The sequence below is a fragment of the Providencia sp. SP181 genome (assembly GCF_050446505.1).
Taxonomy (GTDB): domain Bacteria; phylum Pseudomonadota; class Gammaproteobacteria; order Enterobacterales; family Enterobacteriaceae; genus Providencia; species Providencia vermicola.
The window spans coordinates 57,672-107,329 of record NZ_JBBPXM010000012.1 but is presented as its reverse complement, the minus strand read 5'-3'; the positions used below and the strand labels follow the sequence as shown (position 1 = coordinate 107,329).

35 protein-coding genes and 1 riboswitch are annotated in these 49,658 nt (G+C 41.9%); of the genes, 21 read left to right on the top strand and 14 right to left on the bottom strand.

From position 1 onward, the window contains the following. Positions 1-215 precede the first annotated feature (215 nt). The 6 genes from cpdA (at position 216) to ftsP (ending at position 8,524) form a co-directional block, all read left to right on the top strand. Positions 216-1,055 (top strand): 3',5'-cyclic-AMP phosphodiesterase, encoded by an 840-nt coding sequence (cpdA, locus tag AABS66_RS17670; protein WP_272539982.1) that lies wholly within the window; start codon positions 216-218, stop codon positions 1,053-1,055. A gap of 6 nt (positions 1,056-1,061) precedes the next feature. Beyond that, positions 1,062-1,643 (top strand): esterase YqiA, encoded by a 582-nt coding sequence (gene yqiA, locus AABS66_RS17665; protein ID WP_206083699.1) that lies wholly within the window; start codon positions 1,062-1,064, stop codon positions 1,641-1,643. A gap of 87 nt (positions 1,644-1,730) precedes the next feature. After that, positions 1,731-3,626 carry a DNA topoisomerase IV subunit B gene (gene parE, locus AABS66_RS17660; RefSeq protein ID WP_206083700.1) on the top strand — a complete coding sequence of 632 codons (1,896 nt, stop codon included), beginning with the start codon at positions 1,731-1,733 and terminating at the stop codon, positions 3,624-3,626. A 34-nt stretch (positions 3,627-3,660) separates the two neighbouring features. Further along, positions 3,661-5,916: a DNA topoisomerase IV subunit A gene (gene parC, locus AABS66_RS17655; protein ID WP_430225229.1), complete on the top strand. Its 2,256-nt coding sequence runs from the start codon at positions 3,661-3,663 to the stop codon at positions 5,914-5,916. Positions 5,917-6,013: 97 nt separating this feature from the next. Beyond that, the gene (locus tag AABS66_RS17650) at positions 6,014-6,754 is read left to right on the top strand and encodes a 1-acylglycerol-3-phosphate O-acyltransferase (protein WP_272574436.1); all 741 of its coding nucleotides are present in this window, start codon (positions 6,014-6,016) and stop codon (positions 6,752-6,754) included. Positions 6,755-7,105: 351 nt separating this feature from the next. Further along, positions 7,106-8,524 carry a cell division protein FtsP gene (ftsP, locus tag AABS66_RS17645; protein WP_272539984.1) on the top strand — a complete coding sequence of 473 codons (1,419 nt, stop codon included), beginning with the start codon at positions 7,106-7,108 and terminating at the stop codon, positions 8,522-8,524. A gap of 66 nt (positions 8,525-8,590) precedes the next feature. On the opposite strand, the gene AABS66_RS17640 is transcribed toward ftsP, so the two are convergent. Further along, positions 8,591-9,205 (bottom strand): LysE family translocator, encoded by a 615-nt coding sequence (locus AABS66_RS17640; protein WP_206083704.1) that lies wholly within the window; start codon positions 9,203-9,205, stop codon positions 8,591-8,593. A 249-nt stretch (positions 9,206-9,454) separates the two neighbouring features. Here AABS66_RS17640 and folA point away from each other — a divergent pair, with 249 nt between their 5' ends. Further along, the gene (folA, locus tag AABS66_RS17635) at positions 9,455-9,952 is read left to right on the top strand and encodes a type 3 dihydrofolate reductase (protein WP_206083705.1); all 498 of its coding nucleotides are present in this window, start codon (positions 9,455-9,457) and stop codon (positions 9,950-9,952) included. A 61-nt stretch (positions 9,953-10,013) separates the two neighbouring features. Here folA and apaH read toward each other — a convergent pair whose 3' ends face one another. The 6 genes from apaH to lptD all read right to left on the bottom strand — a co-directional run bounded on the left by apaH (position 10,014) and on the right by lptD (position 17,101). Beyond that, positions 10,014-10,844: a bis(5'-nucleosyl)-tetraphosphatase (symmetrical) ApaH gene (apaH, locus tag AABS66_RS17630; protein WP_430225228.1), complete on the bottom strand. Its 831-nt coding sequence runs from the start codon at positions 10,842-10,844 to the stop codon at positions 10,014-10,016. A 2-nt stretch (positions 10,845-10,846) separates the two neighbouring features. After that, positions 10,847-11,224 (bottom strand): Co2+/Mg2+ efflux protein ApaG, encoded by a 378-nt coding sequence (gene apaG / locus AABS66_RS17625; protein WP_047755704.1) that lies wholly within the window; start codon positions 11,222-11,224, stop codon positions 10,847-10,849. A gap of 18 nt (positions 11,225-11,242) precedes the next feature. Then, positions 11,243-12,052, bottom strand: a complete 810-nt coding sequence (rsmA, locus tag AABS66_RS17620; RefSeq protein ID WP_206083707.1) for a 16S rRNA (adenine(1518)-N(6)/adenine(1519)-N(6))-dimethyltransferase RsmA — start codon at positions 12,050-12,052, stop codon at positions 11,243-11,245. Next, positions 12,049-13,041, bottom strand: a complete 993-nt coding sequence (pdxA, locus tag AABS66_RS17615; RefSeq protein ID WP_206083708.1) for a 4-hydroxythreonine-4-phosphate dehydrogenase PdxA — start codon at positions 13,039-13,041, stop codon at positions 12,049-12,051. Before pdxA ends, rsmA begins: the two co-directional genes overlap by 4 nt. Then, a complete protein-coding gene (gene surA, locus AABS66_RS17610; RefSeq protein WP_272516392.1) occupies positions 13,025-14,377 on the bottom strand; it encodes a peptidylprolyl isomerase SurA in 1,353 nt (450 codons plus the stop codon). The genes pdxA and surA overlap by 17 nt, the downstream gene beginning before the upstream one ends. Positions 14,378-14,734: 357 nt before the next feature. Then, positions 14,735-17,101 carry an LPS assembly protein LptD gene (gene lptD / locus AABS66_RS17605; protein ID WP_206083807.1) on the bottom strand — a complete coding sequence of 789 codons (2,367 nt, stop codon included), beginning with the start codon at positions 17,099-17,101 and terminating at the stop codon, positions 14,735-14,737. 181 nt (positions 17,102-17,282) lie between these two features. Here lptD and djlA point away from each other — a divergent pair, with 181 nt between their 5' ends. Continuing rightward, positions 17,283-18,098, top strand: a complete 816-nt coding sequence (gene djlA, locus AABS66_RS17600) for a co-chaperone DjlA (RefSeq protein WP_206083710.1) — start codon at positions 17,283-17,285, stop codon at positions 18,096-18,098. 544 nt (positions 18,099-18,642) lie between these two features. Here djlA and rluA read toward each other — a convergent pair. From rluA to thiB, 6 genes are all read right to left on the bottom strand, one after another. Beyond that, positions 18,643-19,293, bottom strand: coding sequence for a bifunctional tRNA pseudouridine(32) synthase/23S rRNA pseudouridine(746) synthase RluA (gene rluA / locus AABS66_RS17595; protein ID WP_206083711.1), 651 nt, complete (start codon positions 19,291-19,293; stop codon positions 18,643-18,645). A gap of 228 nt (positions 19,294-19,521) precedes the next feature. After that, positions 19,522-22,428, bottom strand: a complete 2,907-nt coding sequence (gene rapA, locus AABS66_RS17590; RefSeq protein ID WP_430225227.1) for an RNA polymerase-associated protein RapA — start codon at positions 22,426-22,428, stop codon at positions 19,522-19,524. A 382-nt stretch (positions 22,429-22,810) separates the two neighbouring features. Next, entirely contained in the window at positions 22,811-25,162 is a 2,352-nt protein-coding gene (locus tag AABS66_RS17585) for a DNA polymerase II (RefSeq protein WP_430225226.1), read from the bottom strand. A gap of 62 nt (positions 25,163-25,224) precedes the next feature. Continuing rightward, complete coding sequence (thiQ, locus tag AABS66_RS17580) at positions 25,225-25,929, bottom strand: thiamine ABC transporter ATP-binding protein ThiQ (protein ID WP_272539803.1); 705 nt, start codon at positions 25,927-25,929, stop codon at positions 25,225-25,227. Then, positions 25,922-27,526, bottom strand: a complete 1,605-nt coding sequence (thiP, locus tag AABS66_RS17575) for a thiamine/thiamine pyrophosphate ABC transporter permease ThiP (RefSeq protein WP_272539802.1) — start codon at positions 27,524-27,526, stop codon at positions 25,922-25,924. The genes thiQ and thiP overlap by 8 nt, the downstream gene beginning before the upstream one ends. Then, positions 27,502-28,506, bottom strand: a complete 1,005-nt coding sequence (gene thiB / locus AABS66_RS17570) for a thiamine ABC transporter substrate binding subunit (RefSeq protein ID WP_206083715.1) — start codon at positions 28,504-28,506, stop codon at positions 27,502-27,504. Before thiB ends, thiP begins: the two co-directional genes overlap by 25 nt. Before the next feature lie 59 nt (positions 28,507-28,565). Continuing rightward, positions 28,566-28,663: riboswitch (TPP riboswitch) on the bottom strand. Between the two features lie 113 nt (positions 28,664-28,776). Here thiB and rppH point away from each other — a divergent pair. From rppH to AABS66_RS17505, 13 genes are all read left to right on the top strand, one after another. Next, positions 28,777-29,310 (top strand): RNA pyrophosphohydrolase, encoded by a 534-nt coding sequence (rppH, locus tag AABS66_RS17565; RefSeq protein ID WP_206083716.1) that lies wholly within the window; start codon positions 28,777-28,779, stop codon positions 29,308-29,310. Positions 29,311-29,314: 4 nt separating this feature from the next. Beyond that, the gene (ptsP, locus tag AABS66_RS17560) at positions 29,315-31,561 is read left to right on the top strand and encodes a phosphoenolpyruvate--protein phosphotransferase (RefSeq protein WP_430225225.1); all 2,247 of its coding nucleotides are present in this window, start codon (positions 29,315-29,317) and stop codon (positions 31,559-31,561) included. Between the two features lie 158 nt (positions 31,562-31,719). Further along, positions 31,720-32,616, top strand: coding sequence for a prolipoprotein diacylglyceryl transferase (lgt, locus tag AABS66_RS17555; RefSeq protein ID WP_206083718.1), 897 nt, complete (start codon positions 31,720-31,722; stop codon positions 32,614-32,616). A 111-nt stretch (positions 32,617-32,727) separates the two neighbouring features. Then, on the top strand, positions 32,728-33,579 hold the full coding sequence (locus tag AABS66_RS17550) for a thymidylate synthase (protein WP_206083719.1): 852 nt from the start codon (positions 32,728-32,730) through the stop codon (positions 33,577-33,579). Between the two features lie 307 nt (positions 33,580-33,886). Beyond that, complete coding sequence (locus tag AABS66_RS17545; RefSeq protein ID WP_430225224.1) at positions 33,887-34,372, top strand: prepilin-type N-terminal cleavage/methylation domain-containing protein; 486 nt, start codon at positions 33,887-33,889, stop codon at positions 34,370-34,372. Beyond that, a complete protein-coding gene (locus tag AABS66_RS17540) occupies positions 34,366-34,971 on the top strand; it encodes a prepilin peptidase-dependent protein (protein WP_430225223.1) in 606 nt (201 codons plus the stop codon). Before AABS66_RS17545 ends, AABS66_RS17540 begins: the two co-directional genes overlap by 7 nt. Next, entirely contained in the window at positions 34,971-35,408 is a 438-nt protein-coding gene (locus AABS66_RS17535) for a YgdB family protein (RefSeq protein ID WP_430225222.1), read from the top strand. The genes AABS66_RS17540 and AABS66_RS17535 overlap by 1 nt, the downstream gene beginning before the upstream one ends. Beyond that, the gene (locus tag AABS66_RS17530) at positions 35,405-35,791 is read left to right on the top strand and encodes a type IV pilus modification PilV family protein (RefSeq protein WP_206083723.1); all 387 of its coding nucleotides are present in this window, start codon (positions 35,405-35,407) and stop codon (positions 35,789-35,791) included. The genes AABS66_RS17535 and AABS66_RS17530 overlap by 4 nt, the downstream gene beginning before the upstream one ends. Beyond that, on the top strand, positions 35,769-39,146 hold the full coding sequence (recC, locus tag AABS66_RS17525; RefSeq protein ID WP_430225221.1) for an exodeoxyribonuclease V subunit gamma: 3,378 nt from the start codon (positions 35,769-35,771) through the stop codon (positions 39,144-39,146). The genes AABS66_RS17530 and recC overlap by 23 nt, the downstream gene beginning before the upstream one ends. 17 nt (positions 39,147-39,163) lie before the next feature. Beyond that, on the top strand, positions 39,164-42,061 hold the full coding sequence (ptrA, locus tag AABS66_RS17520) for a pitrilysin (protein WP_272539795.1): 2,898 nt from the start codon (positions 39,164-39,166) through the stop codon (positions 42,059-42,061). Then, a complete protein-coding gene (gene recB, locus AABS66_RS17515) occupies positions 42,058-45,669 on the top strand; it encodes an exodeoxyribonuclease V subunit beta (protein ID WP_430225220.1) in 3,612 nt (1,203 codons plus the stop codon). The genes ptrA and recB overlap by 4 nt, the downstream gene beginning before the upstream one ends. Next, complete coding sequence (gene recD, locus AABS66_RS17510) at positions 45,669-47,516, top strand: exodeoxyribonuclease V subunit alpha (protein WP_430225219.1); 1,848 nt, start codon at positions 45,669-45,671, stop codon at positions 47,514-47,516. The genes recB and recD overlap by 1 nt, the downstream gene beginning before the upstream one ends. A 70-nt stretch (positions 47,517-47,586) precedes the next feature. Then, positions 47,587-48,156: a hypothetical protein gene (locus AABS66_RS17505; RefSeq protein ID WP_206083728.1), complete on the top strand. Its 570-nt coding sequence runs from the start codon at positions 47,587-47,589 to the stop codon at positions 48,154-48,156. 109 nt (positions 48,157-48,265) lie between these two features. On the opposite strand, the gene argA is transcribed toward AABS66_RS17505, so the two are convergent. Next, complete coding sequence (argA, locus tag AABS66_RS17500; protein ID WP_206083729.1) at positions 48,266-49,609, bottom strand: amino-acid N-acetyltransferase; 1,344 nt, start codon at positions 49,607-49,609, stop codon at positions 48,266-48,268. Positions 49,610-49,658: the final 49 nt, after the last annotated feature.

Sequence of the window (49,658 nt, the reverse complement as noted above, 5' to 3'; positions counted from 1 at the left end):
CCCAAGTCACATACTTATGTATGCTCCTTGGGATAGCTCCGATTGCCGCCTTCTTGTAATTTGAATTATTTAGCGTAATTCAGCGTGTTGTTTTAGGGTGTTATGAAAAGAATTCATAAGTTAGATAGGTGAACTGCAAGTGTGTTGAGTTTTTGTATAGTTGTAATGAATAGAATAGATTAGGCATAAACAATATTTATGGAAAAGGAAGACTTTTGGATAGCCAGCTTGAAGTGACTGCAAAGCACTCTAATGTAGTGAGAATTTTACAGGTTACTGATACGCATCTGTTTGCTGATACAGAAAACACCCTTTTAGGTGTAAATACGTATCGAAGCTATCAGGCGGTACTTGATGCTATCGCAGCACAAAATCTCCCAATTGACTTGATCGTTGCGACAGGGGATTTGGTTCAAGACCAATCACCAAAAGCTTATCAACACTTTGCAAAAGGCATCGAACGTATTCCTGCACCTTGTGTTTGGCTCCCTGGAAATCACGATTATCCTCCTGCAATGGTCGAAAGCCTGCGAGTGGCTGGGATTTCGAGTGCGAAGCAAATCTTGATTGGTGACGAGTGGCAAATTCTTATGCTGGACAGCCAATTGCAAGACGTCCCTCACGGAGAGCTTTCTGAGCAGCAGTTGGAATGGATGAAAGTGAGTTTAGATGCGGAACCACAACGCACTACATTAGTGATGCTGCATCATCACCCTCTGCCATCGGGCTGTACATGGCTTGATCAGCACAGTTTAAGAAACTCACATATCTTAGCGGATTATTTAAAAAATTATCCGAACGTGAAAGCGATGCTTTGCGGGCACATTCATCAGGAAATGGATGAAAATTGGCATGGAATTCGTTTATTAGCGACCCCATCGACTTGCGTGCAATTTAAGCCGCACTGTACGAATTTTGCATTAGATACTGTTGCGCCTGGTTGGCGATACCTTGAATTAAGCGTGAACGAAAAAGGGCAAAGGCATATTACGACAACGGTGCATCGCTTAGAGACACGTGAGTTTAGCCCTGATCTAGACTCAGACGGTTATTAATTCACTATGGCCACGTTACTTTACATTCATGGCTTTAATAGCTCGCCTTTATCGGCAAAAGCGACTCACTTAAAACAATGGATTGAGGTCAATTATCCACACATTGATATGATTGTTCCTCAATTACCCAATTTCCCTGCGCAAGCCGAAGCGATGTTGGATGAGATTATTCAACAGCATCGTCATGAGCGCATTGGTTTAGTTGGCTCATCGCTTGGCGGTTATTTTTCGATTTGGTTTTCAGAGCGTTATCACCTTCCCGCAGTGGTAGTCAACCCTGCTGTACGCCCGTTTGACTTGCTGAAAGACTATTTGGGTGTCAATATTAATCCCTATACTCATGAACAATATGTTCTGGAACCAAAACATATTGGCGAGCTAAAATCACTGCATATTGAACAGCTTTCTGCATCTCATCGAATTTGGCTGTTACAACAAATGGGTGACGAAGTACTTGATTATCACGAAGCTGTTACCTATCTTTCAAAGTGTAAACAGACTGTGGAACCTGACGGTAATCATGCCTTTACTGGTTTTGACGCTTACTTTTCTCAAATTGTCCATTTTCTTCAATTAGTAGAGAAATAGTGCTAAAACGCATGAACACTGTTATTATCACCAGTAACTCACTGATTGAATAGTTCAATTAACCACCAATTACCGCAGAATGACAACATGACTCAATCTAGTTATAACGCAGAGGCTATTGAAGTCCTCAGTGGTTTGGAGCCTGTTCGCCGTCGTCCGGGGATGTATACCGATACCTCGCGGCCGAACCATTTGGCTCAAGAAGTAATTGATAATAGTGTCGACGAAGCGCTTGCTGGGCACGCGGGGCACATTGAAGTTATTTTATACGCAGATCAATCCCTTGAAGTGATTGATGACGGGCGCGGAATGCCAGTCGACATTCACCCAGAAATGAAAGTCTCCGCAGTTGAATTGATTTTAGGTCAGTTGCACGCAGGAGGAAAATTCTCTAATAAAAACTACCAATTTTCAGGTGGTTTGCATGGTGTGGGTATTTCCGTCGTCAATGCGTTATCAAAACGTATTGAAGTGACTGTGCGCCGTGATAGCCAAGTTTACCAAATCGCCTTTGAAAATGGTGATAAAGTCGAAGATTTGCATGTAATTGGTACTTGTGGGAAGCGTAATACAGGTACCAGCGTGCATTTTTGGCCTGATGGAAGCTATTTTGATAGCCCGAAATTTTCAGTTTCTCGTCTAACTCATAACTTAAAAGCCAAAGCGGTTTTATGCCCTGGCGTGAAAATCACGTTTAAGGATCAGCTCAATAATACAGAGCAAAGCTGGTGCTACAGTGATGGGTTAACGGATTATTTGATGGAATCCGTTGATGGCTTAGAAACCTTGCCAGAAAAACCCTTTACTGGCGAGTTTTCCAGTGAAACGGAAGCGGCGCAATGGGCACTATTATGGCTACCAGAAGGTGGTGAGCTACTCACTGAAAGCTACGTGAACTTGATTCCAACAGCACAAGGCGGTACTCACGTAAATGGGTTGCGCCAAGGCTTGCTTGATGCGATGCGTGAATTCTGTGAATTCCGTAATATCCTGCCTCGTGGTATAAAATTATCTGCGGATGATATCTGGGAGCGCTGTACTTATGTGCTTTCAGTTAAGATGCAAGACCCTCAATTTGCGGGGCAAACCAAAGAGCGTTTGTCTTCACGCCAATGTGCTGCTTTTGTTTCTGGGGTGGTCAAAGACGCCTTTAGTCTGTGGTTAAACCAAAATGTGCAAATTGCCGAGCAACTTGCAGAAATGGCGATTTCAAGCGCTCAACGTCGGATGCGTGCTGCGAAAAAAGTGGTGCGTAAAAAGCTGACAAGCGGCCCTGCATTACCAGGTAAGCTGGCGGATTGTAGCTCGCAAGATTTAAGTATGACAGAGTTGTTCCTTGTTGAGGGGGATTCGGCAGGGGGCTCAGCGAAGCAAGCCCGTGATCGTGAATATCAAGCGATTATGCCACTTCGCGGTAAGATACTGAATACATGGGAAGTCTCTTCTGATGAAGTACTAGCTTCACAGGAAGTTCATGATATTTCGGTGGCGATTGGTATCGACCCTGACAGTGAAGATTTAAGCCAGCTACGCTATGGCAAAGTGTGTATCCTTGCGGATGCGGACTCGGATGGTTTGCATATCGCCACATTATTGTGTGCGTTATTTGTACGCCATTTCCCAACGTTAGTGAAAGCGGGGCATGTGTATATGGCAATGCCGCCGTTGTATCGTATCGATTTAGGCAAAGAAACCTTTTACGCATTAGACGAAAGCGAAAAAAATGCGGTTCTCGACAGGTTAAGCCGTAAACGTGGGAAACCAAACGTTCAGCGCTTTAAAGGGCTGGGGGAAATGAACCCACTGCAATTGCGTGAAACCACGTTGGATCCCAATACTCGTCGCCTTGTTCAGTTGATCATCGATGATGAAAACTACCAAGAAACCCTTGCAGTGATGGACATGCTTTTGGCGAAAAAACGTTCAGAAGATCGCCGTAATTGGCTGCAAGAAAAAGGCGATATGGCTGAAATTGATGTCTAACATCCTGCGATAAAAAGAGTAAGGAACGAATTGAATGAGTGAAATTACTCATGATGGTGTGGAGCGTTTACCGCTTCATGCTTTTACTGAAAGTGCCTACCTAAACTATTCGATGTACGTCATTATGGATAGGGCGTTGCCATTTATTGGTGATGGGTTAAAACCTGTTCAGCGTCGTATTGTGTATGCGATGTCGGAACTTGGCCTCAGTAATAGTGCAAAATACAAAAAATCGGCGAGAACCGTCGGTGATGTGTTAGGTAAATATCACCCACATGGTGATAGTGCGTGTTATGAAGCAATGGTGTTGATGGCGCAGCCGTTTTCTTATCGCTATCCATTAGTGGATGGGCAAGGAAACTGGGGGGCTCCAGATGATCCAAAATCATTCGCCGCGATGCGTTATACGGAATCACGTTTATCTAAATACGCAGAAGTATTACTTAGCGAGTTAGGTCACGGTACTGTTGACTGGGTACCCAACTTTGACGGCACGATGAACGAGCCGAAAATGTTGCCTGCACGTTTACCCAATATTTTGTTAAATGGGACAACGGGTATTGCGGTCGGGATGGCAACGGATATTCCACCACACAATGCCCGTGAAGTGGCGGAAGCTTTGGTCGCCTTACTGGAAAAACCGACCCTGAATCTTGATGAGATCATGGGGTATATACCAGGCCCAGATTTCCCAACAGAAGCCGAAATTATCTCTTCCCGTGAAGATATTCGTAAAATCTATCAAAACGGCCGTGGCTCAGTACGCATGCGTGCAGTGTGGGAAAAAGAAGATGGCAATGCGGTCATTACAGCATTACCTCATCAGGTTTCGGGAGCCAAAGTTCTTGAGCAAATCGCTAGCCAAATGCGTGCGAAGAAATTGCCGATGGTGGAAGATTTACGTGATGAATCTGATCATGAAAATCCAACTCGTTTAGTGATTGTTCCACGCAGTAATCGGGTTGACCTTGAACAAGTGATGACCCACTTATTTGCGACAACGGATTTAGAAAGAAGCTACCGCGTTAACCTCAACATGATTGGTTTAGATAACCGCCCTGCGGTGAAAGGCTTGGTTGAGATACTAACGGAGTGGATTACTTATCGTCGTCAAACTGTACGTAACCGCTTGAACCATCGTTTAGACAAAGTCTTAAGACGCCTACATATTTTAGACGGTTTATTAATTGCTTATCTAAACATTGATGAAGTTATTGAAATCATTCGTACTGAAGATGAGCCCAAACCTGTGTTGATGTCTCGCTTTAATATTTCGGACACACAAGCAGAGGCTATCTTAGAGCTAAAATTACGTCATTTAGCCAAACTGGAAGAGATGAAAATCCGTGGTGAACAAGACGAATTAGCGAAAGAGCGTGATGAGTTACAAGCGATTTTAGGTTCAGAGCGTCGTTTGAATACGTTAATTAGAAAAGAAATTCAGGCTGATGCGAAAGCTTATGGTGATGACCGTCGCTCTCCACTCCAAGAGCGTGAAGAAGCGAAAGCGATGAGCGAACATGAAATCCTGCCATCAGAGCCGATTACAGTTGTGCTGTCTGATATGGGTTGGGTGCGCAGTGCGAAAGGCCATGATATTGAGCCAACCAACCTGAACTATAAAGCGGGTGATGGTTTTAAAGGTGCTGCCCGCGGTAAATCAAACCAAGCTGCAGTATTCCTTGATACCACTGGGCGTAGCTATTCGGTTGATCCTCTGGAATTGCCATCTGCGCGTAGCCAAGGTGAGCCTCTTACGGGTAAATTAACGTTGCCACCAGGCGCAACGATTGAGCACGTCTTAATGGCGCCAGAAGAGCAAAAATACTTGATGGCATCAGATGCGGGTTATGGATTTATTTGCACATTTAATGATTTAGTGACAAAAAACAAATCCGGTAAGGCACTGATTTCATTACCTGAAAATGCCAAAGTATTGGCACCGATTGAGCTAAATAACGAGCAAGAAGACTTGTTATTGGCAATCACGAAAGCAGGGCGTATGTTAATATTCCCTGTGGCAGATTTGCCTCAGCTTTCAAAAGGTAAAGGGAATAAAATTATCAATATTGCAGGTGCTCAAGCGGCATCTGGGGATGATTTATTGACTTGGTTGATGATTTTACCTGTTGGTGCTTCAATGACGCTGCATTTTGGTAAACGAAAACTGAAATTTAAAGCCGAAGATCTACAGAAATACCGTTCGGAGCGTGGCCGTAAAGGGACATCCTTGCCTCGTGGAATGCACAATATCGAGCGTATCGATATCGAACCTGTAGATAAGGTATAACAATAAGTTTGATGGGTGCCCTATCAAGGCATTGTATTTGGCACCGAAGGTTAAAATTCATCGCGGGGCGCTGAGGCTCCGCTAATTTGGGGTTAGTATGTTAGCGCTTATTAGAGCGATTATTGTTATTATCTACACCATCCTCGTTTGTGTGGGCGGTGGCATTTATTGCTTATTCAGCCCACGTAACCCAAAACACGTGATGACATTCGGTCATATGTTTGGGCGCTTATCCGTTGTTTTTGGTATAAAAGTTATCAACCGCGTGCCTAAAAAGGCGAAAGACTATGGTCCAAGTATTTATATTGGTAACCACCAAAACAACTACGATATGGTCACGATGTCGAATGGTGTGTTGCCTAGAACAGTCACAGTTGGTAAAAAGAGCTTGGTGTTCATCCCTTTCTTTGGTTTTTTATATTGGATCACGGGGAATATTTTGATTGATCGTGCGAATCGTTCGAAAGCGCATAACACAATCTCTCAAGTGGCAAACCAAATCAAAAAACGTAAGATTTCAGTGTGGATGTTCCCCGAAGGAACACGCAGCCGTGGCCGCGGTTTACTCCCATTCAAAACGGGGGCTTTCCATGCCGCTATAGCAGCGGGAGTGCCGATTGTTCCCGTGTGTGTATCTAGTACACAGGGCAAAATTAAGCTAAATCGCTGGAACAATGGCAATGTTATTATTGAGATGCTAGAGCCTATCGATACCTCAGCCTATAGCCGTGATCAAGTTAGGGAGTTATCGGAGTATTGTCATTCATTGATGGAAGCTAAAATCAAAGAGCTTGATTTAGAAGTGGAAGAAATGAATAAGCAAGCTAAAAAACCGTAATAAATTAATTGGATGATATAAAAAGGGCGATGGAAATCATTGCCCTTAGTTTTATCTGTGTATGCCAACTAACATCAAGTCAATAACCATTTCTTTGCCATATATTCATCCCTAATTAATAAACCACACAATTTATAATTCTATTAATTAAATTTTTATATATTAGAAAGATATTTTTAGAATTTAATCTTTTTTCGCGATATCATGGCTCACAAAATTAGCGAAGTAACAAATTGTTGTCTCTAAGTCGTATTATTACTAGCGCCAATCTAAAATTAGCCAATTCATAGGCTGAAAATCTCGAATATTAAAAAATAAAATGCGCTGGAATGTTTGTTTAGCGGAGAATTTATGTCATTCAATCGATGCCAAACCCTAGTAGCGGTAGGGGTGGCTCTGTGTGTGTTTTATGCGCCAATTAATGCGAGTGCCGAAGGTGAAACGGCATTGCCTGTTCCTCCACTGTTAGAATCTCGGTCTGGACAGCCGCTTTTTTTAACACTACAAAAAGTCCATTGGTCTTTTGATGGAAAATATTCTGCGGATGTATGGGGGATAAATGGTTCTTCCCCAGGCCCGACGGTGAAAGTCAAAAATGGCGATGATATCAAGTTAATATACAGCAATCGTTTACCCGAAGCGGTTTCAATGACCGTCAGTGGGCTGCAGATACCTGGCACACAAATTGGTGGTGCAGCAAGGTTAATCTCCCCTAATGCGGATTGGTCTCCAGTGATCCCAATTCGCCAAAATGCGGCGACGCTTTGGTACCATGCAAATACGCAAGGAAAAATGGGGCAGCAAATCCATAATGGGTTGTTGGGTATGTGGATTATCGAAGATGATGTTACAAAAAACCTTCGTTTACCTAACCATTATGGCGTAGATGATTTTCCAGTGATCATTCAAGACAAACGATTGGATAACTTTGGTGTTCCTGAATATAAAGCCAATGAAAATGGTTTCCTCGGGGATACATTATTAGTCAATGGTGTACAAAACCCCTATATTGAAGTATCTCGCGGCTGGGTACGCTTAAGGTTATTAAATGCATCAAATTCACGTAATTATGTAATGAAAATCAGTGATGGTCGCCCATTTGCGATGATTGCCTCGGATCAAGGGTTATTAACGGTTCCAGTGAATGTTCAAGAGTTACCTCTTGCACCAGGTGAAAGGCGTGAAGTATTAATTGATATGGCTAAAACGCAGGAACTGAGTATTACTGCTGGCGAATCTGCTACGTTTATGGATAGATTAAAAGGATTGTTTGAGCCTTCGAATAGCTTAATTTCGACGAATGTGTTGACCATTAAAGCGACAGGTTTGATGTCATTGGTAACCGATGGTTTGCCAACGCAATTGACGGAAGATAAGACGCAAGTTACCTCCAGTATTACACAAAGAGACATTCACCTTAATGATGGTTTTGGTATTAATAATGCAGCCATTGATACCCGTCGTGTGGATATTACCAGCCGCCAAGGAAATTGGGAGCGTTGGATTGTCACCACAAATGAACCTCAAGCATTTCATATTGAGGGGGTACGCTTTAAAATTATTAATCGGAATGGGCAACCTACGCCACCTGAAGATTACGGTTGGAAAGATACCGTTTGGGTGAATGGCCGTACTGAATTATTAGTACAAATGATGCAACCATCCTACAACCATTTTCCATTTTTATTTTATAGCCAAAACTTGGAAAAAGCGGATCTAGGCTCAGTTGGTCAGATGGTAGTTGCACCACAAGAAGCGATGCAATACTAATTATTAATAGGCAAAACAAAAAGCAGGTACTGTATTCAGAACCTGCTTTTTTATGTATTAAGCTAACTAGCTCAGTGCAACACGAATTCCGAAGGCAATTAAAATCACGCCAAGTACTCTATCGACATATTTTTGCACTTTCGCCAACCCTTTTCTGACGGGAGCACTTTGGATAAGAAATACCAGAATGGGCCAGTAAATAACGGCTAATCCCCAGATAATAAAAGCAAACCACAGTTTTTCACCAAACGTTGAATTGATATCCAACACTTGGGTAAATACGGCAAGAAAGAATAGCGTCGCTTTTGGGTTCAATACATTACACAGAAACCCCTGCATAAATGCTTTTTTAAATGAAACAATTTCGTGTTTAGTGGTACTCAAATCGGCCAAATTGCTAGACTGAGGCAATAAGCTTTTAACGCCTATCCATACCAAATAAGCAGCACCTGCATATTTTAAAATATTAAATAGCCATGGTGTGGTGGTAATTAATACCGCAAGTCCAGCAACGCAATAAGACATATGTAAAGCAATGGCTGCAATCACACCAAAGGCGGTCATGAGTGCTGCAGAGCGTTGGTAACGGGCGGCATTTTTGACAATAAGAAAGAAGTCGGGCCCTGGTGAGAGCATCCCTAATGCGGCGATTGTCGCCACCATAATGCTGGTTTCGTACATGATACATATCTCTTTGTTTAGCCCTGTTTTGGTCTTTTTTGGCGCTTAACAATTATCTACTGAATGTCTGGCTCTTCAGAGAGGAAAACAGGCTCTTTTTTGATTTTTAATGTTATTTTTAGTCTTAATTTTAGCAATTCGAGTATAAGTGATTCAAAGCTGTTTAAGGAAGTTTAAATTTAGTCGACGAAGCAAATCTCTTTACGTATAGTGTGCTCAATTTTTATATTTTGCTTCTAAGGTGAGTAAATGAATATTAGCTTAATCGCAGCAATGGCGATCGATCAGGTTATCGGCATGGAAAAAGCGATGCCTTGGAATTTGCCTGGGGATCTCGCGTGGTTCAAACGAAATACGTTAAATAAACCTGTGATTATGGGGCGTGTGACCTATGAATCTATTGGGCGTCCTTTACCGCAGCGAGTCAACATCGTACTGAGCAGCCATCCAGCAGGTGCGGACAATACGGTTATTTGGGTTACTTCTATTGAAGAGGCACTTGCCGCCGCGCAAGCGATAGAGGGTGTTGAAGAAGTAATGGTGATTGGTGGTGGTAAGGTTTACCAACAATTTCTACCATTAGCCAATAAACTTTATTTGACGCATGTTGATGCTGAAGTGATTGGCGATACACATTTCCCTGCATATGAACCCGATGGGTGGGATTCTATCTTTACGGAATATCACGAAGCGGATGAAAATAATACTCACGGGTATTGCTTCGAAATTCTGACGAAAAGAGATTGATTTTTAATCGATTACAAATACAAAAATGGCGCTTAATGGCGCCATTTTGCATTTTATTCAATTAAGATTCTTTGCGACTCTTTTGGTAAGACTTTTGGTGATGGTATTGCTTAGTTTCCCAGTGGAGCAGCGTTAAATCCCCCCCCCAGCAACAACCTGTATCCATTGCATATACGTTATCTGGTGTGCATTTCCCTTCCAATGACGCCCAATGACCAAAAAATACCGAAAAGTCTTCAGGAAGTTGGCTAGGCAAATCGAACCAAGGTTTTAAAGGCGCAGGGGCTTTTTTCGGATTTTCTTTGCAGATCATATCTAACTGGCCGTTAGGGAAACAGTAGCGTAAGCGCGTCAGTGCATTAGTGCTAAAGCGTAATCGCGCGAGCCCCATCAAGCTATCAGACCAATTATTTGGCATGTCACCATACATTGAGTCAATGAATAAAGGGTAAGCATCACTAGAGAGAACAGCTTCCACTTCCCTTGCACACATTTTGGCTGTTTCAATGTCCCATTGTGGTGTTATCCCTGCATGGGTCATCACCATTTTCCGCTCTTCATCGATTTGCAGCAATGGTTGGCGGCGTAACCAGTTGATTAGTTCATCCAAATCAGGTGCATGCAATAATTCATCAAGATGATCTTTAGGCTTATTGCGGCTAATTTTGCAATAGATCCCAAGTAAATGGAGATCGTGATTGCCTAAGACTAAACGAGCAGAATCACCTAGACTTTTGACATAACGTAAAACTTGCAGCGACTCTGCACCTCGAGCGACTAAGTCACCTGTTAACCATAGTGTGTCTCGTTGCGGGTCAAAATTGACACTGTCCATCAATTCACGTAATTCACGATAGCAGCCGTGAATATCACCTACTATATATGTCGACATAATTAATTAATCAGTGTTGGAATTGCCAGACGAAAAGCAGGGATATCCACATGAAAATTATCCCCTTGCGTGCTAATCATCACGTAATAGCCCTCCATCGTACCCATTGGCGTTTCAAGAACCGCACCACTGGTATAACGATACTCAGTTCCAGGCTGAATAATTGGCTGTTCACCAACAACCCCTTCACCTTGAACTTCTGTTTTATGGCCATCGCTGTTAGTAATGAGCCAATAGCGGCTCATTAATTGGATAGGATCACGCCCTAAATTGCGAATGCAAATCGTATAAGCAAACACATATCTGGCAATATCGGGCTGAGATTGGCTCTCTATATAGACACTCTGAACTTGGATGCTTACATTCGGTTCATTAAGCATAGTGCCTCCTTCAACATTCTATTCTGATCGGTTAGAAAGATAGTTTGCCATTTTGCAGTACTGTTCAACAGAAATATTTTCGGCACGGGTGCTTAAGTCGATGCCTAATTCAGTTAATTCTTCAGCGCTAAATAAATCACCAAGGCTGTTACGGATGGTTTTTCGGCGTTGATTAAAGGCCTGCGTGGTGATCCGGCTTAAGAACTTAATATCTTTAACAGGATATGGATTCTCACGGTGTGGGATCAAGCGGACAATGGCTGAATCTACTTTTGGAGCGGGAGTAAACGCTGTTGGTGGCACTTCAAGTACAGGTACGACGTGACAATAATATTGAGCCATTACACTCAAGCGACCAAAGGCTTTACTGCCAGGGCCTGCCACCAGACGGTTTACCACTTCTTTTTGCAGCATGAAATTCATGTCAGCTATGGAGTTGGTGAATGTGAATAGGTGAAACATTAATGGTGTTGAAATATTGTAAGGTAGGTTACCAAACACACGCAGTGGCTGACCTGCTTGTTTCGCCAATTCACCAAAATCAACGGTCATGGCATCTTGCTGAATGATCGTTAATTTATCTTTGAGTTGCGGATGGACGTGTAAACGCGCCGCGAGGTCACGGTCAAGTTCGACTACCGTCATTTTTTCAATGCGGCTACCGACTGGCTCAGTGAGTGCGCCTAAACCGGGGCCGATTTCAACGATGGATTGACCTGGCAGAGGGTTCATCGCATCAACGATGCTGTCGATAATAAACTGGTCAGTTAAAAAGTTCTGCCCGAAACGTTTGCGGGCAAAGTGCCCCTGATGGACTCGATTATTCATGTATTCTTAGATGTCATTTGGATAGCTAATGTCAATGCGGTGATAAAACTTCCCGCATCTGCATGACCCGTACCTGCGAGCTCAAGGGCTGTGCCATGGTCGACGGAGGTGCGGATAAATGGTAGGCCGAGGGTAATATTTACCGCTCTACCAAAACCTTGGTATTTTAGCACAGGAAGACCTTGATCGTGATACATTGCTAAAACTGCATCAGCGTGGTCTAAATATTTGGCTTGGAAAAGTGTATCCGCTGGCAGTGGCCCAACTAAATGGATGCCTTGTGCTCGTAAACTTTCCAATGCAGGTTCAATGGTATCAATCTCTTCTGTACCCATGTGACCGCCTTCTCCTGCATGAGGATTCAGCCCACAGACATAGATAACCGGTTTTTCAATGCCAAACTTAGTTTGCAAGTCATGATGTAAAATGGTGATGACTTCATGGAGGCTTTGTTGTGTAATCGCGGCTGAAACGTCTTTTAGCGGGAGATGTGTGGTTGCAAGGGCAACGCGTAATTCTTCTGTTGCCAGCATCATAACTACACGATCACAGCCACTACGATCGGCAAAAAACTCGGTGTGCCCACTAAAAGAAACACCAGCATCGTTAATAATGCCTTTATGCACAGGCCCCGTCACAATGGCGGAAAATTCACCTGTTAAGCAACCATCACAGGCTCTAGCAAGTGTTTCAACCACATAGTTGCCATTGTTGACATTAAGCTCTCCTGCTTTCACCGAGGCATTTAATGGCACAGAAACGATAGATAGATGGCCTGCAGTGTGTGCTTTAGGTACGTCATTTGGCTCGTATTTACCCAACGTGAGCGGCAAACTTAATGTTTTAGCGCGCTCAAGTAATAAGTTGGGATCTGCGCAAGCAACAAGCTCAACAGGCCATGCCTGTTGAGCGAGCTGGATAAGCAAGTCAGGGCCAATCCCTGCAGGTTCACCAGGGGTAATCACAATCGGCTTAGTTAGATTTTTCATCTTGAGCTTGGTTATCGCGACCATCAACAATTTTCACATAAGCGGAAGCACGTTGTTCTTGCATCCAGCTTTGCGCTTCTTCGTTAAATTTACGGTTGAACAGTAAACGGTAAGCTTGGTCTTTTTGCGCAGCGTCTGTTTTATCTACACTGCGTGTGTCTTCTAACTGAATTAAGTGCCAGCCAAAACTTGACGGAACAGGTTGGCTTAATTCGCCTTTATTCAGTTTCATCAATGCATCGCGGAATGCTGGGTCGTAAATATCAGGCATATTCCAGCCAAGTTCACCCCCTTTTAATGCACTGCCTGGGTCTTCTGAGTTTTCTTTCGCTGCATCTTCAAATGACACGGCACCAGAACGGATGTCTTGGGCAATTTTATTCAGTTTTTGTCTTGCTTGTGCATCATCCATAATTGGAGATGATTTAATCAAGATATGGCGTGCTTTTACCTCAGTGACAGAGATAGGTTGGCTACCACCACTGACATCATTCACGCGTAAAATGTGGTAACCGACACCTGAACGGATTGGTCCTGCGATATCCCCTTTTTTCGCATTCTTTAGCTGTTCAGCAAATACGACAGGAAGCTCTTGCAGACGCGACCAACCCATATTTCCGCCTTTGAGTGCTTGAGGGTCGGCAGAGTAAGCAATGGCTAATTTACCGAAGTCACCGCCTTTTTTCAGGTCAGCTAAAATTTTGTCCACTAACGCTTCCGCGGTTTTTAACTGTTCTGGTGTTGGATTCTCTGGTAGTGGAATTAAAATGTGGCTCAGATTTACGCCCATTTCATAGTTAGCTTGTGAACTCATCTGCTCAGCAAGGGAGTCAACTTCTTGTGGCAAAATGGTTACGCGACGGCGAACTTCGTTATTACGAACTTCTGCAATCAGCATTTCTTTGCGAATTTCACTGCGGTACTGGTTCATGTTGATGCCATCAGCGGTTAAACGCTGTTGCATTTGTTCCAGTGTTAATCCATTTTGACGGGCAATATCGGCGATGGTTGCGGTAACTGCTTCATCAGGGATATTGATCTGCATTTGGCTCGCCATTTGCAGCATGATGTTATCCATCACCAAACGATCAAGGATTTGATGGCGCAGAGTTTGATCATCAGGGATCTGCTGACGTGCGTTTTGTGCATTCAGCTTAACGGTGTTGATCATATTCTGGATGTCACTTTCTAGCACAACTCCGTTATTGACAACCGCAGCCACTTTATCCATTTGCTGTGGCGCAGCCAACGTAGCAGAGCTTGCGAACATCAGTCCCAGAATAAGCGTTCTCCAATTCTTCATAATGGTCCTATAATATTGACTTTGATTCCGCAAAATGCGGGCTAATACGTTGTTTTACTCGTCATACTTCGAGTTGCAGTGTTGTTGACTGCACTCACTCGCGCAAGTCACATACTAATGTATGCTCCTAGCGACTCATTCACTTGTCGCCTAACTGCACCTCGAATTATTTAGAGTAAATACATCTCAAATTATTTAGAGTAAATACATCTCAAATTATTCAGAGTAAATACAGTCATACTTCGAGTTGCAGTGTTGTTGACTGCACTCACTCGCGCAAGTCACATACTAATGTATGCTCCTAGCGACTCATTCACTTGCCACCTAACTGCGACTCGAATTATTCAGAGTAAGTCACATGTTATTCAGAATAAACGATGTTATTTGTCATCAGAAAGCACGTTGGTAAGGCATGATGCCCGCCTCTAACATTTTCTGACTACCTAAACTATGATTGTTATTTAGGCCTCTAAGTTCCACATTGACTGACCATTTATTGTCATATTCGCTGCTGAACTTCTCTTTTTGCCAACCGACAATCTTGCGTTCATAACCAAGGTTGACTGCCCAACAGCAAGTATTGTATTGCAATCCAACCAATTGGCTTGCAGATTGCTGTTGTTTTGTATCGTAATAATAGGAACCGACAAAGCCCCATTGTTCACTTAACGGCCAACTTACAACTGTACCGACTTGAGAGATACCGCGTTGATATTCTGGTAATTCCTGATTTTTACCGATTTTATCTAAATCACGGAAAGTGGCTTGAATATAATCACGGTCAACAAAACGGTAGTTCAATTGAACTAAACGGTCGGCATCTAAACGGTATTCTGCAACGGCATTACCCATTGTGACGTTACCAAGGCGGCGGTCGTATTGTAACCCACCACGAATGCCCCAGTTTTCATCAATGCGCCACATAGAATCTGTCGCCCACAGTAAAGAACCCGTGTTGCTCTTATCATCAATAGGGCGGTTTGAGTTCCCTGCACGTGGGCGTTCAAAGTAATAGATTTGCCCAACAGAGAAATTAAAACGTTCTGCGAGTGCATCATCATAGACACGCGTGGTTAAACCCGTAGTAAATTGATTTGCAGAAGCGATACGGTCAAGGCCACTGTAAATACGTTCACGGAATAAACCACTGTAATCCGATTGCAATAAAGATGAGTCAAAGTTATTGATATTGTCCTGATCTTTATACGGAATATACAGATATTGAACACGAGGCTCTAATGTTTGTACATAATCGCTGCCTTGGAAAAGGTCGCGCTCGAAAACGACTTTCGCATCACTCTTAAACATTGGGAGCACGCGGCTAACGTTTTTCTCTAAGCTAGTATCCGTATTTGATGTTGGAATATCTTGGTCATAATGGGTGGCATACAGTTTGATGCTGTTATTCATGTTTGCCCAGCCATTAGATAATGGCAGGTTCACTTCTGGCTCAATGTGTAAACGCGTTGCATCAGGGTTATTTTTGCCCACGCTGGTAAAGCGAGCGGCTTGTGCATAGGTGTGCACATCAAAAGCACCTAAATTATTTTTATAATAATTGAAGTCAACTTGAGGCTCTGCTTTATAAGCGCGTTTGTTCGGGTTATCTGCAAAGATTTGGAATTGTTTGTGAGTTACCTTTGCATTCCAGTTGGTATCTGAATAGCCTGCGCTGAATTTTTGCGTAGCGTAACCATCAGTTGTACTACCATATTGAGAGCTGAAATCGGTAAAGTATTGTGGATCGCTGACTTTGGTGTAATCAGATGCAAAATTCCAGTGCCCCGCGTAGGTGCCTGAATGACGCCAATAGAATAACCAGCGGTCATCGCTATCACGAGCAGCACGCTTTTCACGGTCTTTATCTTTGATATAAGCACGGTCACGATTGATATAATCAAAGGCAACAGTCCCTGTACCTGGTGTAATGAGATAACGGAATTCGTTGTTTAACTTCACACCTCTATGAGTCATAAACTGAGGCGTGATGGTCGCATCATAGTTAGGGGCAATATTCCAATAATACGGTAAAGAAAATTCTAAGCCATCATTATTCGAGTAGCTGCCTGTTGGGATCAAGAAACCAGAGCGGCGTTTATTACCAATCGGTAATTGCATGTATGGGCTGTAGAAAATCGGTACATCCCCGACTTTAAAGCGCGCATGCCAAATCTCAGCCACTTCCTCTTCGCGGTCGATAATGACTTCAGAGCCCGCAACGCTCCAGCTATTATTGCCAGGTAAACACGTGGTGAATGTCCCGTTTTCCATGATGGAATAACGGTTTTCGCCACGCATTTTCATTTTCGTCGCATCACCACGGCCTTGGCGACCGACCATCATGTAGTTACCGTCGTTTACGTCGGTATTTTTATTATCTAAATTTGACCAAGCAGAAGGGCCTTTTAAGATAATTTGAGGGTCATCATAGTGAACGTTGCCCGTGGCAGTAACTTCACGAACGGGTGGTTGCCCCGCAGTTTCAGTCTGCGTTAATTTAACTTTATCAGCCGTCAGTGTTTGGTTCCCTTGTTGGATATCGACATTGCCGTCATATTCAACAAAATTAGGGTATTCACCACGAACATCTTCAGCCGTAATATTAATAGGCAGGTTGTTAGGGTCGCCTTTTACAATCGGTTTTGTATAAACAGGGACACCCAGCATACACTGCTGCGCAAGGTCAGCATGCGCTTGCTGACTGTAAATAGCCGCCCATACAAGGGTGGCAACTAGTGTTGGATAGCTTTTTTTCATCATTAAATATGCGGTTCCGTCATCATTGGCACAGCCAGCAAACGCTCAAAGACTAACTTAGCCAACCACTTTGCGCCAGTATAATGTAAGAAACTTTACGCGCGGGTAGTTATGCATAGAGCAGAATGAATAGTATGATAATGCAAAATTGCATTTTGAGCATTGAAGAATTGAGGGATATATGCACTATTGGGGTAAAATTATTGGCGTAATACTCGCAATCGTCTCTGGATTAGGCTTTTGGGGGGCGTTAGCGGGGTTAATTATTGGCCACGGCTTTGATAAAGCATCAATACAACGTAAATTTGCCGGGTCGATGAATAAACGTGATCGCCAAATTATTTTCTTTGCGAGCACCTTCCAGATTTTAGGGCATTTAACCAAGTCCAAAGGCCGTGTAACCGAGACGGACATTCAGCTCGCATCAAATTTGATGGATAGAATGCAGCTGCACGGAGAAACTAGAAAAGCCGCTCAACAAGCCTTTCGTGAAGGGAAGTCGCCTAACTTTCCATTACGTGATGTTTTAAAACAATTACGCATGGCGTGCTATGGTCGTTTCGACCTCATTCAGATGTTTCTGGAAATTCAATTACAGGCTGCTTTTGCCGATGGTTCCCTCCATCCAAACGAAAGGAAAGTGCTGTTTATCATCGCAGAAGAGCTGGGTATATCAAAAGTTCAGTTCGAGCAATTCTTAGATATGATTCAAAGTGGTCGTCAATTTGGCCAAGGATACTCCCAGCAGCAATCAGGGGGGTATTATCAGCAATCTAATGGCCCAACCTTAGAAGATGCTTGTAAAGTCCTTGGTGTGTCTCCTAACGACGAACCGACAAAAATTAAACGTGCTTACCGTAAGTTAATGAGTGAACACCATCCAGATAAACTGGTGGCGAAAGGTTTACCACCAGAAATGATGGAGATTGCGAAGCAGAAAGCGCAATCAATCCAAGCGGCTTATGACTTAGTCAAGAAAGAGCTCGGCTTCAAATAAATTTCCCCGTCATATTTCGCACTACCACTTTGTTGTCTTCATTCACGAACCCTAGTCACGTAGTTATCTACGCTCCTAGGGATTCGCTCAATCGACGCCGTGTGGTAGCACGAACTATTTAGGGGAAATCAGGGGAATAATTGAAAACAAAAAATTCACTCATCCAAATAAAATGAGAACTTGCTCTAGCAGGCAATGTACATTTTTCTGCATGTAGCGCTCGTTGTATCACGAACCCTAGTCACATACTTTTGTATGCTCCTAGGAATTTGCTCTCTTGCCATCTAGCTGCAACACGAACTATTTAGGGGAAATCAGGGGAATAATTGAAAACAAAAAATTCACTCATCCAAATAAAATGAGAATTTGCTCTAGCAGGCAATGTGCATTTTTCTGCATGTAGCGCTCGTTGTATCACGAACCCTAGTCACATACTTTTGTATGCTCCTAGGGATTTGCTCTCTTGCCATCTAGCTGCAACACGAACTATTTAGGGGATGGTAGGGGGAGGGAAAATTAATCAAACGATCAAATAAATCTAGCGTTAAAAATCCGGTGGGCAGGTAAAATGCATTGGCGTGCCATATTCAGGATGGGTGATATATAACTCCTGAGCATGTAACTGTAAGCGTGGAGCTAAGGCTTTTGCTTCATCGTGAGCATAGAAACGGTCGCCTAATATTGGGTGGCCTAAAGCTAACATATGGACTCTCAGTTGGTGAGAACGTCCCGTAATGGGTGAAAGCTTCACGCGAGTAGCTTGTTCTTCGCGCGCCAATACTTGGTACTCCGTTTGTGCCGACTTACCTGTTTCAAAGCACACCTTTTGCTTAGGGCGGTTTGGCCAATCACAAATTAGCGGTAAATCAATCAAGCCTTCTTCTTTTTCTAAATGTCCCCAGACACGAGCAATATAGAATTTCTTGGGCTCACGTTCCCTAAATTGGCGCTTTAGCTCACGCTCAGCCTTTTTGTGTAATGCCACAACCATGACGCCACTGGTCGCCATATCTAAGCGATGTACGGATTCAGCGGCAGGAAAATCACGTTGAATACGGCTCATAATGCTATCGTGGTGCTCAGGTGCTTTTCCAGGTACAGAAAGTAGTTCGCTTGGCTTATTCACCGCAATAATATGGTCATCTTGGTATAGGACATGCAGCCAAGGTTCAAGTGGTGGATTGTAAGGTATCATTCAATTACCCGTTATACTTCAAGTTGTAGGGGTGTTGGTGTCGCTCAGCTACTCGGGGCATATGCTCCCCGAGATATCTTTGCTTGCCGCCTACCTACAACTCGAATTATTTAGGGTAATCCTATTGTTATTACGTAAAAACACGACGTAATGATTTAGCTCACTCGAGTTGTAGATTTTAAATTCACAATCGAACCATAACGTGTTCTATGGTTCGATTGTTATAGCTTACTGATGCGTCACGACAACTAAGCGGATGGCATCGAGGCGCCATGTGGCTTGGTCGATATTGGTGATCAGTTGCTGGCGTTCTTCTTCAATAATATCCAGCTCTTCATCACGGATATTTGGGTTGACCGCTTTTAGCGCTTCTAAACGAGAAAGTTCTAAGGTTAACGCTTTATCAGCGGCATCTTTTGCGCTCTCAATCAGTAATTTCGCTTCTTTTTCCACCATCGGTTCAGACAAACGCAGGACTGAGTGCACTTCGTTTTGCACTGCATTCACCAGTTTGCTCGCCATATGACGGTTAATGGCATTTAATTGGCGGTTAAAACTTTCAAATTCCACTTGAGAAGATAAGTTATTGCCTTTTAAATCAATTAACAAACGTACTGGTGTGGCGGGTAAGAAACGACTGATTTGTAGGTTTTTTGGCGCTTGTGCTTCGACCACGTAAATTAATTCAGTCAATAACGTACCGACAGGTAATGCTTTATTTTTCAGTAAAGAAACTGCGCAGCTGCCAGTATCACTCGATAACACTAAATCTAATCCATTACGGATGATTGGGTGTTCCCAGCTGATAAATTGTGTATCTTCACGGGAAAGGGCTTGTTCCCTATCAAATGTGATGGTGCAACCATCTTGTGGAAGACCTGGGAAATCAGGGACTAGCATATGGTCGGATGGTGTTAAGATGATTAAGTTATCGCTCTTATCTTCCTGATTAATACCAACAATATCAAACAAGTTTAGTGCGAAGTTAACCAGCTCAGTGTCGTTATCGCCTTCACCAATCTCTTCTGCTAGCTGGTTGCCTGCGTCTCCGCCGTTTGAATGCATCTCCAGCAAACGGTCACGGCCTTGTTCTAATTGCAGTTTTAAGCTGTCGTGTTCATCGCGGCATGTTTTGATGAACTCATCAAACCCTTCGGTGACAGTTGGTTCAGCCATAAATTGCAGCAGTGGTTGGTAGTATTTATCGTAAATGGCGCGACCTGTCGGGCAGGTGTGCTCAAAAGCATCTAAGCCTTCGTGGTACCAGCGGATTAGCACTGCTTGTGCGGTATTTTCTAAGAAAGGCACATGAATGCTGATGTCTCGACTTTGACCAATACGGTCTAAACGACCAATACGCTGCTCTAGCAAATCAGGGTTAAATGGTAGATCGAACATCACTAATTGGTTAGCAAACTGGAAGTTACGGCCTTCTGAACCAATTTCAGAGCACAGTAATACCTGAGCCCCTTCTTCTTGGGAAGCAAAGTAGGCTGCAGCGCGGTCGCGCTCCAACAGTGATAGCCCTTCATGGAAGACGGCGGCACGAATTGCTTCACGTTCACGTAATACTTGTTCTAATTGCAGTGCAGTTGCCGCTTTTGCGCAGATAACCAGGACTTTCTCATTGCGATTCGCGGTTAAAAAGCCCATCAACCATTCAACGCGTGGATCGAAGTTCCACCATGTCGCATTTTCCCCTTCAAACTCTTGGTAAATTTGCTCAGGGTATAGCATCTCTTTCGCGCGGGTTTCCGTGTCTTTTTTGGTGCCCATAATACCTGCGACTTTAATTGCAGTCTGGTATTGGGTCGGTAATGGCATTTTTAACGAATGTAGCTCACGACGAGGGAAGCCTTTAACACCATTACGGGTATTTCTGAATAACAGACGGCTCGTGCCATGCCTGTCCATTAACATGTTAATCAGTTCTTGGCGTGCTGCAGTGGCATCTTCCGTTTCAAGATTAGCGGCTTTCAGTAATGGCTCAATATCTTGCTCTTTGATCAAATCATTGAGTAAGTTTTGTTGATCATTAGTCAGTTTATCGCCAGATAACAATAATGAAACGGCATCAGCAACAGGGCGGTAGTTCTCCTGCTCTGCAACAAATTCCGCATATTCATGGAAACGACTTGGGTCGAGAAGGCGCAAACGAGCAAAGTGACTTTCTTGGCCAAGTTGTTCAGGTGTTGCGGTTAACAGAAGGACTGATGAAATATTTTCTGCTAATGTTTCAATGACTTGGTATTCACGACTTGGCGCTGCTTCACTCCATTGTAAATGGTGGGCTTCATCGACAACCATCATGTCCCAGCCCGCTTCAACTAGTTGGTCGAAACGCTGCTTATTGCGACGGACAAAATCCAGTGAACACAGGACTAATTGCTCGGTTTCAAATGGGTTATCGCTATCGTGTTGTGCTTCGCTATAACGGCTATCATCAAACAGCGAGAAACGCAGGTTAAAACGGCGGAGCATTTCCACTAGCCATTGGTGCTGTAAGCTATCTGGAACAATGATAAGGACGCGCTCAGCACGGCCTGCAATGAGTTGCTGGTGGATGATCATCCCAGCTTCAATAGTTTTTCCTAAACCGACTTCATCTGCGAGTAAAACACGTGGGTGATGGCGTTTGCCAACTTCGTTGGCAATGTGTAATTGGTGTGGAATTAAACTGGCGCGTATGCCACGTAGGCCTGTGGCTTGATGTTTAACCTGTTCGCTTTGAAATTTACGCGCGCGAAAGCGCAGTGCAAAGCGATCCATTCGGTCAATCTGTCCTGCAAATAAACGGTCTTGTGGTTTATTAAAGGTCAATTTACTATCGAGAAACACTTCTCTGAGGCTTACATCAGTTTCTTGCGTGTCTAAACGCGTACCAATGTAAGTTAATAATCCTTTATCTTCTTCAATGCTTTCAACTTGAAGTTGCCAGCCATCGTGGCTGGTGATGGTATCACCTTCATTAAACATCACCCGGGTAATGGGCGCATCACTGCGTGAGTATAGGCGGTTTTCACCACTTGCAGGGAAAAGTAACGTTACCATGCGGGTATCAATAGCCACAACGGCGCCTAATCCAAGTTCGCTTTCTGTATCGCTGATCCAGCGTTGACCAAGAGTAAATGGCATAGATTTAACTTAATTCCATAAATTTGTGAGTTATTCTTAGATTTTTTAAGACAATTTTTATCAGAGTCTTCGCCCAGTGTTGGTGCAACTCATTATCTGTTGCACAAGGAAGAATTCGATTTTTGTAAAAACAGTCATTACCTGATGATTAATTATACACATTAATAAATTCAAATTGCAGTGGCTCCCATCATTGCTTGTTCTTCTTAGCGAAAATCGCGTTAAAGATAAGGTAAGAAATGCTGATTGAATTATAACGAGTATTGCTGATTATCGCGCATTATTTGTGCAGTCTAGCTGTGCGGATATCAAAGGGGCGTTATATTAATTCAACCGAGGCTTATCGTCACCTGTTAAAAAAGCATCAGTGGAATAATAAATTTTAAAACAACAGGGTGATTTGGCCTGTTAATAGGGTATCAAAGTCATCCTGTAGAAAAGGTAAAATTGCATCGGCTATTGGCTTGATTTGCTTGGAAATATAGTGTTCATAATCTGGCCTTGCTGTCACGATTTCGAGGGGTTCAGGCCCAGCCTGTGTGATGATATAGCTTATCCAGCCCCCATTTTGGTACTGTAATGGGCGTTGCAATTTTACATTATAGTCATCTGCGGCACGTGCAGCGCGGACATGAGGTGGAACATTACGTTGATAATCAGTGAGTTTTCGACGCAAGCGCTTACGATAGATTAAGCGGTCGTCAAATTTACCCTCACGAATATTTTGGATATATTCACGAATATATTCACGATACGCTTGCCGATGAAAAATTCGGGTGTAGAGCTCTTTTTGAAAAATTTGTGCTAGCGGAGTCCAATCTGAACGGATCGTTTCTAGCCCTTTGAATATCATTTTATCTTGGCTTAAACCCGCATAACGTTTTTTACTGCCCATTTCCGCACCACGCACGGTTGGCATGAGAAAACGGCGGTAATGCGTTTCGTACTCAAGTTCAAGAACGCCTTCGAGCTGCCATTCATCTTTTAAGTGCTGTTTCCACCAAGTATTAACGTAATCACGCAGTGCATAGCCAATTTTTTGCGCTTGTTCCTCGCTGTGTTGATCGCGTAGCCAGACGAATGTGGAGTCCGTGTCCCCATAAATGACTTGGTAACCTTGGGATTCAATCAATCGCTTAGTTGTACGCATGATTTCATGGCCGCGCATCGTAATCGAAGCGGTTAATCGCGGGTCAAAAAAACGGCAACCTTCTGCGCCAAGCACTCCTGCAAAGGCATTCATAATGATTTTTAAGGCTTGAGAAAGTGGTGCGTTATGTTCTTTCTTGGCTTTATCGCGCTCTTGCCAAATATGGCTAACAATATCAGGTAAACAATGGGTTGTACGCGAAAACCATGCTTGGCGAAAACCTTGAACAGAATGTTGTGGGTCAGGGTGAGCAAGCCCTTCAATCATGCCCGCAGGGTCAATTAAAAAGGTGCGAATAATTGAGGGGTATAGGCTTTTGTAGTCTAGCACTAACACGGAGTCATACAACCCTGGTTGTGAGTCCATTACAAATCCCCCTGGATTTAACTGCATTTTGTGCTCAGTCAAATTTGGCGCAACGAAGCCAAGGCGATGTAAGCGTGGAATATAAAGATGGGAGAATGCAGCAACAGAACCCCCCATTTTATCTGGCACTAAACCTGTAACGGATGAACGCTCTTGCAAGAAAGCCATTAGGTCGGTTTTTTCGAAAATGCGGTGGACTAGAATACAGTCTTGAATGTTGTAGTGCGCTAAAGAGGGTTTATCGTGAGCAAAGCGACGGTTGATTTCGTCCATCCGATCGTAGGGGGTATCAATCGCTTTACCTTCCCCTAAAAGTTCTTGTGCGACGAATTCCAAACTAAATGAAGCAAAATGCCATGTCGCATTTTTAAGTGCATCGATGCCGTCGATAATTAGCCGCCCTTGAGCTGAGGCGAAGAAAACACCTTGTTTGAAGCCATGTTCCCGCCACTCAAGTTTTGTTCCTTGCCGGCCAAATAACAACGGAATGCCGTAGCGTTCTGCGTGTTTTTGCAAAACCTGTAAGTCGAACTGGATTAAATTCCAACCGATTATGGCATCAGGGTCATATTGTTGTAGCCACTCATTGAGTTTATCAAGCAATTGAGGTCGGCTATTTACATACACAAGGCGGTGATCTGAATTTAATGCAGGGCCTTGCTCAGGGCCTAGCATAAACACCACATTATCATCACAGCCAGATAGCCCGATGGAATACAGCTCGCCATGTTGACTGGTTTCGATATCAAGAGAAACGGCTTTAATGTTCGGGCGATAACCTTCACAAGGTTTGAGCTGGTATTCACCACGGGAATTACGGGAAAACCACACAGGCGCTGTAATGAAACGCTCCATTAAATAGCGTTCACAAGGGCGAATATCCGTTTCAAATAGCTCAACACCTAATTCTTTACAGCTTTTTTCGATATTTTGTAATTGGCGATATTGCTGACAATAGATGGCGTAGACTTTTTCCCTTTTAAAGTCAGAGAGTTCGAGTAATCGGTAGCTGACATTTAGTTGCTCATCTAAAAGATGCTGAACAATCGGCAGTTTTGAGGCGGATAAAAAGCCAATTGCTTTTTGATTAGGAATGGTCACTTTTTGTGGGTGTGTGTCTGTAAGAAGCCAATACGTGACCTCGACGCCGTGGCGGGTGTCTTTCCAGTGCCGGCTCAAGATAAAGCCTTGTTGTGCAGGGGTCATTGGTTGGAGCATTGGGCAACTCGGTTTGCTAGTATCCCCAATAATATACGACAATAGTGTGAATTTATACAGTATTAATTGGTATTGGTGACACGAAGAAGCGCAGAGGCTGCGCTTTGCCCTTGCAATAAAACCTGTGTATCGCCGTCATAGGCAATTTCACCCGCAGCTACCACTAAGGTTCTTGGTGCGATTTGCAGGGCATCGTCCACATTATGAGATACCATTAATAGTGTGATGGATTTTTCCATACAGACTGTTTTTAACAACGTAAGCATTTCATGGCGAAGCGCAGGGTCGAGGGCTGAAAAAGGTTCATCAAGTAATAAGATCGGTTGATTGCGAACCAAGCAGCGAGCCAGTGCAGCACGTTGGCGCTGTCCTCCTGAAAGCTGTGCGGGCAAGCGGTCTAAGTACTCAGTTAGGCTGACATGGGCTGCAATTTGTTCGACGACCTGCATTTGCTTTGTGCTTAAACACAGGCTTGGCTGCAAACCGAGGCCGATATTTTGCCGTATCGTTAAGTGTGCGAATAAATTGTTTTCTTGAAATAGCATGGAAACAGGGCGTTGTGCTGGCGGGGTAAAGGTATGATCTTGCCCATTAAGTTCTATCGTGCCTGTTTTGGGAAACTGAAAACCGCTGATTAAGCTTAGTAACGTACTTTTTCCCGCCCCACTTGGCCCCATAATCGCGACACATTCCCCTGATGTTACTGAAAAATCAAATGACATCGTTAAGTTATCATATTGGTAGTCTAAATTTGTCAGTTTAATCATGGTGTTTTCCTGAAATACGTTCGAGCAGGCTAAATAAACAAAAACACAGTAATAACAGTAGCATCGCTGTTACTGCACCATCGTTGGTGCGATACGCCCCAATTTGTTGGTACAAATAATAGGGAAGTGTGCGGAAATTTTCATTGCCAAACAGGGCGACGATGCCAAAATCCCCCACCGAAATCACACAGGCGAATGCGAGTGCTTGGGCAATAGGTTTGCGTAACGCTTTGAGTTCGATAATTTTAAAACGGTTAAACCCTGTTATTGCCAAGGATTGGCATAAAGGATTATATCGCTCCGCGGTGTCTCTCATTGGGTTTTCTAGGACTTTTAAGGCATACGGGATAGCCAACAAGGCATTGGTCATGATCACTAAGGGATAGGGTGACTCGGGTAGTCCAATGGTTTCATTGAAAAAGATAAAAAATCCCGTTGCAAGTACAATCCCAGGCATGGCTAAAATAATTAAACCACTTAATTCAATCGCTTGTCCAAGTCGCATTGCGTGGCGTAAACGCAGCTCACGGCTACTCCAAAGCAACATCAAAGTGAGAATCACACAGACTACACCTGCGCATAGTGCAATAAAAAGGGATGTTCCTGTGGCTTGCCATAATGCAGGTTGCTGTAAAACAGAGAATAACTGCCCGTTTAAACCATCAAAAAACACTGCAAGCAGCGGGGGAAGTAGCAATAGCATCGCCGTCACAATTAATAAACAGTCACGAATACGGCGAAAAAGGGTATCTGCGGGGTCTACCCACCGCGTTTGTTGGCTAAAACCAACAGAAAATAAGTTATTGATTTTTTGGCAGATAAACATCAATCCAATACAGAAAAACAATTGGATGAGCGCCAAAATTGTGGCTCTACCAAGGTCAAAATCATAATTAAGCGCTTGATAGATTGCGAGCTCAATCGTTGTTGCCGCAGGGCCACCACCTAAAGCGAGTACGGTGGCAAAACTGGCAAAGCACAACATAAAGATCAGTGCGGCAGTTGGTAGAATTTGCCTACGTAAATAAGGCCATTCTAAGATCTTAAACTGCTGCCACTCATTAAAACCTAATTGTGCGGTCAATTGCCGTTGTTCAATGGCGATGTTTTCTAAAGATTGCAGCAACATCCTTGTGGCGAGCGGCATATTAAAGAAAATATGCGCAAGTAAAATCCCCTTTAAGCCGTACGGGGAAAAGTGATATTCCACGCCTAGCCAGTGGCAAACTTTTGCCAGCCAACCTGTTTGTCCATATACCGATAAAATACCAAAAACAGCGACTAAAACGGGGAGGACAAGTGTCATCGCACAGAGGCGTATAAATAATGACCGCCCCCAAAAACGGCGGCGGTAAAGCGCTCTCGCAAGGAAAATGGCGGGAAGCACAGAAAAAACAGCCGATAAAAATGCCTGCCAAAAGGTAAAGCCAATGACATGCCATAGATAACTATCGCTGATGATGTCATCAATGGCTATTTCAGGCGCAAAAAACCAGAGCGCCCCAAAGCTGAGGAGCGCTATCGCAATTAATAAACCAGAAGCGAGAACTCCTGGCAATAAAGACAGATTAATTAACGACTGACGGCGGTTTGCCATAAACGTGTCCAATTTTGACGTTCTTTAGCCACTTCTTGTGAACTAAATTGTAAGGCTTTTTCTGGTAGAGGGAGTTGGTTGTAAACGTCTGGGAGAGGGATATCAATGACAGGGTACATCCAGTTAGTGGTCGGTAAGGTATTTTGGAAATCAGGTGTTAAAACAAATTGCAAGAATTGCTTAGCAAGTTCAGGCTGTGGGCTGTTTTTTAACCTTGCAGCAACTTCCACTTGCATGTAATGGCCTTCATTAAATAATGCCGCGGCATAATTATCTTTTTTATCATTTAGCATCTGGTAGCCTGGCGATGAGGTATAACTCAGAACAAAATCCCCTTCACCTTTTAAGAATAAACCGTATGCTTCGCTCCAACCTTTGGTGACCGTTAGGGTTTTTCCTGCCATTTTTTTCCATGCATCAGCGGATTTATCACCATATAGTTTTTCAATCCATAACATCAGCCCAAGTCCTGGTGTACTGGTGCGTGGGTCTTGGTAGATGATTTTCCAGTTATTTTTGCTGTTTAATAGCGCATCCATGCTTGCGGGAGGTTGCTGGATTTTATTCTTGTCATAAATGAATGCAAAATATCCATAGTCATAAGGAATGAAAACAGAGCTATCCCATGCAATGGGTAATTTTAGTGCGGTTGTGTCAATTTCAGCAGGGGCAAAAAGGCCTGTTTTCTCAGCTGAATCTAATAGGTTGTTATCTAGGCCTAAAATAACATCAGCTTTACTTTTCTTGCCTTCCATTCTCAAACGGTTTAACAGGGCAACACCATCACCTAACGCAACAACTTTTAATTCACAGCCACACTGAGCTTCAAAATTCTTTTTAATTTGCGGGCCTGGTCCCCACTCTGCAGCAAAGGAGTCATAGGTATAGACAGTTAGGGTTGGTTTCTCTGCCCATGCGAATTGACTCAAACTGAGTGCACTGAGGGTAAAAATCGATGCTATAATTTTGTTTTTAAACATGCTTTTTCCTGCGCTAAAAAGAGAGTGACACAGGATTTGAGAGTGAACCGATGCAGGTTTGCAGGCGGTGGCTCAAATCCCTACGCCGGTATTAACCGGATCAGGTTCTACGGGTTATTTCTCAGCCAAAATAATTTTGGCACCCCGTTGAGGCACTCACTATTGTAGAGACTTCGGACATATCTGCAAACTGTATTGATATAGGTTTACCAGTTAGGGTATGTGTGAAACAATTAGGTATCTTTCAAATTTGGTTATTGGGGTAGTCGAGTGATTGATGATGATGGCTACCGCCCGAATGTAGGAATTGTAATTTGTAATCGGCAAGGGCAGGTTCTATGGGCTCGCCGCTATGGTCAGCACTCATGGCAGTTTCCTCAAGGGGGCATCAACCCAGGGGAATCACCTGAGCAAGCGATGTATCGTGAGTTATACGAAGAAGTTGGGCTACAGCGTAAGGATGTCAGGTTACTGGCATCTACCCGTAATTGGTTACGTTACAAATTACCCAAGCGTTTGGTGCGTTGGGATACAAAACCAGTTTGTATTGGGCAGAAACAGCGTTGGTTTTTACTCCAACTGCAATGTAATGATGCCGATATAAACGTGCAGCGCAGTAAATCGCCAGAATTTGATGGCTGGCGATGGGTCAGTTATTGGTATCCTGTCAGGCAGGTGGTTTCTTTTAAACGGGAAGTTTATCGCCGTGTAATGAAAGAATTCGCTCCAGTTGTTATGCCTTTACAGGAACAAAAATTACCACAACGACCCGCATTTAATAACCGTAGGCGCGGAGCAAAGTAAGCCTATGTTGATGCGTTTACGTGAAATTGTCGAAAAAGTTGCGATGGCGACAAGTTTGACTGATGCGCTAGAAGTGTTGGTGGATGAAACCTGCAAAGCAATGCGAACCGATGTGTGTTCGATTTACTTGGCTGATCACCCCCGCCAATGCTATTACTTAATGGCAACCCGCGGGTTAAAAAAACCTAGCGGGATTGCTATTCGCCTTGGCTTTGATGAAGGTGTTGTTGGCGCTGTTGGGCGTCAATCTGAAATGCTAAACCTCGCTAATGCTCGTGAACACCCTCAATATAAATACCTTCCTCAATTAAAAGAAGAGCAGCTTAAAGCCTTTCTGGGTGTCCCTATTGTTTATCGACGTCAATTATTAGGCGTGCTTGTCGTTCAGCAAAGAGAAAAACGACTGTTTAATGAGACAGAAGAGTCTTTCATGGTGACGTTGTCGATGCAGCTTGCCGTGATTTTATCACAAGCACAAGCCAAAGGGATTTTTGGGCAGTATCGACAAAATAGAATTAAAGCTATTCCTGTTTCTCAGGGAATATCAATGGCCTATGGTTGGCAAGACAATTCACAGCCCTCTTTTGATAGCATCAGCCAAACCAGCGCCATTGATATCGATAGTGAAAAGCAACGTTTAATTGCCGCCTTAGAAAGTGCAACGGCAGAATGCCGGAGGATCAGCAAACGCTTTATGGCGAGTTCTGCAAAAGAAAGCGCAGCAATTTTTGACCTTTATAATCATTTGCTTAGTGATCCTCAGCTTAAAAAACATCTATTTACAGCCATTGATGGCGGAGCCGCTGCTGAATGGGCGGTGAAAACGGTTATTGAAAACTATGTTGAGCAATTCTCTCGTTTACGTGATCTCTATTTAAGAGAAAGGGGCGCAGATCTCAAGGCGTTAGGTCAGCGTTTATTATTTCATCTTGATGATTCGTTAACGGCGAATGAACAGTGGCCCGATCGCTTTATTTTAGTGGCTGATGAACTCAGTGCCAGTGTGCTTGCTGAGTTGCCGATGGAGCAGCTCGCGGGTGTTATTGTCCGTGATGGCGCAACGCACTCGCATTCAGCAATTTTAATCCGAGCAATGGGTATTCCCGCCATAATGGGAGCGGATATTGAACCGTCTCTACTACATAATCGCCATTTGATTTTAGATGGTTACCGTGGTGAGGTTTTCATTGAGCCCGAAAACCTAATTATTCAGGAATATCAGCAGATTATTGAAGAAGAGAATGTGATTAGTCGTTTGGCTGAGGGAACTTTAGAGCAAGATGCAACCTTAATAGGTGGTGAACAAATACAGATCCACCTAAACGCAGGGTTAAGTCCGCGCTATGAGCAGCAAATTAATACAGGGGTTGATGGTGTTGGGCTATACCGTACAGAATTACCGTTTATGCTGCACAATGGTTTTCCTTCAGAAGATGAACAAAAACAGCTATATAAAGAAGTTTTACAGTTATTTCCAACAAAGCCTGTCGTGCTACGTACCCTTGATATTGGGGCAGATAAGCAGCTTCCTTATATGCCTATTAGTGAAGAAAATCCAAGTCTAGGTTGGCGAGGGATACGCATAATGCTTGATCAGCCTGAGATTTTTTTAATTCAATTAAGGGCGATGCTACGGGCTAATGCATTATCTGGAAATTTACGCATTCTGCTGCCTATGGTGACCAGTATTAATGAAATAGATGAAGCTATTTCATTAATAAAAAGAGCGAAAGGAGAGGTCAGCCAATTGCTTGGACAGCCAGTAAAAATGCCACAAATTGGTGTAATGCTTGAAGTACCTTCGTTGTTATTTTTGTTGCCAGAGATAAAAAAACGCGTAGATTTTATTTCTATTGGTACCAATGACTTTACACAATATTTACTTGCTGTTGACCGCAATAATACACATGTTGCTGCGCTATATGATAATCTTCATCCTGCTGTTATTCGCTTTCTGGCGAAGGTCAGTGAAGAGTGTCAGCGTTTGGCGCTTCCTGTCAGTGTGTGTGGTGAGATGGCAGGCCAGCCACTCAGTGCTATGATATTAATTGCCCTTGGTTACCGCTCTTTAAGTATGAGTGGGCGAAGTGTTCCGAGGATGAAGTACCTTATTCGTCAACTTGATCCTGAGCTAATGACTGATTTGGTAGATAAATTATTAATGGCAGAAACATGTGAAAATGTTCGAAAAGAAGCGAGCTACTTTATGGAAATTCATCGCTTAGGTGGGTTTGTTCGTGGTGGAATTTAGCTTCCTTATTTTTGCGTGTTTGCGGTTAAATTATTATATTCGAGTATAAGTTACCATACCTTTTGTTGTATGCTTTTGCGCGCATTCAAATGCGTTGACGTGTATTGGATATTTTATAGCCAGCCAACTATTGGCTTAATCATTAAAAGTGGGGAACGATGAGTAACAGCTACTTAGCATTTCCGGAAATTGATCCTGTTATGTTCTCAATTGGGCCAGTATCGTTGCACTGGTATGGTTTTATGTACCTTGTTGGTTTTGTTTTCGCATTATGGTTAGCAGGGCGCCGTGCTGCAAAACCAAATAGCGGCTGGACTAAAAACGAAGTTGAAAACCTACTATATATTGGTTTTGTGGGCGTATTTGTTGGTGGTCGTCTTGGCTACGTATTTTTCTATAACCTCCCTGTTTTCCTTGATGATCCGCTTTATCTCTTTAAGGTTTGGGATGGCGGGATGTCCTTTCATGGCGGCTTAATTGGGGTGATTTGTGCCATGATGTGGTTTGCACATCGTACTCGTCGCCGTTTTCTTCAAGTTTCTGACTTTGTTGCTCCGTTAATCCCGTTTGGTTTAGGAATGGGGCGTATCGGTAACTTTATTAATGGTGAATTATGGGGACGTGTAACCCTTGATACGCCTTGGGCTTTCCTATTCCCGCATTCACGCAGCGAAGATATTCAATTGGCTGCGCAGGACCCTTCTTTATTACCGATTTTAGAGCAATATGGTGTATTACCAAGGCACCCTTCACAGCTGTATGAAATGTTCTTAGAGGGTATTGTCTTATTCCTTATCCTGAATTTATTTGTTCGTAAACCAAGGCCAATGGGGAGCGTTTCAGGGTTATTTTTAATTGGTTATGGTGCGTTTAGGATTATTGTTGAATTCTTCAGGCAACCAGATGCCCAGCTTGGGTTATTTGGCGGTATTAGTATGGGGCAAATTTTATCTATCCCAATGATAATTATTGGAATTTTAATGATTGTATGGGCATATAAATATGGTCAAAATGTCCCTGCGCATAAACCAGAAAAAGAGCCTAAAGGTAGTTAAATCACCTTGTTGTTGAGGCTAGCTTAGTATTTTAAATACAATAATTTAATTGAAAATAAGGTATTTAGTTCTAAGCTTGCCAGTTAAGTTATTTCGAATAAGAGAGCCACTATGAAGCCGTATTTAGAGTTATGCCAACGTATTATTGATGAAGGGCAATGGGTTGAAAACAAACGCACGGGCGTTCGTTGTTTAACTGTAATTAATGCCGATCTTGAATATGATGTTGGTAATAATCAGTTCCCTTTGATTACGACTCGTAAAAGCTTTTATAAAGCGGCGATTGCTGAGCTACTGGGTTATTTGCGTGGTTATGATAACGCAGCACAATTTCGTGAAATTGGTTGCAACACATGGAATGCAAATGCGAATGAAAACCAAGCTTGGCTGAATAATCCTCATCGAAAGGGGGAGGATGATATGGGCCGTGTTTATGGTGTTCAAGGTCGCTCATGGCAACGCCCAGATGGCACCCATCTTGATCAACTTCAAAAAGTGGTTAATAACTTAAAAAATGGTATTGATGACCGTGCGGAAATTATCACTTTCTATAACCCAGGTGAATTTGAAATGGGGTGCCTACGTCCTTGTATGCACACTCATACATTTTCGCTGTTAGGCGATACGCTGCATCTAACATCATATCAGCGTAGCTGTGATGTCCCGCTCGGCTTGAATTTCAATCAAGTACAATGCTTTGTTTTACTTGCATTAATGGCACGGATTACGGGTCATAAAGCAGGTAAGGCCTATCATAAAATTGTAAATGCACATATTTATGAAAATCAGTTACCGTTGATGAGAGATGTGCAATTAAAGCGTGAACCATTTCCTTCTCCTTCATTAACAATTAACCCAAAAATTAAAACGTTAGAAGATATTGAAACATGGGTAACAACAGATGACTTCACACTTGATGGGTATCAGTGTCATGAAGCTATCAAGTATCCATTTACTGTTTAATTATTCTCTTTCATAACTATGGTGGCTTGAGATGATGAGCCACCACCTACCCTATTCTTGAATACATATTTCTCCTCCTTGAGTTGCTTACACTTTACTGGTGTGTTTTATTTTGTTTTTCCTTGAGTAAAAAAACTCCACTTTTTTGGATGCTATCTATGATTTTGCGAAGCGTTTCGCAAATTGATTTAAACTCAAGTCAAAAGCTTTCATTTTTTTGGGAAGAACTATGTAAACAGAAAAACATTTACTCGTTATGTCCGCTTTTTTTAGCGAGATTCCTTCTCTATATGCATGGAGGGGGGTTATGAAAATCAAACTGGATCAAACTCAGCTAGGTTTTACATTAATAGAGATATTAGTTGTGCTATTTATTTGTTCTTTGACTGCTTTTTCGGGGCTGCATTCTTGGCAACAACACATTGAGCAACAACGGCTCATTGATACAGCGAGGCAACTGACTGAGTTTATTTATCAGCATGTAAAAGAAGGAATTTACATGAATCGAAAGCAAACTCTTTTTGTAAGATCAGGAAAAGCTGACTGGTGTATGTCCATCAAAGATTCAAACACACACCAAGAGGTAGGGAATATTACATCTGATAAATTTCAGGGAATTGAACTGGCTAGCTCAACTCGTACTTCAGTTGAGTTATATGGGAAGCAAGGCACCAGCCGCGCATTTAGTTTTCAGTTAAAGAATAAAGATAAGGTTATTTCTATTTATATGTCTGCTTTAGGGAGAGTTAGAGCCTGTTCACACTTTGGTATGGCAGGGATACCTAAATGTTGATGCTGGTAAATTGCTTAAATAAGACAAGGCAAAAAGGATTCACATTAATTGAAATGTTGGTTGCAATGGTAATAAGTAGCCTTATTTGTCTCGCTGTTATGAATAGTATCCCTTCAATCTTTAAGCAAACTTACCGCGCTTATTTTCAATATCAAATAAATAGGGACGTCAGGCAGGTTTTACTGAATATGGAAAAGGACTTTAGGCGCATTGGTTATTGCCGCAATTCTAGTTGTCTGGGAGAACCAATAATGATTAGCGCTAAATCGTTAAGTGAGGGAAAAAATACGTGTATCATTTTTGCCTATGACCAAGACTTATCAGGTGAATGGGCGGCTGTTAAGTCAAAAAAAAGAGAGACAGACTATTTTGGCTATCGGCTAAATAATGGAAAGTTAGAGTCAAACCGAAATGTTAGGGATTGTAGCGGAACAAGTTGGCAGTCATTATTAGATGCAAAATTGGTTACAGTAAAAAAATTAGCTTTTAATTGGATTGAAGGTACTCAACTACTTGAAGTTATTATGAGTGTTGAAACAAGGTTATTAGCTGGACAGCTTTTTGATTACAGAATCTCAGTAAAGCTTAGGAATTTATAATGGCAAAAATGGACAGCCAAAGAGGTAATATTGCTTTAGTGATGACAGTTATTTTAATGACTATGAGTTTGTTATTAATGAGTTCTCTTCATTTTTTTCAAAGTCGAGCTTTAGATGAGTGGCACAAAGAAACTAAATATTATCATACGTTTAACCGAGCGGAATCCGCGTTAGCGTGGGGTTTAACGCTACCTTGGGAAATAAATACAAAGAAAAAATGGTTTTGTCAGCAAAACGTAACACAAAATTGGAAAAGCTGCTTAAAGCCTTATGGTCGCTCAACTTCTATTTTATCAGGTCAAAGTTCTTATAAAGATGGTTTAGATATTAAAGTGTACCAATGGGTTGAATGGGATCCTCTGAAGCAGAGAGTTACTCCCCGTAAGAATGGCTGGTTAGATTACTGTCCTGTTCAACAAAAAGGATTTTGTTTGTGAAAATACAACAACAAGGGTTTGCATTAATAGAATCAATGATAGCTATGGTGGTTTTTGCTATCCTGCTTATCGCTTTGCTAAACTATACACAATATATCGTATTGAATTTTAATCAATTATATAAGAGTTCAATGGCTGTCAGGGAATTGCATAGTGCATTAGAAAAACAACGAATACTGGTCGATGAAATTTCGAAGACGGAAAGGTCTTTCATTGATACAGATTTACGATACTCTGTTGGAAAGATTGAGCAAAGTTACCGCTACCCAGCGGAGTTTTGCACTGAGTTGATGGTTTCATTACTTATTCCTAGGCAGCGGCTTTCGCTTAGCCGTTGGTATTGCTCAATAGGAGAGCGTCATGTTTCAAGTCTATCATTCTAACCAATTAGATTTGTTAAAAGAGCTCATTGCTCATTTAATGAAAAATGAGCCTTTATCTCATCCCTTTGAACAAGAAATCATCTTAGTGCAAAGCCCTGGAATGTCTCAGTGGTTACAGATTGAACTCGCAAAGCAATTCGGGATTGCCGCAAATATTAACTACCCGTTACCAGCGACGTTTATATGGGACATGTTCAGGCGTGTGTTGCCTGAGATACCGAAAGAAAGTGCGTATACCAAACAAGCAATGACATGGAAATTGATGACAATTTTACCCAAGGTTATTGATGATGAAGAATTTGAACCATTAAGACATTATCTACAACATGATACCGATAAACGAAAACTTCATCAGCTTGCGGGAAGGGTTGCAGACCTATTTGACCAATATCTAGTCTATCGGCCACAATGGATTGAAAAATGGCAACAAAATGAGCTAATAGAAGGGCTTAGTACTAATCAGCTATGGCAGAAAAGGTTGTGGCTATGTCTTGTTGAATACTCAAATGAATTAAATCAATCACCTTGGCATCGAGCTAACTTATACGAAAATTTTATTGATAAGCTGAGAAGTACACCTTCTTTAGGGAAAATGCTTCCTAAGCGTATTTTTATTTGCGGAATTTCATCACTCCCACCTGTTTATCTTCAAGCGTTGAATGCCATTGCGGAGCATACCGACATCCATTTAATGTTTACAAACCCTTGCCGTTATTATTGGGGGGATATTCAGAGCGCTTCTTTTTTAGCAAAATTACAACAAAGAAAATTACGTCATTATCTTGATAAACATGAGATATCGCGTTTTAAAATTGAAGAGCATGTACCTCATCTATTTAATGATGAGGGGGAGCAGGATATTGCGAATCCGCTACTGGCCTCGTGGGGGAAGCTTGGTCGAGATAATTTATATTTTATTTCTCAAATTGATACAGCAAATGAAATTTCTGCTTATGTTGATACAAATAGAGCGAGCCTGCTAGAAAATATTCAGCAAGATATTTTAGATCTTGAGGATCACGCACAACTTGGTACGACAATAGAAAACTATAAAACAAGTCAAGGAAAAGGGCTAATACATAAAGGGGATAATTCTATTTCGTTCCATTTGTGTCATAGCGCCCAACGTGAAGTTGAGGTGTTGCAAGATCATCTGCTGTCTATTTTTGAAGAAGACCCATCATTAACGCCAAGAGATGTCATTGTTATGGTGGCAGATATAGACAGTTACGCACCGTATATTCAAGCTGTTTTTGGTAATACAACATCTTCACACTATATCCCTTTTTCTATTTCTGACAGGAAAGCATTACAAGCTCACCCAATTTTGCAGGCGTTTATCACATTGTTAGATTTGCCACAAAGTCGGTTTTCTACGGAACAAGTACTTAGTTTACTTGAGGTTAAGGCTTTTTCTCAGCGTTTTGGGATTGATGAAAGTGAATTAAGTTTGCTACGACGTTGGGTGAACGAGTCAGGGATCCGCTGGGGGCTTGACGACGATAATGTACGTTCATTTGCTTTACCCGTTATAGGGCAAAATACGTGGCAATTTGGTTTAAGTCGAATGCTATTGGGGTATGCCATGGATAGTCGAAATGGCCCATGGAATGGTATTTTGCCTTACGATGAGTGTAGTGGGTTAGCTGCTCAACTAGCAGGGAAATTGGCTTTATTAATTAATACATTAAGAGAATGGCGTGCCATATTAGCGTTAGAAAAAACGCTTAATGAATGGAAAGAGCTTTGTCAGCAACTTATTGATAGTTGTTTTATAGTTGATAGTGAAACTGAGCTCGTCTTAGCCCTTTTAACCAGCCAATGGCATCAAATTATTGAAAATGCGATGGTGTCAGGTTATGAAGAATCAATTTCACTTCGTTTGATTAGGGACGAGCTTTCAGTACGCTTTGATGATGAAAAAATTAGTCAGCGCTTCTTAGCAGGAGCCGTTAACTTTTGTACATTGATGCCAATGCGTTCTGTTCCATTTAAAGTCGTGTGTTTGCTGGGGATGAACGATGGAGCCTATCCACGAAGTATTCCACCATTGGGTTTTGATTTAATGGCAGAGAAGCCTGCAAGAGGGGATAGAAAGCGTCGGGATGATGACCGTTACCTCTTTTTAGAAGCGCTAAATTCAGCAAGTAACCAGCTGTATATTAGCTATATCGGGCTTTCAATTCGAGATAATCAACCATGCAATCCATCTGTCTTAGTGACGGAGCTACTCGATTATATTTGTCAAAGTTTCTGCTTAGAAGGTGATGAGCTACTCAATATCGATGATAGTTCTAAGCGTCTAAGATCCCATCTGGTTATTCAACACAATCGGGTTCCTTTTGCGAAAGAAAACTATCTTCCTCAAGACCCTTATCAAAGTTTTGCTAAAGAGTGGTTACCTGCAGCGAAGATGACAGAGAATGTAGACACCTCTTTTTGCTCAGTTCTTCAAGATCCAGAAGAAAAAATTACGCATATTTCTTTAGAGCAGCTTTTACGTTTTTATCGTCATCCTATTCGTGCATTTTTCCAGCAACGTCTGAAAGTCCATTTCTCAATTGAAGATACCGAGCTCCCCGAGGAAGAACCTTTTATCCTTGGGCGGCTACAACGCTATAAAATTAACGACCAAATTTTAGATTTGCTCGTCAAAGAGGAAAGCCCTGATCCTTTTTATCATGCACTTAAAGCATCAGGGCAGCTGCCAGCGAAACAATTTGGTCAGCTTGTTTGGGAACAACAACTTAACGAGATTATTCCATTAGCTGAAAAAATAAAAGATTATAAAGTTCAACCGTTTGATTATCCGATAGATTGTGAAATTGAAGGGATCAAATTGACAGGGCAACTTCAGAATGTGCACGAAGCAGGTATATTACGTTATCGTCCAGCTTATCTAACTGCGAATGATGGAATGCAGTTATGGATTGAGCATCTTCTTTTTAATGCTCAAGTTGGCGAAGGAGAGAGCATTGCATTGGGGCGCGATAACAGTATTTGGCAGTTTTCATCCATCGAAAAAGACGATGCATTAGGTTACTTAAAAAGCTTAGTAAAAGGTTATTGTGAAGGGTTAAACTCCCCATTAATTCTTTTAAACCAAAGTGGTTGGAGTTGGTTAAATGCATGTTTTGATAAAAAAACGAAGCAATATGATTTCGTTTCAGAGGATAACCAACAAAAAGCACTATCAGCCTTAATTCAAAGTCTCCAAGGGAGTTCGATGAAAAAAGGCGAGATAGAAGATGATTACGTGTTGAGGGCTTGTAGAAACTTGAATAGTACAATGATTCAATCGCTGTTACAGAATACTCAGCGTTTTTTACAGCCAATGACTAAATATTTAAAATAACGGGAGTGCATTATAGGATGCAATATTTATCCAAAAAAATCGCCCAACTATTCTTATTATTCATAGTATTAGGGTGTGGTAGTGCTATTGCCGCTCAACCATTATGGCAATTGTTACCTGAGACGATTAATAAGAGTGAGAGCGACCCTCGCGAGTATAAGGCAATAAAACTGAATAACGATATGACGGTTTTATTGGTGTCTGATGCTAAAGCAACAAAATCATTAGCAGCCGTTTCTATACCTGTAGGAAGTATTGAAAATCCAGATAGCCAGCTAGGGTTAGCTCACTATTTAGAACATATGGTATTGATGGGCTCTAAAAAATACCCAGAACCAAGTAGCTTTTCTGAATTCTTACAAAAACACGGCGGTAGCCATAATGCCAGTACTGCACCACACCGAACAGCATACTATTTTGAAGTGGAGAACGGCGCATTAAAAGAAGCGACTGATAGATTAGCTGATGCATTAGCAGAGCCGTTATTAGATCCTACTAATGCAGATAGAGAGCGTAATGCAGTTAATGCAGAATTAACGATGGCGCGTTCTCGCGATGGAATGCGTATATGGCAAGTACGTTCTGAAACACTAAACCCACAACATCCTAACTCTCGTTTTTCTGGCGGAAATTTAGATACATTAAAAGATAAGCCTAACAGTAAATTACAGGATGAACTTGTTGGTTTTTATAAACATTATTATTCAGCGAATTTGATGAATGGTGTTCTTTATGGTGATCAATCAATTGAATCTCTTGCCAATATAGCGCAAGAAACGTTTGGTCGTATTCCTAATTTTAATGCCAGTGTTCCTGCCATTAATACTCAAGCGGTTACGGATAAAGAAAAAGGCATTATTATTCATTACGTGCCAGCGCAGCCACAAAAGGCGATTCAAATTGAATTTAGTATTAAAAACAATATGGCGGATTTTCGCAGTAAAAGTGATAGCTATATTAGTTACCTACTTGGGAATCGTAGCCCTGGAACATTAGCTGATTGGTTAATTTCGCAGGGTTTAGCTGAAGGAATAAGTGCATCAGCATCACCAAACGCGGATAGAAATTATGGTTCTTTCTCGATTTATGTCACTTTAACGGATAAGGGGTTACAGGAACGAGACCAGATTATTGCCGCTATTTTCTCCTATATAGAGCTAATCAAAAATGATGGTATAAGCAAAAGCTATTTTGATGAAATTGCAAAAGTGCTTAACTTATCTTTTCGCTATGGTTCGGTTGTTAGGGATATGAACTACATCGAGTGGTTGTCTGACCAAATGATCGATGTTCCTGTTAATCATGTGCTTGATTCTGATTATATTGCAGATAAATATGATCCCGCAGCCATTAAGCAACGTCTATCCGAGTTGACCGCAAAAAATGCAAGAATCTGGTTTATTAGCCCTGATGAACCAAGCAATAAAAAAGCGTATTTTGTTGAAGCGCCCTATCAAGTGGATCAGGTCACGCAAAAACAGTTTGAAAATTGGGATAGTTTAGAGTCTAAAATGCACTTTAAACTGCCAGCATTAAACCCTTACATTGCGGATAAACTACCCTTAATTAAACCTGAAAAAGCTTATAAACACCCTGAGTTTATTTATCAAAATGGAAATACTCGTGTGTTATATATGCCAAGCCAATATTTTGCTGATGAACCTAAAGCAAGTATCACATTGTCTTTACGTACAAAGCTAGGTAATCAGAGTGCGAAAGATCAAGTAACAGGGGCATTACTGCAATATATTTCGTCATTAAAAATGGATGAGCTGCAATATCAAGCATCCGTTGCGGGTATGTCTGTTTCTGTTTCACAAGATATTGGTTTACAGCTCAATGCGAGTGGTTATACGCAACATTTACCAGAACTCTTTTTATCAATGACTAAGCTGTATTTAAGCTTTGAGCCAACAGAGCAAGAGTTAGCACAGGCAAAATCTTGGTATAAGGAACAAATAGCCGTTGCAAATAATGCTAAAGCTTATGAATTGGCAATGCAGCCTCTTCAGCGCATTAATAGCGTACCTTACTTTGAACAAGAGCAACGTCTTGCTGAGTTGGGCAAAATATCGTTAGGTGATTTGACTCATTATCGTCAACTATTGGTGAAAAGCGCAGCATTACAAGCCCTCGTTTTCGGTAACATGAGTGAGTCGCAAAGTATCAAAACAATTCAGGATGCTCAAAAGTTATTACACAGTGAGGGTACTGAATGGTGGCGTGGTGATGTGGTTGTTATTGATAAAAACTATTTAGCTGACTTCCATAAACAAGGGAATAGTACCGATAACGCACTTGCTGAAATCTTTGTCCCAGATGGCTATAGTCGCATAGATGGCGCAGTGCTGTCAGGTATTTTAGCGAAGGTTATTCAGCCTTGGTTTTATGATCAATTAAGGACTAATGAACAGCTAGGTTATGCGGTATTTGCATTTAAATCTGGCTTAGGTGACCAGTGGGGAATGGGCTTTTTATTACAAAGTAATGCCAAGACACCCGATTACCTTAACATGCGCTATCAAGCGTTTTATGCTCAGGCATTAGATAAACTTAAAAAGCTGCCAGTTGAAGAGTTTAGTCAGTATAAACAATCAATTATTACTGAAATGAACCAGCCACCACAGACATTTTATGAAGAGCTTGGGCGTTATTCATCAGACTTCTCACGTAATATTTTTAGTTTTGACACCCGTGAGAAAGTTTTGTTGGCTTTAGGGGCTGCAACGAAAGAGCAAGTCATTGAATATTACGAAAATGCAGTCATTAGGCGAAAAGGGCTAGCATTAACATCTCAAGTCATTGGTCAAGGCGTGGATGCGAAGTCTGGTTTTGCTCAACTGAAAGATTGGGTGTTTTACCCAACAGCTTCAGAGTTACAAAAGATTTTGCCAATAAAGGAAGATGCTGAGTGAATAAAGTGCAGGTAGAGTCCCAACTATTAAATGTATTTTCTTTACCATTAAGTGGACAAAGATTAATAGAAGCTTCTGCGGGAACAGGGAAGACATATACTATTGGTATACTCTATCTGCGGCTTTTATTAGGTCTAGGGGGGGGAAATGCGTTCCCTAGACCGCTTAGCGTTGAAGAAATATTAGTGGTGACATTCACTGAGGCTGCAACAAATGAATTACGTGGACGAATACGTCAGCGAATTCATGAAATGCGTTTGGTTTGCTTAAGGAATGGCGTTGGGTTTGAATCTCAACCTGAATATTTGGAGTTGCTTGGTGAGCTTTCAGGTGAAGAACAATTAAAATTTGCACAAGAGTGGTTATTGGCGGCTGAACGGCAAATGGATGAGGCTGCTATTTATACTATCCATGGGTTTTGCCAAAGGATGCTAGTGCATAATGCATTTGAATCTGGTGTACTCTTTGAGCAAACAATGATCCAAGATGAATTTCCAATTCAAAAGCAAGCCTGTGCAGACTTTTGGCGACGCCACTTTTATCCGCTTGATTACTCAATGGCTAAAGTCGTGCAGTCCGAATGGAATGGCCCTGAGTCTCTTTTAGCTGAAATAAGGCCTTTCTTACAAGGGGATATGCCGCTTATTATTAATCAGCCTAGGGTTCAAGAGTCTTTGGAGGAACGGCATCAGCGCATAATTTCCCTTATTGAATCGGTGAAACTATCTTGGCGAGAAAATGCAGGGGATTTTGAAAAACTCATTACAGGCTCTGACGTTGATAAACGAAGCTACAGTTCTCGTTTTTTACCAGGTTGGTTAACCAAAATAGGCCTGTGGGCGGAAGAAATCACCCAAGATTATGATCTTCCAAAAGATCTTGTTCGTTTTTCTCAAACGGTATTACATGAAAAATCAAAAAGTGGGCAGGGCCCTGAGCATGCGGTTTTTCAGCAAATTGAGGTGTTACTCACTCAATCACTCACGTTGAAAGATATTGTGATCCCATTAGCGATTTCAGAAGTTAGGCAAACTATTGCTGATGAAAAACATCGTCGCGGGGAAATGGGGTTCGATGATCTTTTAACGCGTTTAGACCGTGCGCTGAGTCATGATGGTGGTAAGTTCTTAGCACAGACGATTAGCCAGCGTTTTCCTGTTGCAATGATTGATGAGTTTCAAGATACAGATGCACAGCAATACCGTATTTTTCAGCGAATTTATCAAGGTGTTGATAATACAGTTCTTTTATTTATTGGTGATCCGAAACAAGCCATCTATGCCTTTCGTGGCGCAGATATTTTTACCTATATTGAAGCGAAAAAAGAAGTTAGTGCTCACTACACATTAGAAACCAACTATCGCTCATCACAAAGTATGGTTGAAGCCATAAATCGTGTGTTTAGCCATTGCCAATCGCCTTTTATTTTTGAACAAATTCCATTTCAGCCCGTTAACTTTGCACAACAAAATGTAGGGAAAAAACTGGTCAACAGAGGTAATGAGGTAAAAGCTCTCACTTTTTGGCAGTTAGATGCAGAAGCTGTCTCTGTTTCTGAATATGAATATGGAATGGCGAAACAATGTGCAGCGCAAATTGCACAATACCTGCAAGGTGGGCTCGAAGGTAAAACATACTTCGTGAATAATGAGCAACAGGTTTCAGTTTCCGCTTCAGATATTACCGTATTGGTACGCAGCCGCCGTGAAGCAGTATTAATTAGAGATGCCTTAAATCAGCTAAATATTCCTTCAGTTTTTCAATCAAATAGGGAAAGTGTATTTTCAACACCTGAAGCGAGGGATTTATTGTGGCTGCTACAGGCAGTGTTGACTCCTGAAAAAGAGCGCGTGCTACGAAGTGCATTAGCGACAGGGATTTTAGGGCTAACCGCCAAAGAGATTGATGAACTCAACCATGATGAAAAAGCATGGGAAAATCTCGTTGATGAATTCTCTCGCTATTCTACCGTCTGGCAAAAACGAGGTGTATTGCCAATGTTGAGAATGATAATGTCACAGCGCCATATTGCTGAAACATTATTATCTGCAATTGATGGTGAAAGGCGTTTGATGGATGTTATGCATATCGGTGAGCTATTGCAGGAAATGTCAGTTCAACTTGAAGGTGAGCACACACTAACGCGCTGGTTAGCACAACAAATTGCTCATCCCGACCACCAATCGGACGCGCAGCAGATGCGCTTGGAAAGCGATAAGCACCTTGTTCAAATTAGTACAATCCACAAGTCAAAAGGCCTTGAATATAAAATTGTGTGGTTACCTTTCGCTAGCAATTTCTTACCGCAATCTAAAGGCTTATATCATGATAGGAATGATTATGGTACGAGGTTAGATTTAGAAGATAGTGAAGAAACCGTTATTTTAGCAGATGAAGAACGTTTAGCTGAAGATCTCCGTTTGTTGTATGTAGCACTAACTCGTGCAATTTACCATTGTAGTGTCGGTATTGCTCCGTTAATAAAGGGAAATAGAAAGAAAAGTGGTGAAACGGATTTACATTTATCAGCCCTTGGCTACGTTATCCAAAAAGGAGAGCCAGGTGATCATCTGCTGCTAAATAGTATGTTAAATGAGATTGGCAATGAGATTATTGACGTTATTCCTATTGGTCAGTTTGAATCCGAAAGACTTGTGTTAGACAAAGAAACTCATGGCGATTTAATGGCGAGGGAACTAACTCGTTACTTTGATGATCACTGGCGGGTAACCAGCTATTCAGGGCTTAGTTATGGGGCTAGCCATTCAGAAGATGGGCAAACAGTCTCTCCGTTACAGTTTGCAAACTCATTGGCACCTAAAATGGATGTCGAAGTGAGTATTGATCTCGAACAACAAGACGATGAAATCGATAATATCTTAACTCCTCATCAGTTTCCTAAAGGAGCATCACCAGGAACTTTCCTGCATACCTTGATGGAGGAAATTGGCTTTAGCGAGCCAGTTTCACTCGAGTGGTTAACTGAAAAGCTTGAAGGTTCGGGGTTTGATGTTAAATGGGCGCCCATGTTGCAAGAATGGCTAAAAGCAATCGTAGATGCTCCCCTTTCTGACGACGGGCTTTGTTTATCCGTATTGCCGCTACAAGATCAGCTTGATGAAATGCAGTTTTATTTGCCCATTGACGCCATCATTAATGCGAAAAGCTTAGATAACGTAACGCATCGCTATGATCCGTTATCTAAGCAATGTCCGCCATTGAATTTTGAAAAAGTGCAGGGGATTTTAAAAGGCTTTATCGATTTAACTTTTTATTGGAATGGAAAATTCTATTTACTTGATTATAAATCGAATTACCTTGGTGAAGATGCTTCATTCTACACGCAAGAAGCGATGGCTGAAGCAATGATTGACCACCGCTATGATTTACAATATCAATTGTATTCCTTAGCGCTACATCGCTATTTAAAACAGCGCTTACCTGACTACGATTATGAAACGCATTTTGGTGGTGTGTATTATCTCTTTTTAAGAGGAGTTGATAGCGTTAATTCACAGAATGGTATTTTCTTTTATCGCCCAGTAAAAGCGTTTATTCAAGCTATCGATCAACTGTTTAGCGATACACCTGTTAAGGAGGCATGCTAATGAAATCTCTTTTTAATCGAGGGATTGAAGAGCGAATTTTTATGCCTTTAGATGTGCAATTTGCTTACAGTATTGCTGATGAAAACAATCCCATTTTATTGGTTGTTGCTGCGCTTTTGAGTGCGGAAACCATGACAGGACATGTGTGTTTAGCATTATCTGACGTGACATTGGATAACCTATTTTCAGGGCGTCATCAAGAGCTTGCAAATGATTTTTGGCAAAGAATGGGGCAGCCTGACAAAAAAACACTTTATCAAGCTGTGCAAAATGCACATGCGGTCTCTTTAACATCAGAAAATAGCCTCTCCCCGTTATTGCTTTCGGGGGATTATTTATATTTTCAACGTATGTGGCAGTATGAGCAGTGTGTTGCTCATTTTTTCTCTAACAGGTCAGTGAAAAATAGTCAGAATCAACAAATTCAATCCGTGTTAGATACTCTCTTTCCTATTTCAGGAAGTATTGATTGGCAAAAAATTGCAGCAGCAGTTGCTGTAACCAGTCAGGTTTCCATTATTTCAGGGGGGCCAGGTACGGGAAAAACCACGACAGTTGCCTGTATACTGGCTGCTTTAATTAAGCTGGAAATGCAAAAAGAGAATCAGTTAAAGATTGAGCTGGCGGCTCCAACAGGGAAAGCCGCAGCAAGGTTAACGGAATCCCTTGGTAATGCGATGAAAGGCATGCCACTGACCGAAAAAGAGCGTGAGATTTTGCCAAGTCAAGCAAAGACGTTGCATCGATTATTAGGGGCTCAACCAGAAAGTCAACAATTTCGCTTTAATCGCAATAATTTATTGTCATTGGATGTCTTAATTATCGATGAAGCATCGATGGTTGATTTACCGATGATGGCAAAATTGATTGAGGCACTACCCGAACAGGCAAAATTGATATTTCTAGGGGATAAAGACCAGCTTGCATCAGTAGAAGCAGGGGCGGTACTCGGAGATATCTGCCAGTTTGCAGATATTGGCTATAGTCCTGAAAGAGCGAAGCAATTGGCAGAAATTACAGGTTATTCATTAGGTGAATACTCGTCGGTTGAAGGCCCTGTTATTCGTGATAGTTTGTGCTTATTACGCAAAAGTTATCGTTTTTCAGCGCAATCAGGTATTGGGCAACTCGCTTTTGCTGTTAACGACGGCAATTCCACTCGGGCTCAAAAGCTGTTAAACCAAGGGTTAGTGGATGTGCATAATTATGTACAAGAAACCGCAGATGATTATGTGAAAATTTTATTTGATGCTTCAGCTTGCTATGAAGATTACTTACTTGCGGTGAAAGCAAATAAAACGCCTGAAGAAATTTTATCTAAGTTTAATCAATATCGGTTGTTAACCGCGCTAAGAGAAGGGCCTTTTGGTGTCGTTGGGCTAAACGATAAACTAGAAAAGCTACTTCATCGTCAAGGGCTAATCAATCGGCCTTATAATCATTTGAATAAACATTATGCAGGTCGGCCTATAATGATCAGCCGTAATGATAGCCCATTAGGGCTTTTTAATGGCGATATTGGCATTATTTTACCTGATGAAGAAGGCGCACTTAGAGCTTATTTTCAGTTTCCTGATGGGAGTATTCGCGGAGTTCAGCCAAATCGACTTCCTTCACATGAAACCGCTTATGTGATGACGGTTCATAAATCACAAGGTTCGGAATTTACTCATACCGCATTCGTTTTACCCCAATTATATTCACCCGTTATTACTCGGGAATTGGTATACACCGCAATCACCCGAGCAAAAAAAGAACTTTCCCTTTATAGCAACCCGAAGATATTACGTCGGGCAATCGAAACACCAACAAAACGCCGTAGTGGGCTAACGAGACAGTTAGTGTAACCATGACAAGTGATAGTATAGGTAATAAAACTACTTAACTTGTTAATAATAATGATTTAAAGGTAATGATATGGATAACCAGCAAGAGATGACCGCAGTAACCATTACGTTAAATGCGAGATTAGAACCTGTTAGGCGTGCAGATTTAGAAGATGCATTTGATGAAGTCATGAAAAGTCTGGGTAAGGATATTCATGTCACAGGTGGCGGCACACTATTAGGTGATAATGGCGAAGCACAGGAATGTGATATTGAATTGGCCATCGCTGACGCAAGTGATGAAAATATTAGCATGATAATCCAGCTATTTACCTCAATGCTAGCGCCAAAAGGGTCTCGTTTATTTATTCATGGTGAAGATGTTCGTATCGACTTTGGTGAGCACGAAGGTTTAGCCGTTTATTTTAATGGTACAGAGCTTGCTGATGAAGTTTATGAAAATGGGGACATTAACGACGTTTTTGATGTATTAGATGAAGCTGTTGAAGACATCGGCAGTATTCACGGTGTGTGGGATGGCCCAACAGAAACCGCATTCTACTTCTATGGTAGCTCTTTTGCTGAAATGGAAGCGGCAATAAAGCCACATTTAGAGGCCAATCCACTTTGTGAAAAAGCAAGAATTGTACAGATTGCTTAATTAAGTCGATATTAACGAGTTAATTATATGCCCCCAAATTAGACATCCATGCATAATTTGGGGTATTAACTGCACTAACCAACACTTATTTTATTGCAAATAGGGACGGTTACTTATCAGATTGGCTCTTTAGCTCCAAGATCAAAATTTTAGAACGGCGCTGGTAATTATATAAAGCTTGCTTTTTCAGTGGCAGCATCTCAATTTCAGCAGGGGTAAAACCACGCTCTTGAAACCAATGGATACTACGAGTCGTTAATACAAATAGTTTATCTAAGCCTAATTGTTTCGCCTGTACTGCAACGCGGTGAAGTAGCTCCTCTCCTCGAGCAGAACTACGGTAATCAGGGTGAACAGCAACGCAAGCCATTTCCCCTAGTTTTTCCTCTGGGTATGGGTAAAGAGCAGCGCAAGCTATCACTAAATTGTCTCGTTCAATAATCGTGAATTTATCGATTTCCATTTCAAGTTGTTCCCGTGAGCGACGAACAAGTATTCCTTGCTGCTCTAAAGGGCGAATTAGTTCTAAAATACCCCCAATATCATTGATATTTGCACGGCGAATTTGTTCAGCACTTTCCATTACGATTTGAGTACCAATACCGTCACGAGAGAATAATTCTTGAATAAGCGAGCCATTTTCTTGATAGCTTAATAGGTGGCTACGACGTACCCCACGGCGGCAAGCTTTTGCTGCGCCACGCAAGAAACGTACAGTTCCAGAGTAGTAATCCCCTTCAGATTCAAGTTCTTGAATTCTATTTTCTGCTTCATTTGGGAATAATTCAGATAAGATATTACCCTCTTTATCTGCGACACCTTGAGAAGAACAGAACCCGATCAGTTTTTCGGCCTTCATTTTTACAGCGAGTTGAGTCGCAATTTCTTCTGAGGTCAGATTAAAACTTTCCCCAGTAACGGAAACCGCAACAGGGCCAATTAAAACAATAGAACCATTATCTAATTGATTATTAATGGCTTCTTCATTGATGCGGCGAATTCTCCCACTGTGGCAGTAATCAACACCATCATCGATACCAAGTGGCTGTGCAATGACAAAATTACCACTGACTACATTAATATGGGCACCTTGTAATGGTGTATTACTTAAACTCATTGATAAGCGAGCGGTAATATCAAGCTGTAATGCACCAGATGCTTGCTTAACATATTCAAGTGTATTCGAATCAGTCACACGGGTATGTTTGTGGTAAACCGCATCATATTTGTGTTCTGCTAGAATATCCTCAATCTGAGGACGAGCACCATAGACCACAATAATTCGGATCCCTAAACTATGTAATAATCCTATGTCATTGACAATACTTGGGAAATTTTCATGCGCAATCGCTTCACCACCAAGCATAATGATAAAATTTTTGCCGCGGTGGGCGTTTATATAAGGTACCGAATGGCGAAACTCATCAACCAACTCGGTGCTGCGCTCTTTCATAACAACCCTCTTTAATGAATTTTTATTCGTTAATAATGTATTTTTATTC

Coding starts and splice junctions, on each gene's coding strand:
- yqiA (WP_206083699.1), top strand. CDS start 1,062: ATGGCCACGTTACTTTACATTCATGGCTTTAATAGCTCGCCTTTATCG.
- parE (WP_206083700.1), top strand. CDS start 1,731: ATGACTCAATCTAGTTATAACGCAGAGGCTATTGAAGTCCTCAGTGGT.
- parC (WP_430225229.1), top strand. CDS start 3,661: ATGAGTGAAATTACTCATGATGGTGTGGAGCGTTTACCGCTTCATGCT.
- AABS66_RS17650 (WP_272574436.1), top strand. CDS start 6,014: ATGTTAGCGCTTATTAGAGCGATTATTGTTATTATCTACACCATCCTC.
- ftsP (WP_272539984.1), top strand. CDS start 7,106: ATGTCATTCAATCGATGCCAAACCCTAGTAGCGGTAGGGGTGGCTCTG.
- AABS66_RS17640 (WP_206083704.1), bottom strand. CDS start 9,205: ATGTACGAAACCAGCATTATGGTGGCGACAATCGCCGCATTAGGGATG.
- folA (WP_206083705.1), top strand. CDS start 9,455: ATGAATATTAGCTTAATCGCAGCAATGGCGATCGATCAGGTTATCGGC.
- apaH (WP_430225228.1), bottom strand. CDS start 10,844: ATGTCGACATATATAGTAGGTGATATTCACGGCTGCTATCGTGAATTA.
- apaG (WP_047755704.1), bottom strand. CDS start 11,224: ATGCTTAATGAACCGAATGTAAGCATCCAAGTTCAGAGTGTCTATATA.
- rsmA (WP_206083707.1), bottom strand. CDS start 12,052: ATGAATAATCGAGTCCATCAGGGGCACTTTGCCCGCAAACGTTTCGGG.
- pdxA (WP_206083708.1), bottom strand. CDS start 13,041: ATGAAAAATCTAACTAAGCCGATTGTGATTACCCCTGGTGAACCTGCA.
- lptD (WP_206083807.1), bottom strand. CDS start 17,101: ATGAAAAAAAGCTATCCAACACTAGTTGCCACCCTTGTATGGGCGGCT.
- djlA (WP_206083710.1), top strand. CDS start 17,283: ATGCACTATTGGGGTAAAATTATTGGCGTAATACTCGCAATCGTCTCT.
- rluA (WP_206083711.1), bottom strand. CDS start 19,293: ATGATACCTTACAATCCACCACTTGAACCTTGGCTGCATGTCCTATAC.
- rapA (WP_430225227.1), bottom strand. CDS start 22,428: ATGCCATTTACTCTTGGTCAACGCTGGATCAGCGATACAGAAAGCGAA.
- AABS66_RS17585 (WP_430225226.1), bottom strand. CDS start 25,162: ATGCTCCAACCAATGACCCCTGCACAACAAGGCTTTATCTTGAGCCGG.
- thiQ (WP_272539803.1), bottom strand. CDS start 25,929: ATGATTAAACTGACAAATTTAGACTACCAATATGATAACTTAACGATG.
- thiP (WP_272539802.1), bottom strand. CDS start 27,526: ATGGCAAACCGCCGTCAGTCGTTAATTAATCTGTCTTTATTGCCAGGA.
- thiB (WP_206083715.1), bottom strand. CDS start 28,506: ATGTTTAAAAACAAAATTATAGCATCGATTTTTACCCTCAGTGCACTC.
- ptsP (WP_430225225.1), top strand. CDS start 29,315: ATGTTGATGCGTTTACGTGAAATTGTCGAAAAAGTTGCGATGGCGACA.
- lgt (WP_206083718.1), top strand. CDS start 31,720: ATGAGTAACAGCTACTTAGCATTTCCGGAAATTGATCCTGTTATGTTC.
- AABS66_RS17550 (WP_206083719.1), top strand. CDS start 32,728: ATGAAGCCGTATTTAGAGTTATGCCAACGTATTATTGATGAAGGGCAA.
- AABS66_RS17545 (WP_430225224.1), top strand. CDS start 33,887: ATGAAAATCAAACTGGATCAAACTCAGCTAGGTTTTACATTAATAGAG.
- AABS66_RS17540 (WP_430225223.1), top strand. CDS start 34,366: ATGTTGATGCTGGTAAATTGCTTAAATAAGACAAGGCAAAAAGGATTC.
- AABS66_RS17535 (WP_430225222.1), top strand. CDS start 34,971: ATGGCAAAAATGGACAGCCAAAGAGGTAATATTGCTTTAGTGATGACA.
- recC (WP_430225221.1), top strand. CDS start 35,769: ATGTTTCAAGTCTATCATTCTAACCAATTAGATTTGTTAAAAGAGCTC.
- ptrA (WP_272539795.1), top strand. CDS start 39,164: ATGCAATATTTATCCAAAAAAATCGCCCAACTATTCTTATTATTCATA.
- recD (WP_430225219.1), top strand. CDS start 45,669: ATGAAATCTCTTTTTAATCGAGGGATTGAAGAGCGAATTTTTATGCCT.
- AABS66_RS17505 (WP_206083728.1), top strand. CDS start 47,587: ATGGATAACCAGCAAGAGATGACCGCAGTAACCATTACGTTAAATGCG.
- argA (WP_206083729.1), bottom strand. CDS start 49,609: ATGAAAGAGCGCAGCACCGAGTTGGTTGATGAGTTTCGCCATTCGGTA.